Source organism: Schaedlerella arabinosiphila (assembly GCF_003885045.1).
In the GTDB taxonomy this organism is placed as follows: Bacteria; Bacillota; Clostridia; order Lachnospirales; family Lachnospiraceae; genus Schaedlerella; species Schaedlerella arabinosiphila.
The window spans coordinates 4,671,272-4,728,942 of sequence record NZ_RHJS01000002.1; the positions used below are offsets into that span (position 1 = coordinate 4,671,272).

At 50.7% G+C, this 57,671-nt stretch carries 50 protein-coding genes and 1 pseudogene (1 of these 51 cut by a window edge); 38 read left to right on the forward strand and 13 right to left on the reverse strand.

Annotation, left to right across the window (positions count from 1 at the left end; translation table 11 throughout):
* Positions 1-33: 33 nt before the first annotated feature.
* The 13 genes from EBB54_RS31665 to EBB54_RS22065 all read left to right on the forward strand — a co-directional run bounded on the left by EBB54_RS31665 (position 34) and on the right by EBB54_RS22065 (position 13,485).
* Positions 34-159, forward strand: coding sequence for a hypothetical protein (locus EBB54_RS31665; protein WP_279229978.1), 126 nt, complete (start codon positions 34-36; stop codon positions 157-159).
* Positions 160-286: 127 nt separating this feature from the next.
* Positions 287-1,261, forward strand: coding sequence for a dihydrodipicolinate synthase family protein (locus EBB54_RS22010; RefSeq protein WP_125129007.1), 975 nt, complete (start codon positions 287-289; stop codon positions 1,259-1,261).
* Positions 1,262-1,332: 71 nt separating this feature from the next.
* On the forward strand, positions 1,333-2,625 hold the full coding sequence (locus EBB54_RS22015; RefSeq protein WP_125129008.1) for an Nramp family divalent metal transporter: 1,293 nt from the start codon (positions 1,333-1,335) through the stop codon (positions 2,623-2,625).
* A gap of 335 nt (positions 2,626-2,960) precedes the next feature.
* The gene (locus tag EBB54_RS22020; RefSeq protein WP_330554574.1) at positions 2,961-3,383 is read left to right on the forward strand and encodes a secondary thiamine-phosphate synthase enzyme YjbQ; all 423 of its coding nucleotides are present in this window, start codon (positions 2,961-2,963) and stop codon (positions 3,381-3,383) included.
* A 318-nt stretch (positions 3,384-3,701) separates the two neighbouring features.
* Positions 3,702-5,333 (forward strand): FAD-dependent oxidoreductase, encoded by a 1,632-nt coding sequence (locus EBB54_RS22025; RefSeq protein ID WP_004071373.1) that lies wholly within the window; start codon positions 3,702-3,704, stop codon positions 5,331-5,333.
* Between the two features lie 12 nt (positions 5,334-5,345).
* The gene (locus tag EBB54_RS22030) at positions 5,346-6,653 is read left to right on the forward strand and encodes an FAD-binding protein (protein WP_125129009.1); all 1,308 of its coding nucleotides are present in this window, start codon (positions 5,346-5,348) and stop codon (positions 6,651-6,653) included.
* A 15-nt stretch (positions 6,654-6,668) separates the two neighbouring features.
* Complete coding sequence (locus EBB54_RS22035; RefSeq protein ID WP_125129010.1) at positions 6,669-7,697, forward strand: (Fe-S)-binding protein; 1,029 nt, start codon at positions 6,669-6,671, stop codon at positions 7,695-7,697.
* 48 nt (positions 7,698-7,745) lie between these two features.
* Entirely contained in the window at positions 7,746-9,056 is a 1,311-nt protein-coding gene (locus EBB54_RS22040) for a RuBisCO large subunit C-terminal-like domain-containing protein (protein ID WP_004071367.1), read from the forward strand.
* A gap of 32 nt (positions 9,057-9,088) precedes the next feature.
* Entirely contained in the window at positions 9,089-10,018 is a 930-nt protein-coding gene (locus tag EBB54_RS22045) for a PHP domain-containing protein (protein ID WP_125129011.1), read from the forward strand.
* The gene (locus EBB54_RS22050) at positions 10,006-10,491 is read left to right on the forward strand and encodes a PTS sugar transporter subunit IIA (protein ID WP_125129012.1); all 486 of its coding nucleotides are present in this window, start codon (positions 10,006-10,008) and stop codon (positions 10,489-10,491) included. The genes EBB54_RS22045 and EBB54_RS22050 overlap by 13 nt, the downstream gene beginning before the upstream one ends.
* A 38-nt stretch (positions 10,492-10,529) precedes the next feature.
* Positions 10,530-10,832, forward strand: a complete 303-nt coding sequence (locus EBB54_RS22055) for a PTS sugar transporter subunit IIB (protein ID WP_004071359.1) — start codon at positions 10,530-10,532, stop codon at positions 10,830-10,832.
* 25 nt (positions 10,833-10,857) lie between these two features.
* On the forward strand, positions 10,858-12,318 hold the full coding sequence (locus EBB54_RS22060) for a PTS transporter subunit IIC (protein ID WP_125129013.1): 1,461 nt from the start codon (positions 10,858-10,860) through the stop codon (positions 12,316-12,318).
* 66 nt (positions 12,319-12,384) lie between these two features.
* Complete coding sequence (locus EBB54_RS22065; RefSeq protein WP_125129014.1) at positions 12,385-13,485, forward strand: PucR family transcriptional regulator; 1,101 nt, start codon at positions 12,385-12,387, stop codon at positions 13,483-13,485.
* Here EBB54_RS22065 and EBB54_RS22070 read toward each other — a convergent pair.
* Positions 13,482-14,339: an AraC family transcriptional regulator gene (locus tag EBB54_RS22070; protein WP_125129015.1), complete on the reverse strand. Its 858-nt coding sequence runs from the start codon at positions 14,337-14,339 to the stop codon at positions 13,482-13,484. The genes EBB54_RS22065 and EBB54_RS22070 overlap by 4 nt on opposite strands.
* Positions 14,340-14,545: 206 nt before the next feature.
* Between EBB54_RS22070 and EBB54_RS22075 the strand changes: the two genes are divergently transcribed.
* Positions 14,546-17,740 (forward strand): glycoside hydrolase family 2 TIM barrel-domain containing protein, encoded by a 3,195-nt coding sequence (locus EBB54_RS22075; protein ID WP_125129016.1) that lies wholly within the window; start codon positions 14,546-14,548, stop codon positions 17,738-17,740.
* A 79-nt stretch (positions 17,741-17,819) separates the two neighbouring features.
* The gene (locus tag EBB54_RS22080; RefSeq protein WP_125129017.1) at positions 17,820-19,187 is read left to right on the forward strand and encodes an MFS transporter; all 1,368 of its coding nucleotides are present in this window, start codon (positions 17,820-17,822) and stop codon (positions 19,185-19,187) included.
* Positions 19,188-19,264: 77 nt separating this feature from the next.
* Here the strand turns inward: EBB54_RS22080 and EBB54_RS22085 are convergent, their stop codons facing one another.
* Positions 19,265-20,194, reverse strand: a complete 930-nt coding sequence (locus EBB54_RS22085) for a hypothetical protein (RefSeq protein ID WP_125129018.1) — start codon at positions 20,192-20,194, stop codon at positions 19,265-19,267.
* A 492-nt stretch (positions 20,195-20,686) separates the two neighbouring features.
* On the opposite strand from EBB54_RS22085, the gene EBB54_RS22090 reads away from it, so the two are divergent.
* The 3 genes from EBB54_RS22090 (at position 20,687) to EBB54_RS22100 (ending at position 27,068) form a co-directional block, all read left to right on the forward strand.
* Positions 20,687-23,092 (forward strand): GH39 family glycosyl hydrolase, encoded by a 2,406-nt coding sequence (locus EBB54_RS22090; RefSeq protein ID WP_162307182.1) that lies wholly within the window; start codon positions 20,687-20,689, stop codon positions 23,090-23,092.
* Positions 23,093-23,285: 193 nt separating this feature from the next.
* Complete coding sequence (locus EBB54_RS22095; protein ID WP_125129020.1) at positions 23,286-24,686, forward strand: MFS transporter; 1,401 nt, start codon at positions 23,286-23,288, stop codon at positions 24,684-24,686.
* Between the two features lie 57 nt (positions 24,687-24,743).
* The gene (locus EBB54_RS22100) at positions 24,744-27,068 is read left to right on the forward strand and encodes a glycoside hydrolase family 3 protein (RefSeq protein ID WP_125129021.1); all 2,325 of its coding nucleotides are present in this window, start codon (positions 24,744-24,746) and stop codon (positions 27,066-27,068) included.
* Positions 27,069-27,836: 768 nt separating this feature from the next.
* Here the strand turns inward: EBB54_RS22100 and sdaAA are convergent.
* Positions 27,837-28,715: an L-serine ammonia-lyase, iron-sulfur-dependent, subunit alpha gene (gene sdaAA / locus EBB54_RS22105; protein WP_125130954.1), complete on the reverse strand. Its 879-nt coding sequence runs from the start codon at positions 28,713-28,715 to the stop codon at positions 27,837-27,839.
* Positions 28,716-28,719: 4 nt separating this feature from the next.
* Positions 28,720-29,397 carry an L-serine ammonia-lyase, iron-sulfur-dependent subunit beta gene (gene sdaAB / locus EBB54_RS22110; protein WP_016298319.1) on the reverse strand — a complete coding sequence of 226 codons (678 nt, stop codon included), beginning with the start codon at positions 29,395-29,397 and terminating at the stop codon, positions 28,720-28,722.
* A gap of 145 nt (positions 29,398-29,542) precedes the next feature.
* Between sdaAB and EBB54_RS22115 the strand changes: the two genes are divergently transcribed.
* The 3 genes from EBB54_RS22115 to EBB54_RS22125 all read left to right on the forward strand — a co-directional run bounded on the left by EBB54_RS22115 (position 29,543) and on the right by EBB54_RS22125 (position 32,661).
* Complete coding sequence (locus EBB54_RS22115) at positions 29,543-30,244, forward strand: LysR family transcriptional regulator (RefSeq protein WP_125129022.1); 702 nt, start codon at positions 29,543-29,545, stop codon at positions 30,242-30,244.
* Positions 30,245-30,560: 316 nt separating this feature from the next.
* Positions 30,561-31,535 carry a hypothetical protein gene (locus tag EBB54_RS22120; RefSeq protein ID WP_125129023.1) on the forward strand — a complete coding sequence of 325 codons (975 nt, stop codon included), beginning with the start codon at positions 30,561-30,563 and terminating at the stop codon, positions 31,533-31,535.
* 106 nt (positions 31,536-31,641) lie between these two features.
* Positions 31,642-32,661 (forward strand): LacI family DNA-binding transcriptional regulator, encoded by a 1,020-nt coding sequence (locus EBB54_RS22125; RefSeq protein WP_004071343.1) that lies wholly within the window; start codon positions 31,642-31,644, stop codon positions 32,659-32,661.
* 269 nt (positions 32,662-32,930) lie between these two features.
* Here EBB54_RS22125 and EBB54_RS32315 read toward each other — a convergent pair whose 3' ends face one another.
* Positions 32,931-33,113, reverse strand: a complete 183-nt coding sequence (locus tag EBB54_RS32315; RefSeq protein WP_125130956.1) for a site-specific integrase — start codon at positions 33,111-33,113, stop codon at positions 32,931-32,933.
* A 44-nt stretch (positions 33,114-33,157) separates the two neighbouring features.
* Between EBB54_RS32315 and EBB54_RS30250 the strand changes: the two genes are divergently transcribed.
* From EBB54_RS30250 to EBB54_RS31385, 3 genes and pseudogenes are all read left to right on the forward strand, one after another.
* Positions 33,158-33,307: a hypothetical protein gene (locus tag EBB54_RS30250; protein WP_154677807.1), complete on the forward strand. Its 150-nt coding sequence runs from the start codon at positions 33,158-33,160 to the stop codon at positions 33,305-33,307.
* Between the two features lie 54 nt (positions 33,308-33,361).
* Positions 33,362-33,484, forward strand: a pseudogene (locus EBB54_RS31670) (recombinase family protein); the annotation flags it as partial.
* Positions 33,485-33,657: 173 nt separating this feature from the next.
* Complete coding sequence (locus EBB54_RS31385; RefSeq protein ID WP_243127769.1) at positions 33,658-33,855, forward strand: hypothetical protein; 198 nt, start codon at positions 33,658-33,660, stop codon at positions 33,853-33,855.
* A 53-nt stretch (positions 33,856-33,908) separates the two neighbouring features.
* On the opposite strand, the gene EBB54_RS22140 is transcribed toward EBB54_RS31385, so the two are convergent.
* Positions 33,909-34,322 (reverse strand): hypothetical protein, encoded by a 414-nt coding sequence (locus EBB54_RS22140; protein ID WP_125129024.1) that lies wholly within the window; start codon positions 34,320-34,322, stop codon positions 33,909-33,911.
* Between the two features lie 981 nt (positions 34,323-35,303).
* Here EBB54_RS22140 and EBB54_RS22155 point away from each other — a divergent pair.
* The 13 genes from EBB54_RS22155 to EBB54_RS22215 all read left to right on the forward strand — a co-directional run bounded on the left by EBB54_RS22155 (position 35,304) and on the right by EBB54_RS22215 (position 48,011).
* Entirely contained in the window at positions 35,304-35,492 is a 189-nt protein-coding gene (locus EBB54_RS22155; RefSeq protein WP_125129025.1) for a hypothetical protein, read from the forward strand.
* Positions 35,482-35,751 (forward strand): hypothetical protein, encoded by a 270-nt coding sequence (locus EBB54_RS22160; RefSeq protein ID WP_205128763.1) that lies wholly within the window; start codon positions 35,482-35,484, stop codon positions 35,749-35,751. Before EBB54_RS22155 ends, EBB54_RS22160 begins: the two co-directional genes overlap by 11 nt.
* The gene (locus EBB54_RS22165; protein ID WP_125129027.1) at positions 35,730-35,987 is read left to right on the forward strand and encodes an NUDIX domain-containing protein; all 258 of its coding nucleotides are present in this window, start codon (positions 35,730-35,732) and stop codon (positions 35,985-35,987) included. Before EBB54_RS22160 ends, EBB54_RS22165 begins: the two co-directional genes overlap by 22 nt.
* Positions 35,988-36,431: 444 nt before the next feature.
* Entirely contained in the window at positions 36,432-37,466 is a 1,035-nt protein-coding gene (iolC, locus tag EBB54_RS22170) for a 5-dehydro-2-deoxygluconokinase (RefSeq protein ID WP_125129028.1), read from the forward strand.
* A 38-nt stretch (positions 37,467-37,504) separates the two neighbouring features.
* Complete coding sequence (gene iolD / locus EBB54_RS22175; RefSeq protein WP_125129029.1) at positions 37,505-39,436, forward strand: 3D-(3,5/4)-trihydroxycyclohexane-1,2-dione acylhydrolase (decyclizing); 1,932 nt, start codon at positions 37,505-37,507, stop codon at positions 39,434-39,436.
* Between the two features lie 82 nt (positions 39,437-39,518).
* A complete protein-coding gene (locus EBB54_RS22180; protein WP_004071332.1) occupies positions 39,519-40,304 on the forward strand; it encodes a 5-deoxy-glucuronate isomerase in 786 nt (261 codons plus the stop codon).
* A 182-nt stretch (positions 40,305-40,486) separates the two neighbouring features.
* Positions 40,487-41,641 carry an iron-containing alcohol dehydrogenase gene (locus EBB54_RS22185; RefSeq protein ID WP_125129030.1) on the forward strand — a complete coding sequence of 385 codons (1,155 nt, stop codon included), beginning with the start codon at positions 40,487-40,489 and terminating at the stop codon, positions 41,639-41,641.
* 17 nt (positions 41,642-41,658) lie between these two features.
* A complete protein-coding gene (iolE, locus tag EBB54_RS22190; RefSeq protein ID WP_125129031.1) occupies positions 41,659-42,558 on the forward strand; it encodes a myo-inosose-2 dehydratase in 900 nt (299 codons plus the stop codon).
* A gap of 109 nt (positions 42,559-42,667) precedes the next feature.
* Positions 42,668-43,681, forward strand: coding sequence for an inositol 2-dehydrogenase (gene iolG / locus EBB54_RS22195; RefSeq protein WP_125129032.1), 1,014 nt, complete (start codon positions 42,668-42,670; stop codon positions 43,679-43,681).
* Between the two features lie 130 nt (positions 43,682-43,811).
* Positions 43,812-45,197: an MFS transporter gene (locus EBB54_RS22200; protein WP_125129033.1), complete on the forward strand. Its 1,386-nt coding sequence runs from the start codon at positions 43,812-43,814 to the stop codon at positions 45,195-45,197.
* Positions 45,198-45,352: 155 nt separating this feature from the next.
* Positions 45,353-46,768, forward strand: coding sequence for an MFS transporter (locus EBB54_RS22205; protein WP_125129034.1), 1,416 nt, complete (start codon positions 45,353-45,355; stop codon positions 46,766-46,768).
* Positions 46,759-47,595 (forward strand): class II fructose-bisphosphate aldolase, encoded by an 837-nt coding sequence (locus EBB54_RS22210; protein ID WP_125129035.1) that lies wholly within the window; start codon positions 46,759-46,761, stop codon positions 47,593-47,595. Before EBB54_RS22205 ends, EBB54_RS22210 begins: the two co-directional genes overlap by 10 nt.
* Positions 47,596-47,672: 77 nt before the next feature.
* Positions 47,673-48,011: a DUF2442 domain-containing protein gene (locus EBB54_RS22215; RefSeq protein WP_004071320.1), complete on the forward strand. Its 339-nt coding sequence runs from the start codon at positions 47,673-47,675 to the stop codon at positions 48,009-48,011.
* A 221-nt stretch (positions 48,012-48,232) separates the two neighbouring features.
* Here the strand turns inward: EBB54_RS22215 and EBB54_RS22220 are convergent, their stop codons facing one another.
* Both EBB54_RS22220 and EBB54_RS22225 read right to left on the reverse strand, forming a co-directional pair.
* Positions 48,233-50,845 carry an FtsX-like permease family protein gene (locus EBB54_RS22220; protein ID WP_125129036.1) on the reverse strand — a complete coding sequence of 871 codons (2,613 nt, stop codon included), beginning with the start codon at positions 50,843-50,845 and terminating at the stop codon, positions 48,233-48,235.
* A 2-nt stretch (positions 50,846-50,847) separates the two neighbouring features.
* A complete protein-coding gene (locus EBB54_RS22225) occupies positions 50,848-51,522 on the reverse strand; it encodes an ABC transporter ATP-binding protein (RefSeq protein WP_125129037.1) in 675 nt (224 codons plus the stop codon).
* Positions 51,523-52,068: 546 nt separating this feature from the next.
* On the opposite strand from EBB54_RS22225, the gene EBB54_RS22230 reads away from it, so the two are divergent.
* A complete protein-coding gene (locus EBB54_RS22230) occupies positions 52,069-52,404 on the forward strand; it encodes a hypothetical protein (protein WP_243127770.1) in 336 nt (111 codons plus the stop codon).
* Positions 52,405-52,535: 131 nt separating this feature from the next.
* Here EBB54_RS22230 and EBB54_RS22235 read toward each other — a convergent pair whose 3' ends face one another.
* The 5 genes from EBB54_RS22235 to EBB54_RS22255 form a co-directional block, all read right to left on the reverse strand.
* Positions 52,536-53,447, reverse strand: a complete 912-nt coding sequence (locus tag EBB54_RS22235; RefSeq protein ID WP_125129038.1) for a sensor histidine kinase — start codon at positions 53,445-53,447, stop codon at positions 52,536-52,538.
* Positions 53,444-54,127 (reverse strand): response regulator transcription factor, encoded by a 684-nt coding sequence (locus tag EBB54_RS22240; protein WP_125129039.1) that lies wholly within the window; start codon positions 54,125-54,127, stop codon positions 53,444-53,446. Before EBB54_RS22240 ends, EBB54_RS22235 begins: the two co-directional genes overlap by 4 nt.
* 137 nt (positions 54,128-54,264) lie before the next feature.
* Positions 54,265-55,248, reverse strand: coding sequence for a glycosyltransferase family 2 protein (locus tag EBB54_RS22245; RefSeq protein ID WP_125129040.1), 984 nt, complete (start codon positions 55,246-55,248; stop codon positions 54,265-54,267).
* A gap of 85 nt (positions 55,249-55,333) precedes the next feature.
* A complete protein-coding gene (locus EBB54_RS22250; protein ID WP_243127771.1) occupies positions 55,334-56,977 on the reverse strand; it encodes a glucosyltransferase domain-containing protein in 1,644 nt (547 codons plus the stop codon).
* A 199-nt stretch (positions 56,978-57,176) separates the two neighbouring features.
* A protein-coding gene (locus EBB54_RS22255; RefSeq protein WP_125129042.1) for a methyl-accepting chemotaxis protein crosses the window boundary here: on the reverse strand, positions 57,177-57,671 show its 3' portion. It continues 1,092 nt past the right edge of the window; only the last 495 of its 1,587 coding nucleotides appear in the window; its start codon lies off the right edge, out of view; the stop codon is at positions 57,177-57,179.

A 57,671-nucleotide genomic window follows, 5' to 3' on the forward strand; every position in this document is an offset into this window, starting at 1 on the left:
ATGAAATATTGGCGGGATGCAAGAACTAATTTGGTGAAAAGTGCACAAAAAACAAATCTTAAAACAGTGGAAAATACACAAAATATGCAATTTTTTGTAGGATTCATGCAACAATTTGCAGGCATGGGCAAAAGCATTGACGGTCAAAAAGGAACATGATATAAATGACCCATAAGATATACAGACGTTTGGATGTCGTAAAGAAAAACAGATGCGCAGATGTTTTTTTGAAACTGGTAACCTGAAAAAAACAAAAATGATCAATGTGAAGAAAAGGAGAACTATCATGGCTAAAGTAAAAAATTTCAAGACAATTTTCCCGGCAGTATCCGTACCGTTAAATGATGATTATTCTATCAATGAAGAAGAATTTCGTACATACCTCCGCTGGATCAAGAGCTTTTATGGAAAAGGGATTGAGGGACTTGTGTGCAACGGGCATACAGGTGAGATCACAGGCTTGAGCCGTGAGGAACGCAAACGTGTCGTTGAGATCTGCTCCGAGGTGTGCGGCGACTGCATGACCATCATTTCCGGAATCAACTGTGAAAATACAATTGAAAGCATCGAGATGGCAAAGGAAGCAAAGGAAGCGGGCGCTGACGGGATTCTCCTGATGCCGCCCCATATGTGGCTTCGTTTCGGTATGCACAAGGATGCTCCCTATGAATATGTAAAGGATGTAGCGGAGGGCGCTGACATTGACATCATCATCCACCTGTATCCGGCGACAAGCAAGGCGTTTTACCCGGTAGAGACATTGATCAAAATGTGCAAAGAGATCGACCATGTAAAATGTATCAAAATGGGTACCCGTGTGACTTCCATTTACGAGCACGACGTACGCCTGCTCCGTCAGGAATGCCCGGATATCTCCCTGATCACCTGCCACGACGAGACGCTCTGTGTAAGCTGGTTCCCGGGAATGGACGGCGCGCTGATCGGTTTTGCAGGATGTGTTCCGGAGCTGATCTGCCCGGCACGGGAAGTATTTGCAAATCCGGACAAGCACACTCTGAAAGAGGCGCAGGACTGGTCCGACCGTATTTATCACATTTCACAGGCAATCTACGGAGGCGGACAGCCGTCAGGCGAAGCTCACGCAAGGCTGAAGGAAGCGCTGGTACAGAGAGGCATCTTCAAGTCCGGTCTGATGAGAAAGCCGGTTCTTCCGCTGAACCAGGAGGAAAAGGACTGGATCGCAATGGGCTTAAAGAACAGCGAGCTTCCCAAGGTTGACATGACGCAGTTTGAGAAATAAGATAAGAGCTTACATTATGCCGGTGTATTGACTATGATTCGGTCGGTACACCGGTTTTAAGGAGAAAAAAAATGTCTAATGAAAATCACGTTGCGGGAAACGATGGATTCGATCCTTCCAAGGTTCAGAAGCTGTCATTCACCGAGATCCTGAAGCGGATCGGCCCGGGGATCATCCTGACAGGCGTCGTGATCGGCCCGGGAAATATTACCACATCGGCGATGATCGGCGCGAATTATGGTTACGGCCTGCTTTGGCTGATCATACCGATCCTGCTGATGGGAGTTACATTTATGCTGACTTCCTATCGTATATCTATGCTGACGGGAATGCCGATCCTGCATGCCATCCGCCACTATTACGGCGGAGCTGCGGCCGGGTTCTGCGGAATTGCGCTGTTCCTGTCATGCCTGTTTTTTACCCTGGGAAATGTATCCGGAACCGGAGCGGGCATGAACCTGATCTTCGGCATCAACTGGAAGCTGGGCGCCCTGATCATGCTTGCGGTTCTCCTGGGGCTTTATTTTTCAAAGGGCGTCTACTCAAAGGTGGAAAAAGGCATCATGATCTGTATCGTCGGCATGATCCTGGCATTTTACGCGACGCTTGTAGCGACAGGAGGTCCGGCCTGGGGCGAAATGGGCAAGGGGCTTGTCAAGTGGAGTCTGCCTGAGGGCAGCATGACGACGGCGCTTGCCTATATCAGCACCAACGCGGCGGTTACGGCAGGAATCTACGGAACCTATCTTGGCGCAGAGAAAAAATGGAAAAAAGAGGATTTGTTTAATGGGGCAATGAAATGGGACGCAGTGGCGCATATTGTGACTGTGATCCTGATCTCCGGCGCGATCATGCTGGTCGGAGCAATCGTTCTCAATCCCCAGGGAATCGCGATCCAGGCGCCGGCACAGCTTGCCGAGCTGCTGGTTCCGTTTCTCGGAGGGGCGGCAAAGTATGTGATGGGAATTGCGCTTCTGGGCGCCGGATTTTCGTCACTGCTTGGAAATACCCAGCGGGGAATGGTGCTTTTGAGCGCAGGATTTGATAAGGATGTGGCGCTGGAGTCCAAGATCATCCGCTGGGGATGTGTGGCCAGCCTGGCGTTCGCGTGTGTGATCTGTTTTATCTATGACGGATCGCCTACACAGCTGATCTTTATTGCCAATATCGCAACATCCATTGCAACACCGGCAGCGGGTCTGTTCATCATGCTGATGTTCTGGAAAACCGAGGTTCAGGGCGGGCTGAAGCCGCCCCGCGTACTGCAGGTGCTTATGACGGTCAGCTACTGCTTTACACTGCTTATGACAGTTTCGGCGCTCGGCAATTATATTCCGAAGCTGATCCAGTCGTTTTCTAAATAAAAAAAGAACTGCTGCCTTTCATTGATGGGCAGCAGTTTTTGAAATCGGGAATCATCACCTGGCGGATTTCCCAGGATGCGCATTCTTTTGCCACCATTCTTGGATAAACTTCGTTTTCCAACTGTCCTGGACATAGACGCACCTCCTTCTCTTGCAACTATTCACGGCCTGTGTATGGTTAACTTTTGCTTGTCTAAGTTTATGATATCCTTATTCAGATGATTTGTCACTGCCTTGACTATAGAAATCCCCGGTATTATAATGAATAGTGTTGCTGCTCACGCCCTCTGGGTGCTCACAGCAACGAAATATCATCTGCAATTGGGAAGGGAGTATTGGCATTGATTTCATATCGTACATACCTGGTTTTTGAGTTTGATGAACGGGAGACGATTAAGAATATAACCGATCATGTAGAGATGATCCTGGAGGAAAGCAAGGTACGGGAAGGTCTGGTTCTGGTTTCGGCACTTCACACGACGTCGGCGGTTTTTATCAATGATGACGAGGAAGGACTGATACAGGATACGCTGGAATATCTGGAGAAGACCATACCGGATCATAAGGTTCCGTACTACCGCCACAACAAAAGCGAGAAGGACGCGCCGGCACATCTGAAAAGAAATGCGGTGGGGCGAAGCGAGACAATCTCCGTAACGGACGGAAGGATGGACCTGGGAAACTGGGAACAGATTTTCTATGCTGATTTCAACGGAAACCGGAAGAAGAAGCTCTGTATCAAAATTATAGGCGAATAAAAAAGAGTCTGCGGGCTCTTTTTTTTATTCCCGCGAAGCAGCGGGCCAGGCAGCTATGCATGGATATTTGACTTAAAAAATGATGCCTGTAAAATGGTATATTTTGTACAATCCATTTCACTTGCTTTATCTATAAAACCAAAAGAAAGTGTACAATGTGCTGCAAAATAAAGAATGAAAAATGGGCAGTATGTACACATATACAGCAAAAAGACGAAAAAAAGGTGGAAAAAGCGAATTTGCTTGTGCAAAAGAACTATGCTATTATGAAGCTACTTTCAGCCGGGTTGAAAAAATACAAGAAGTGAGGCAGAACTTATGCGAGAAAATTTTGATGTGATAGTAATTGGCGGCGGAACCACTGGAACGGGTGTGATCCGCGACCTCGTACTTCGCGGCTTTCCAAATTCCCTTTTGCTGGAACGGGACGACCTGGCGGCAGGAACGTCAGGCGGATGTCATTCGGCGCTGCACGGCGGAGCGCGCTATGCGGTTTCGGATATCCAGACTGCCAGGGAATGCCTGCAGGAAAATCAGATTTACCGCAGGATTGTACCCCAGGTCGTTGATCCCACAGATGCGATCTGGGTAGCAAAAACGGATGAGCAGTTGGAATTTGCCGAGAAGTGGATGAAAAATGCGGATGAAATAGGTCTCCCTTATGAGATCATTTCCGTGGAGGAAGCAATCAGTGAAGAACCGCTCCTGTCAAAGGATATCCGTTTTGCGCTTAGAACCATTGATACCGGATTTGATCCGTTCAGGCTGTGTATTGCCCAGGCGTATGATGCCAAGATGAAGGGCGCTGAAATCCGTACCCATCAGGAAGTGATCGGTATGCTGATGGACGACAGCCGCGTGGTCGGCCTTCGGGTGTTAAATAAGAAAGAAAACCACATTTATGAGGTTTATGCGAAGCTTGTCATCAACGCAGCGGGGCCGTGGTGCTCCCAGATTACGGAGATGGCCGGATTTGCGATTCCCATGAAGCCCAATAAAGGATCTACCGGAATCTACAGTATGCGGCCGACCAAGACCCTGATCGGGATTCTGCGTACCCCTGCGGACGGCGACGGGCTGGTCAGCCAGGGCTTCCAGAATACGGCGCTTCTGGGAACATCGTCGGTGGATGTAGACGATCCGGACGATGCAGATCCGGGAATGGATGAAATCAAGATTATGGAGGATTCCGTCGCGGAAATCATACCAGGGCTCAGGGAGGCAAGGATGCTGAGACTGTGCACCGGAGTCCGTCCCTTATATACCACGGGCCAGGAGACAGGGCGCAATATCAGCCGCGGGATGTTCCTTCTGGATCATGAGGAGATGGAAGGGGTATCCGGAATCATCACGATCACCGGGGGAAAATATGCGACGGCCCGCCTGATGGCGGAAGAAGCAGTGAATCTTGCCTGTGAGAAACTGGTGGGCAGGGTGGTGCCGTGTACCTCCGACAAGGAATTGATCTATGGCGCGACGACCAGGGAAGAGGCGGAAAAGGAAGCCCAGGAAATCCATGAGACATACCATATTTCCCGGTATGCGGCGCACAAATTTACCGCACGCTACGGAATGTTCGCAAAGAAGATTCTGGAACAATATCCGCAGCAGGCATATGTCATCGACGACGCGGTACAGATGATCGGTTCGGAGGTGTGCTATGCGTTCCAGGAGGAAGATGTGGAAGACTTCAAGGATCTGCGGCGCCGTACACGGCTCGGCATGGGACAGGAGCAGGGAACTTTTTCCATCTACAAAGCAGGCGGTATTGCACAGCAGGAGCTGGGCATGACCCCGGCCGAATCCGAAAAGTGCGTCCTCGGGTATGTAGACGAACGCTGGAAAGGGATCTATTTTGCGGCTCAGTACGGAGATCAGCTCCCATTATCAGAACTGATGCAGGAAATGTATATCGGTATGGGCAGTTATGACATATTAAGAATAGGATAAGGAGGGCTGGTCATGAGTGTAAAGAAAAGCGATGTTCTGGTCATAGGCGGCGGAACGGCTGCATGTGCGGCAGCGGAAGCCATCCTGCAGGCCGGAAAGAATGTAACCATGGTATTCCCGAACGGCGGCAGCAGTGAAGTCTCCGCCGGTTCAATAGATATTCTGGGAGTGGTTCCGGGTGAAGAACCTGTGATCTGCGGAGATTATAAGGAAGGAATCCCCGTGCTGCTGGAAAAATACCCGAATCATGTATATGCGAAATGCGCGGATGAACTGGAACAGGGCGTAAAGGCATTGGTATCCCTTGCGGAAGCCGGGGGCTGTAAGCTGAGAGGATTTGACGGAAAAAATGTATGGATTCCGAATATGCTGGGGACATTTTCTATAAATGCATATGTTCCGGAAATGTCGGGCGACGGGATACTGATTCCTGGAGAAGAAAAGAAAGTCCTTGTAGTGGGCGTGAAAGGAAACGTAGCCTTCAACGCAAAGGCTGCGGCCATGTCTTATCAGCAGTACCAGAAAAAAATCGGAGGGAAGGCAGATTATTTTTCCGCGGAAATCCGGCTGACGGGCTGGGGGGACAGACGCAAGGTCAGCGACGGGGAGCTTGCGGACTATCTGGATACCGCCGAAGGGGCAGGGGAGCTGATCGCTTCGATCCAGACATTCTGCAGAAACAACCGATATCCTTTTGACCTGATCCTCTTACCGCCGGTTCTGGGATATGTACACGAACAGGAACTTCTGTCGGAGATCCGGAAAGCCTGCGGCTGCAAGGCGGCGGAGGTACAGGCTCTGGGAAATTCAGTGGTGGGCTATCGGTTTACCCGGGCTCTTTACAGAGGACTGGAGATGCGGGGAGCCAGGCTGCTCCGGGGGGCAAAGGTTACCGCCGTTTCGCCGGCGGAAAACGGAATCGAAGCAGAGTGCACGATCGGCCTGACTGACCAGCTTCATCCGGGGGAGAAAGTCACGGTACACGCATCCTCCGCTGTTCTGGCTACGGGAGGCTTCGTAGGCGGCGGGATCAAGGCACGCAGGACAGAGGTCTGGATCGAATTGCTGGATAAAAAGCTGGGCGGCATCACGGCGGATCACCTGGACAGAGACGCGGTCAGTACATCCGGACAGGAATTTTTGCGGATGGGTGCGGAAGTGAATGAGGACATGTCCGTGAAGGATGAGAAGTATAACGGACGTTTGTTTGCCTGCGGCGGCGTTCTTGCGGGACACAATAGCGCAAGTGAACGCAGCGGGGCGGGAATCGCGGCGGCATCCGCATATCTGGCCGGAAAAAATGCGGCGTTGAACATATAAGGAGGTGGGAAAAGGATGGCAACACAAGACTTTTCAAAATTGTACTATCGGACGGCCAACTGCCTGACAAGTGACATCATAGCAGATTTTTCTCCGGTCAGCCGGGTACTGGGGGCGGACACATCTACAGGAATGGGGGTTGTGTTCACGGCGATGGGGACCCGGTTTGATATGCAGTATGTGGCGAAAGAAGCTTTTATGGCGACAGACAGCTACGAATCAGATACACGCAGTATTGATGATACCCCGGTTGCGGAGGTGATGCGCTATGTCCGCAGTGAAATCATTGCGGGAGGACATGTGCCGGAAGCGTATCAGGAATTGACGGAAAAGATCCGAAAAGGGGAGAGCGTCTACGCGCAATACCGTGTATTTAAAACAGGATGCGTGGGGAGCGACGTGCTGTTTTTAATCAGCCCCGCCGCAGAGGATGCCGCAAAGACTGCAGAGAATTTTATGGGATTTTCCAAAAAGCTGGGCAAAAGCTGCTTCTGCACGAATGAATATCAGGACTGCGGGTACCTGCTGCTCCAGCTCGGGCAGACCGACGCGGCAAACGCGCAGGCAGAGGCAATGAAAGGAACGCTTGAAAACTACCGGGAGATCGTGACGGATGACAGCTACGTCCTGGACGCCCTTCTCATACAGTTTCCGGAGCTTTCCGAAAAAATCAGATTCATAGATGCATTTATTTATGAAGGAAAAGAAGCGGTAAAGCAGGTAAAGGAAGATATCGTACTGCACGAGAGCGGGATTATCCAGCGTCTGTATCCCTCCCGAAGGGTGGACTATCAGAAGCTGTTTGCAGATGCAAATGTGATCCTGCCGAAGAGAAGCGGCTTCGATGTGACGGATTCAGGTCTGGCAGGGGGGCTTGGCCTGTATGAACCAAAGAACCTTACGGCAATCTCCGGCCGGAGGATGGCAGATCTGGCCCGGCCGGAACATGACGTGATCATGACCCCCTGCGCCTGCGAGGCTGCCGGCCTGAATTGCGCGGAAAAAGAGAAGGTCGTGACACTGCTCGATTACATATGTAAGTAAAATAATACACAGAAAACGGGTTGCAAACAATTGAAGGAGGAAACCAAAATGAAATATGATCCGAATATATTTAAGATGCCGGAGTCCATTGAGAAAGATCAGTATATCGTCTGTACTTATTTTTGCCAGGGGTATACGTCCGACCTGCTGAACAAGGTGGGCTCTATGGCCATAGAACAGACGACAGGCACGTGGGCGCCGGTTCCGCTGGAGACGCCCGAAGTCAGGAGACGCCACGGCGGAAAAGTGATCGCGGTGCATGAAATCCCGTGCTATGAATTTGAAATGCCCGAAGCAAAGGGACAGGAGCGCATGGCAGTGTTCCAGATCGCGTTCCCGTTTGAAAATATGGGCGCGAACCTTCCCCAGGTACTGACTTCCGTGATCGGAAACATTTCCATGGCAGGGAAGTTGAAATTGATAGACATTGATTTCCCGAAGGCGTTTACGGACGGCTTCCAGGGGCCCAGGTTCGGCGTAGAAGGGCTGAGGGAGATCACGGGAGTGCCGAAGCGGCCGTTCATTGTCAGCATGATCAAGCCGTGTACGGGCGCAACGCCGGAAAATGCGGGCAAGCTGATCCGCGAACTGGCTATGGCAGGGATTGACTGGATCAAGGACGATGAGTTGTTCAGCGATACCGATTACTGTACGGTAAAGGCCAGAGTTAAAATCGCGGCTGAAATCCTGAAGGATGTGTATGAAAAAACCGGAAAGCGTGTGATCTATTCTCCCAATATCACGGACCGCCCGGACCGGATGCTGGATAAGGCGAAAATGTGCAGGGAAATGGGAATCCCGGGACTGATGATCAATGCGCTGACCGTGGGCTGGCCGGCAATGCAGATGATCGCGGAGAACGACGAGGTGGATCTGCCGATCCTGGCGCACCCGGCATTTGCAGGGGCGATGTATGAATCCCATTACTCCGGGATTTCCAGCCATCTGGTTCTCGGAAAGTTTATGCGTATGAGCGGCGCGGATCTTGTGATTTATCCGTGCGCATACGGGAAGGTGGACATCCAGCGGGAGAGATATATTCGGATCGCGCAGTCCCTCCTGACCGATTTCCGGGGCATGAAGCGTACCTTCCCGGGACCGGCGGCAGGGGTATACCAGGGCCTGATCCCCAATGTGGCGGACGATCTTGGAATGGACTTTTCCATCTCGGCAGGAGCGGCAATGCATGCCCACCCGATGGGGGCGGCAGCCGGAGTAGAAAGCCTGATCAAGGCGGCGGAAGCCACCGCGGAGGGCATCTCCCTGGAAGAGGCGGCAAAAGACTGCGAATCCCTTAAGGCGGCTTTAGACCTCTGGGGAATCGGAGTCCATCAGGACCTGTTTGATCTGAAAAAATAGGGAAGCTGTACAGGACAGATACGAAATAGAAGATGATGAAGAGAAAAAGAGTAGATCTGCATGTCCACAGCGGATATTCCAGCGACGGGACGTTCGGGGTGCATGAACTTTTTGCCCAGGCAAAGGAGCTCCATATGGAGGGGCTGGTGATCGCGGATCATGATACCTGGGAAGCCTGGGAGGAGGCAGAGCAGGAGTCAGAGCTCACAGGCATCCGGACGATTCCCGCACTGGAGCTGTCCTGTGTTGATGAAAGCAGGATGGTGCATATCCTGGGATATGGAATTGATACAAAAGGCAGCCACAGGCTGTCAGAGACGGTAAAACGGATTCAGCAGTCACGGATCGGCATTCTTCCACAGATCCAAAGGAATCTGGAGAGGGAAGGGTTCTTTGTCGATATGGAAAGGGTCAATCAGCTTGCATATCCGCATCCGGCGGTGATTACCAATTTTGCAGACGCGATCCTGCAGGATCCGCGCAATGGGGATCACCCCAAATTGGTTCCATACCGGCCGGGCGGAGAAAAATCGGATGTGCCTTATATCAGGTTTATCAAGGACTACCTGGTGGCGGGAAGCAAATGCTATGTACCCGAGTATATCGTGGACATATTCGAGGGAATCCGGATGATCCGGGAAGCAAAAGGGGTTCCGGTTCTTGCGCATCCCGGAGAGTGGTTTACGACCCGGGATGAGAACAAGATGGAACGTATGCTGGAATGCGGCCTTCAGGGGATGGAGGTATATACGCCTTATCATTCCCCGGAACAGACTGCATATTATCACGGGCTGGCTGCGAAGTTCGGACTGCTGCAGACGGCTGGCTCCGACTACCACGATATCAGTAAAAAACCGGGACATTGGATGGGAATGGTGGAGGCGGCAAGTTTGGACATGTTTGATGCATTGCAGAGGAAAATAGACGAAAACCGGCAGAGGAGGCACAAATGGAATCAATAGGGTTATATACGAATCAGACAATGCTCCTGACAGGAGCCAGCGCGGCAGACGCCGAAGAGGTCATTCGGATGCTATGCGGCAAAGCAATGGAGAACGGATGTATTGAGCAGAAGTTCATTACCGCAATTCTGGAACGGGAGAAGGAATATCCTACCGGACTGCCTGCTGCGGTGCCGGTTGCCATTCCACATATCCATGAAGGCTGTCTGCGGTCGTTTTTTTCCGCGGCGGTGCTCAATGAACCGGCTGCATTCTGTTCCATGGGCGATCCGGATGAACAGATTGACACCAGGATCGTATTTTTGTTCGGCATTACGGACCCAAGCTGTCAGACAGACGTTTTGAAAAAATTCTGTACCATTTTCCAGGATGAGGAAACGATGGAACAATTGTCGGAAACGGAAGATGCCGAAGAACTGCTGCACAGAATGAAAGAGCTGCTGGGCGATTATTTAGTGACAGAGGAAGCTTGAAATCAGTGGGATATAAGACAAAAAAGGAGAGGGTGCTTATGAAAGCAAAAATAAGTATGGCGGTTGCCTGCGGAGGAGGAATTTTTACAACAACAGTAGTCACCGATAAGATCAAAGAAATTCTGAAAAAAGAAAAGATACCGTTTTCCATCACACCCCACAAAATTACAGAGGTACCGAACCTTGCGGGTTACGACCTGATCATAGTAACCGGAAAGACCAATGCCAAAAACAAGGCCGGCGCTCCGATCATGCTGGGGCTGCCGCTGTTTACAGGCGTGGGGGCTGAGGAATTTACGGAAGAAATGCTCAAAGAGATTCGAAGGATCATGGAAGAATAGGATTACGTACAGGAGGTGGCGATTTATGCAGGCTTTACTACAGATTGGAAATGCGTTCAACAATGTGATGGGCATTTTCGGAAGTACGATCATTGTACCGATTATCATTTTTATCATCAGTATGTGTATGAGAGTCGGTGTGAAAAAATCTTTCCAGGGAGCGGTCTATATGGCGGTCGGCCTGACGCTCTTCAATGCGGTTCTTGGGGTGCTGATGTCCGCCATCACGCCTTATGTTACCGCAATGGCAGACAATGTGGGGATTTCACTGCCCTATATTGATATCGGATGGCAGGGGGCGTCCGTGGTGGTGTATTCCAATACGCTGGGATATATATATCTGGTGCTTGGGCTCGGACTGAACCTGATCCTGTTTGCCTTAAAGCTGGTGGATACCTTCCAGCCGACAGATATCTGGAATTATTACCAGTTCGTATTCTGGGCAGTGATCGTCCAGTTTACGACGGGAAGCTTTGCGCTGGGCGTTGCGGCGGCGGTCGTATGCAATCTGGTGGTGCTCCTGATTGCGGATATCATCGCACCGTCCCTGCAGGAATTTAACGGATATGATAACCTGACGCTTACCAGTGTTCCCCAAGGCGGAGCGCCGTTTGCGATGATCGTCAGGTGGGTGGTCATGAAACTGAAGATCAAAACGAGACCGATCAGCGCGGAAAGCCTGCAGGAAAAGTTTGGCTTCTGGGGAGAGCCGCTTTCCATCGGATTGGTGGTGGGAATCCTGATCGCGGTTTTAGGCTCTACCCAAAACCTGGGGGAGGTCGGCACATGGGCCGGAATCCTGGCAACCGCAATCACGATTGCCGGTGTTATGGTGATCTATCCATCGGTTTCCGGATTGTTTGTGAAGGGGCTGATCCCCCTGAGCCAGTCCATGCAGGCCCGCGCCCGGGCAGGGCAGACAAACCGCAAATTTTTCCATGTTGCCATGGACCCGGCGGTTTTCTTTGGAAACGGGGACAACATGGCGGCGGCCTTGATCCTGATTCCGATCGTGTTTTTTACGTCTCTGGTTATGCCGGGAAATAAAATCCTGATGCTGGCGGATATTCCGGCAATGGCGTTTATGACGGCCGGCCTGATCTTCGTGTTCCGCGGAGATATCCTGATGACGATTATATCAGGCACGATCTGGTTTAATATCGCGAATATTTTAAATTCGGACGTATGCGCGGCATTTACGAAAGCGGCGGAATCGGCGGGGGTTGCGTCTCAGATGTCGTCGGTAGCGGACGCGTTCTCACAGGGGCTTGGAATTGCCTCCTGGACAGTAGGGACCAATCCGGTCCTGTACCTTGTATATAAAGCATTCTCGGCAGAGGGGATCATGCGTATTGCAGGGATCGCCCTTGTGCTTGCCGCTTACGCATGTATCTATCTTTCCTTCCGAAAGGATAAAAAGAAATGGTGGATGGCAGCAGGAGCAAGTGAAGAATATCTGACGGAACGGGGGTATATTGAATCATAACATAAAAAATGTTATAATTTCCTGGTATACAGTGAAGGAATGTTCAAGTGTGAGGTGGTGCGGAATATGGCAGATAGATTCTTTCAGGGATACGTATACCAGCTGCAGGGAAGTATTTCAAGAACCTTCGGAGTGATAGACAATAAAGAGATTGTTTCGTGCAGCAATCAGGAGCTGATCGGAAACAGAAATCCTTTTCAGCTTATGTCGCACAGAACGGTGGAAAATGAGTGCTTTTCTGTAGGAAATAATACTTACCGCGTGTTTTATGAAAACAGCTTTGTGAAGTTTGCGGTGTTTGTGGAAGGGACGGATAAGGTTGCGGAGGAATACGCGACGATATTGTCGGTCTGTTTTACCGGGATGAAATCCTATTTCGAAGAAAAATACAATCGGCATCTGTTCTATAAAAATCTGTTCCTGGAAACTATTTTGCCGGGGGATATCAATGTACGCGCAAATATGATGAAGATTCCATTGTTAAAGCCGAGGGTGGTCTTTCTGCTTCGTTTTCCAAGGGTGGATACGCAGTGGGACTTGGGGCTTCTGTTTTCGAATACGGAAAAACCCGGGAAATATGAGATTTTTTCCATGACGGAGACGGATGTGATCCTGATCGCGGAAACCAGATCCAATACTTCCCGGGAAGAACTGGACGAAATGGGCTGTTATTTTCAGAAAGCGGCTTCGGAGCTATTCGGGGTATCGCCTGTGACGGGGATTGGAAGTATTGTGACGGATATCCGGCAGCTTGCGGAATCGTATAAAGAGTCGGTCTATGTGCTTACTCTTTTGTATTTGTTTGAGGGAAAGACGTCGGTTGTGAATTATAACCGGCTGGGGATCAAACGGCTGATCTACCAACTGCCGCTGCCGCTTTGCGAGGCATATTTGAAAGAAGTATTTGTAAAAGGCAGCTTTGAAACGCTGGAAGAAGAGACGCTGGAGACGGTGAAGTGCTTTTTCGACAACAACCTGAATGTATCGGAAACGGCTCGTCAGCTGTATATTCACAGAAATACGCTGATGTACCGTCTGGAAAAGGTGAAGAAGCTGACCGGACTGGATGTGCGTATCTTTGACCATGCGGTCATATTTAAGCTGGCAATGGTGATTCACAGGCATATCAGATATAAGGGAAATATAAGTACAGCTCCTGACAGTTAGGAGCTGTTTTTTCGATACTCCGAAGGTGAGAACCCTTTCTGCTTATGGAAGATCCTGCTGAAATACAGCGGATTTTCATATCCTACGATACGCCCGATCTCCGTCACCGTATAGGTGGTGGTCTCCAGCAGAACCTGCGCGTTTGTGATGCGGATGGATAGGATATACTGCATGGGTGTAACTCCGGTGTATTCTTTAAAATTCCGGATGAACCAGCTTATGCTCATCCCCCGGGATCTGGCATATTCCTGGATGCTGATGCCGGAATTGTAGTGGTCGTTGAAATATTGGGCCGCCAGGTCCATCTCGTATTCCAGATATTCATTTTTCAGGATGCGCTGCTTTGACACCTGCCGGTGGATCAGGATCAGGAGGTGGCGGAACAGGAGCGTCAGCATTTCTTCATAGTCGGCCCGGCAGTGCTGGAGCTCGGAGATCATCCGCTTGAAGATCCGTTCATATTCCAGGGAAATCCCGGCATAGAATACCCGCATGTCATCCCGGATGCCGTAGCTTCTCAGGATGTTGGTCACGTTGCCTCCGGTGAAATGAACCCAGTACACCTGAGTTCGGTCAGCCGCGTAATATTCATATTTCTGAAATTCTTTCGGCCGGTAGATCACCATGTTTCCGGCAGTCACAACGGTTTCATTTTCTGCATGGTCAAAGTGGAAATGCACGGCCCCGGCAAAGACATAGAGGAGCTGAAAATCCAGCCTCCCCCGGGGGCGGTAGGTGGGCAGCCTGGGATGGGTGGAAAGGCGGTAAGTCCCGCAGCTTCCTACGATCAGCGGCCGGCTCTTGTCTTTAAAATCCAGATGCGTATTGTTTAAATATCCCGAGTTCAGATACATGTGTGGCCTCCTGTTTTATGAATTACAGTTATTGTATCATTTTATGCATGTTTTGTCTAATCGAGTTTATGGATTTTGAAATGGAAAATTCATATAATAAATCCAGAAAATAGAGAGAAAAAGGAAATCTACCCCGCTCGGGGCAGCAGGAGAGAAGAACAAAAAAGTGTATGTTTTAACGCGATTCAGAACAGGAGGCTGAAAACATGATTGTACCAAGGTATTATGAAGACCTCAGCATTTTGCACGAGGGGACTATGCCGGCCAGGGCATATTACATCCCGGCATCGAAGCGGGTGGATCATCTGGCGGAACACAGGGAGGAATCCGACCGTATCCAGTTCCTGAACGGGAACTGGAAGTTCAGATTTTTTCAGAGCATCTATGACGTGCAGGAGCCGTTTTACGAGCCGGGCTATGATACGTCTGATTTTGGGGAGATCAGCGTCCCCGGCGTGTGGCAGATGGCCGGGTATGACTCCCACCAGTACACCAATATTCGTTATCCGTTTCCCTTTGATCCGCCCTTTGTTCCCCAGGATAACCCCTGCGGCGCATATGTGCATACGTTTGACTATGTAAAGGACGGGCAGGCGCCGAAGGCGTATCTCAATTTTGAAGGGGTGGATTCCTGTTTTTACCTGTGGCTGAACGGCATATGGATCGGGTACAGCCAGGTGTCCCATGCGACCAGTGAATTTGACGTTACATCTGCCCTGAAAGAAGGGGAAAACACCATTGCGGTGCTGGTCTTGAAATGGTGTGACGGCAGCTATCTGGAGGATCAGGACAAATTCCGTATGAGCGGGATTTTCCGGGACGTGTATCTGCTGAAACGTCCGGAACACTGCATCGGTGATTACCGGGTGGAAACGGCTGTGGATGGGGAAATAGAATCCGGCCGGGGGCAGCAGGGCGTCCAATCTGCGGTAACGTCTGACAGTATGGGAACTGGCGATGCGGGAACTGCCAATACGGGAATTGCTGATGCGGGTTCTGGCAGCGCGGAATCTGCAGCCGGCCCGCGGCTTCGTGGAAACAGGGCGGAGATCCGCTTACATATTTCTTATATCGGAAAGCCGGCGGCTGCGAAGGTGACGGTCTATGATCCCAAAAACCGGATTGCGGTGTCCGGTGAAGCCAAGTCCGGCCGCATTTCTCTGGAAGTCTCAGAACCGGAGCTGTGGAGTGCGGAGCATCCGGTTTTATATACGCTTGTCATTGAGACGGGGCAGGAAGTGATCACGGATCATGTAGGGTTTCGAACCATCCGGATTCAGGATCAGGTCATATACCTGAACGGGCAGAAGGTCAAATTCCATGGTGTGAACCGCCATGATTCCGATCCGAGGACCGGCTTTGCCATCAGTCCGGAACAGGTGATGAAAGACCTTACGATGATGAAGCAGCACAACTTCAATGCCATCCGCTCCAGCCATTATCCAAATGCGCCTTATTTTTATGAGCTGTGTGATCTGTACGGCTTTATGGTTATGAATGAAGCAGACGTGGAAGCCCACGGCCCCAATATGATCTATTACAAAGAGGATACGGACTACAACCGCTTCAAGGGGTGGAATCGGAGGATTGCGGACGATCCGGCCTGGGAGGATTCCATTCTGGACCGGGTGCAGCTTATGGTTCAGCGGGATAAGAACCGTCCCAGTATCCTGATGTGGTCCATGGGAAATGAGAGCGCCTACGGGTGCAATTTTGAAAAGGCTCTCCGGTGGACGAAGAAATTTGACCCGGACAGGATCACCCAGTATGAAAGTGCGAGATACCGAAACTATGATGTGACTTATGACTACTCAAATCTTGATTTGTACAGCAGAATGTATCCCGCCTTCGAGGAAATCGAGGAGTACTTTGAAAAAGACGGGAGCAAACCGTTTTTGCTGGTGGAATATGCCCATTCCATGGGAAACGGCCCCGGAGACCTGGAGGATTATTTCCAGGTCATCCACAGCAATGACCGGATGTGCGGCGGTTTCGTGTGGGAGTGGTGCGACCATGCGGTGTATGCCGGAGACGGGGACGGAGAAAGATATCTCTACGGCGGAGATCACGGCGAGAAGATCCACGACGGAAATTTCTGCATGGACGGGCTGGTGTATCCGAACCGCACTCCTCACACCGGGCTGCTGGAATATAAAAACATACACCGTCCGGCGAGGGTGGTTTCCTATGATGCCCGGACCGGGGAATTGAAGCTGCACAATTACCTGGATTTTACGGATTTGAAGGATTACGCGGACATACGTTATGAGGTGGCCTGCGACGGCGTTTGTGTGGAATCGGGCAGCATTCCCGCATGTTCCGTGCCGCCCCACGGCGAGGCGTCGGTTGTGCTGGATGTATCCGTCCCCGAGGTGGGGAGGGCGTATCTGAAAATTCTCTACCTGCTCCGCAGCGGATCGCCCCTGGTTCCGGCAGGCCATTTGCTGGGATTTGATGAAATCCTTCTGGAAAATGCGGACGGAAGAAACCAGGACGCGCTCAGGCGTCTGTTCAGCGGGAAAACCGCCGGCGGCGGTCTGGAGGTGGCGGAGACGGACTGCAGAGTCATCATCCGGGGAGAGGGATTTGTCTATACATATAATAAGAGGAACGGCCTTTTTGAGAGTATCATTTACGGGGGAACGGAATATCTGGACAGGCCGATGGAGTTCAATATCTGGAGGGCGCCCACAGACAACGACATGTATATCAAGGAAGAGTGGAAAAAGGCGCATTACCACGAGGCGTCTGCCAGAGCCTATGCCACGGCTGCCGGACAGTCCGAGAACGAGGTCGTAATCCTGACCGCCATGTCCGTTTCAGCGCCCACCGTCCAGCGCATTCTGGATATCAAGGGGTTCTGGACCGTGGACAAAAACGGCGGCATCCACGGGTCTATGGACGCAGCAAAAAATGGAGAATTTCCGGCGCTGCCCAGATTCGGACTGCGGCTCTTCCTGCCGGAGCAGATGGACACGGTTTCCTATTATGGATACGGCCCCATGGAAAGCTACTGCGATAAGCACCGGGCAGCCAGCCATGGCCGATATACTGCAAATGTGGCGGAGCTGCACGAGGACTACATCCGTCCCCAGGAAAACGGGAGCCATTTTGACTGCGATTATGTGGAGGTCAGCGGAAACCAGGCCGGGTTTGCTGCAATTTCGGCACCGGACTGCAGATTTTCCTTCAATGCGTCTGTCTATACGCAGGAGGAATTGGAAAAAAAGGCCCACAATTTCGAGCTGGAAAGGTCGGGCAGTACCGTATTGTGCCTGGATTATGCGTTAAACGGGATCGGCTCCAATAGCTGCGGCCCGGAGGTCATGGAAAAATATCGGTTTGATGAAAGAAGGTTCCGGTTCCAGTTCAGCCTGGTGCCGTTTGTGAAGGAACCGTAAACAAGTTGAAACAGCAGGGTGCACGACACCGTGTGAATAGTAACAGGCGGACACCCGATTACAAAAAAGGAGAGTACACATGCAGGAAAAAACATATTTGAAATGGTACAATAAGATTGGTTATGGTTCCGGAGATATTGCAGGCAATGTGGTCTATGCGTTTTTGTCCTCATTTGTCATGATCTATCTGACCAATACGATCGGCCTGTCGGCGGGGATCGTAGGAACTTTGATCGCGGTTTCCAAATTATTTGACGGATTTACGGATATTTTCTTCGGCTCCATGATTGACAAGACCCACAGCAGGCTGGGAAAGGCGCGGCCCTGGATGCTGTACGGCTACATCGGCTGCGCCGTTACCCTGGCGGCGATCTTCGCGGTTCCCACGGGCTGGGGGGACACAGCGCAGTACGCCTGGTTTTTCATTGCCTATACCCTGTTAAACGGCGTATTTTACACGGCAAATAATATCGCCTATTCTGCGCTGACGTCACTGGTGACGAAAAACAGCAAGGAGCGGGTTCAGATGGGCTCCTATAGATTCATTTTCGCATTTGCCACCAGCCTGCTGATCCAGTCCGTCACCATTGGCTTTGTAGCGAAATGCGGCGGCGGGGCGGCGGCATGGCGGACAGTAGCCATTGTCTATGCGGTGCTCGGCCTGGTCGTCAATACGGTGTCGGTATTTTCTGTGAAAGAGCTTCCCGAGGAGGAGCTCAACGAGTGGGAGGAGAAACAGAGCGAGGAAGAGAAGTACGGGCTGGGAGAGGCGTTCCGGCTCCTGGTTTCCAACAAATACTATCTTATGATCTGCGGTGTCTATATCCTGCAGCAGTTATATGCGGCGATGATCAATTCCGGAATCTATTATATGACCTATGTGCTGAAAAATGAAAACCTCTATGGTGTGTTTTCCTGGGCTGCCAATATCCCGCTGATCATCGCACTGATTTTCACACCCGCGCTTGTGGGCAGGTGGAAAGGGATGTACAAGCTGAACCTGAGGGGCTATATGATCGCGGTCGCAGGCCGGGCGCTTGTAGTCGCGGCCGGGTATATCGGGAGCGTCCCGCTGATGCTGGCATTTACCGCACTGGCTGCTCTGGGACAGGGGCCCTGGCAGGGGGACATGAATGCGGTGATCGCATCCTGCTCAGAGTATACTTTTTTAACGAAAGGAAAAAGAGTGGACGGAACCATGTACTCCTGCACCTCCCTCGGCGTAAAGCTGGGCGGCGGCCTGGGAACGGCGGCGGCAGGCTGGCTGCTGGAGCTCAGCAGATTTGACGGCACCCTGGCGGTACAGCCGGAATCCTGCATCAATATGCTGCATGTCATGTACCTGTGGATTCCGCTGATCATCAATGTGGTGATCATGCTGGTGCTGTCAGCAATGAACGTGGAAGGGGCCAACGCAAAGCTTCGGGAAGAAAAAGGGATTTTTTAAAATCCACCGGAGACTACTGTGAAATAAGCAGAAAAAGAAACGGGGGATGTCCTGCGGCGGGCATGCCCCATTCTATTTTAACCGGCAACCATCTGATAGATCTCGTCGGTTGTTTTATCAGGGTTTCTGGAAATGATGTCATAGAGGGAAAGGATCTCATCCATATCTGTCTCCAGTTCATCCGCGATGACAGAGAGGGGTTTGTTTTTGGCGCATTTTTTCTGGATTAGAGAAATGCGTTCGGTTAGTTTTGTTTTTACCGTATTTTCTACGGTCGCCTTCTCCACTTCTTCCTTAAGCTTACGGTCAAATTTTTCCTGTACGATTTCCATGAAAATATCGCTCATACCATTTACCTCCCTGAAAATTTTCTGATTTGCACGCATGATCGTTTCTATGACCGACCGATGCAGGCTGCTGTCCTTATGATCCATATAGTTTTTAACCAGTTTTTCGGCTGTTTCAGTTGCTTTCAGCTTATTTGTCAGGCTTTTCAGCCAGAGATTTTCTTCCCCGGATAAATTCTTTGTGACCAGGATCTGGATGGGGATGAAATCTCCGTTCACATAGTAGATTCCTTTTTCCACCTCCGTGACCTGATACTTTTTGATTTTCGTCAAATGTTTTATCATCTTCCGGGGATATTTTCCCGATACGAAGGTGATGCTCAGTTCTTCGGCAGGAATGCTGTCTGTATACTGCACATCTGCTTTATAAAAGCATGTGTATCCGTAGACTTTGTAAAAATCATCTACACTTAGAGAATCATCCGGGCTTTTGTATTCAATGATGTTGTATTTTTTGAATATCCTTCCGATGTTCTTCTTTACGGGCCTGTCCGTCTCTTTTTTGATGATCAGTACATCGATTTCCATCGGCTTTTTGCCCAATTGATGTTCATTTTCAAACACCAGGTTGTCCGCGTCGTCTTCCAGTTCAATCTGGATGCCAGCATAAAATGCAGGATGCCAGTAAGTGGCATCAGTTTCTTTTTTCTTCTGCGTCATAGAAAACCTCCTTATTCTGTTTTTCAGGAGATTTTCTGCTCCCTTTTCAGAAAACCTCCTGCTTATCTGGATAAAAGCACGAATTTTCTGAAAGGACAGGGGATGAAATCCCTTGTATTGATATGTCTGAGATATAACGGAATCCGAGATTCCGAAATAATGGAACTTTTAGAAAATATGCTTTTTCCTATTCTAGCATACTTGTCCGGAGAAACACAAGATAAAAATAGATTATTGCAGGGCAATTTTGGGGACAACTTTGAAATAAGCTAAAGCTAAAAGGAAACAAGAAGCGGTTTTGAAATAGCAATCAAAGCCGCCGTTTCGTGGAACAGAACAAAAGGGATTTGACGCACGCATCCGATCACAAGAGGTCAGAATTGATATAGCAAAAACAACCCGGATGAGATATGATATTCCAAAATCACACATTTTTCAGCAATGCTGGGAATACCAACAAAACCCGATTCAATTATAGAAGGAAGGGACACTATGGAACACAGAGAAATTGTGACCTGCCATTTTTCAACGATCAGATCACAGAGCATGCATTTCCATCAGGCGGTAGAGATCGTCTATCTTCTGGACGGCATATTAGAGCTGCGGTATGAATCGGAGCAACATGTACTGCGTCCAAACGAATTTCTGCTGATCAATTCCAATGTGCGGCACGAATACCAGGGAAAAGGAGATGTACTGCTGGCAAGCCTCCGGATAGATTACAGGCAGTTAACCGACCTGTTCCATGGAGAACAGTTATACTTTCTGTGTGATTCGGCGAAAGCAGAAGAGGCTTCGGCCGGATATGCAAAATTGCGGCGCTGCGTCTGGCAGATCTTTCAGTATGAGCAGAGCAGGGAAGGGCAGGCAAATGCTTACCGGAACAGCCTTTATTATCAGATGATCTACATCCTGAGTTCAGAATTTCTTGTAAAAAAAGAACTGCAGGGACATGACTTCCGGCGCGGAATCCAAAGTGAGAGAATGAAGGAGATTTTTGACTTTCTCACAATGAATTACAGAGAGCAGATCTCGCTTCAAAAGCTGGCGGATCAGTTGTTCCTTTCCCCGACCTATCTTTCCAGATACATTAAGAAAAACCTGAATATGAGTTTTCTGAAACTGCTTCAGAATATCCGTCTGGAGTATGCGGTGGAAGAACTGGTCTGCTCGGATAAGACCGTGCTGAAAATCGCGATGGACAATGGATTTTCCGGGATCACAGGCTTTAACCGAAGCTTTCAGGAAAGCTACGGCATGTCGCCGACAGAGTACCGGCAAAAGCAGCAGGAGAGCAGCCGTAAAGAACCGTCAATGGGATTGACAGAGGAAATGCAGAAAAAAATTGATAATTTTTTGCTTGCAAACGGCGCGGTCGAAGCGGAGGCTTCAGATCAGGATGTCTCCATACTGGAAGCAGACTGCAGAGAAAGGGAGACGCTGGCAAAAAACTGGAATCAGGTACTTAATATCGGAAAAGCTCAGGATCTGCTCCGTTATGACGTATGCAGTCAGGTCAGATTTCTCCAGAAAAGCCTGCGGTTCCAATATGGAAGGGTCTGGAACGTGCTGTCCGATGAGATGATGATCCGGCTCGGGGATTACCGGACGGAATATAACTTCAGCCTTCTTGATAAGGAGATTGATTTTTTGATCGAGACAGGACTGACTCCTTTCCTGGAGCTTGGGTTTCGGAATATAGGCATCATGGCGAATTACCACACGATCCTGACAGAGGTGGATTATGGAGAAAAGTTCTGCAGCCTGGAGTCAAATAAAGGATTTCTGACAGAGCTGATGATACATTGGCTGAAACGCTACGGGCCGGAGCAGGTGCGGCACTGGAAAATCGGTATCGAAAATAATTCCGGAAGAGAGAATTACGGCAGTATGGATAAATATCTGGAAACCTTTGATGCCGTTGCGTCGATTTTCAAAAGCTACGTTCCGGAGCTTAAGATCGGCAGCACCGGACTGTGCCTGAATTTTCATGGAGACGAGTTTCGAACGCTGTTGGAAATCTGGAGAAAGCGCGGTGCCATGCCCGATTTTATCGGATTAAACAGCTTTCCATATCTGTGGCGGGAAAATCCGTTCGCGGCCGGCAAAAACCCATACACCACGGACGCCGACTTTTTGTATCATCTGTTACGGCAGACACGGGAGCTGATCCGGGAAAAGGGGATAAGGATTCCGGAGATTTATGTTTTGGACTGGAGCTTTACCCTGTCTAACCGCAATGTACTCAACGACAGCTGTTTTAACGGCGCATATATTATGAAGAACCTGATACAAAACCGGGAGCAGGCAAAGATCCTGTCATATTGGGAAATGATGGATCTGATGTATGACTATACGGATACGGAAAAGGGACTTTTCGGCGGAGGCGGGATACTTACCAAGGGCGGAATCTGCAAACCGGCATATTACGCCTTCGATTTTATGAACAGGCTCAAAAAGGACGTATTGGCATGGAACGACGACGCAGTCATATCAGGGGATGGGGAAGCTTCATTTTTTATATGCTGCCACAATTATAAGCATTTCAATTTTCGATACTATTTGGAGGAAGAAAATGAGATTGAAGCAGAACACCAGTACCGTTTTTTCGAAAATACAGAAAGGAAGGCATTTCTATTTCGAATACACAATGTACATTCCGGCGAGTACCGTGTCAAAATCTATACGGTAAATCAGGAGCATGGCAATATTCAGAACAAATGGATGGAAACGGGGTTTGAGGATGAACCTGCTTCAGCGGAAATGGATTATCTGCGGGCGGTCACGCGGCCCGGGATAAAAGTGTCACATATCCAGGCGGAAAATGGGACGCTGGTGATTGAGACATGTCTGAATGCCCAGGAGATACAGGGGATCGAGGTTATGGAAAGATGGTAGGAAGTCTGCCGCGGTCCGGAACAGATTGACATGAAAAAGACAAGAATTTGGTCAAAGTTTTTGCTCTGTTTAAATCAGAGAAGATGAACAAGGATAAAAAAAGGGATGATAACAGAGTCCTTTCTGATGAGAAATAAAAAGCAGTCCTGCTAAAATAAAAATACATTCGATACAACATCAGGAAGGAGAAAACATGGAAACAAAGGCGATTACACAAGAAAAAACGAACAAGACACTTGGCCTGTTCTACAGCTTCGGGGAGGTGGGGTCACAGCTGAGCTGGTATATGATCAATTCCTATCTGACCCTGTTTTATACGGATATCGTAGGACTCTCGGCCGCGGCGATTTCTTTTATCATGCTGGTGGCAAGGATCTGGGACGCGGCAAACGATCCGATGATGGGCCTTCTGGCAGACCGTACACAGACACGGTGGGGGAAGTTCCGTCCTTACCTTATGATCGGCCCGCCGTTTCTGGCCGTGTTCAATATCCTGACCTTTACCGTATTTCCGGTGGAAGGTGCCGCGAAGGTTGCGATCTGCCTGAGCTGCTATATCGCGACGGGGATGGCCTATACGGTGGTAAACCTGAGCTATTCGGGGCTGCTGAACCGGATCGCAAGAGACTCCCGGGTGCGTACAAATTATGCGGCGGCAAAAAGTGTGGCAAGCGCCGTGATCAGTATGCTGCTCTCCGCATTTGCGATGCCGGTGATCTTATATTTCAGTACGACCGTTAACGGGAATGAGAAGGCGGCGGATGCGAGAGGGTACCTCATTGCCGCGGTCATATTATCCGTTCTCATGCTCCCGGCTTTTTGGCTCTGTGCGTGGAGATGCAAAGAAACCGTTGTGATCGACGTCCCGGAAAGCAGCGGCGCGAAAGAGAAGAAATCCATCCTCAGATCACTGAAGGTATCCGTGCAGAACAAGATGCTTCTGATCATCATCCTGAATACATTCATGGGGGCCATGGGAAATATCGCGAGGATGTCTCTGCTGTCCTATTATGTGATCTATGTGGTCGGATCTTATACGATGATCGCTCCGATCTATACAACAATGTCCGTATTCCAGCTCATCGGCAGTATGCTGATACCCTATGTGATCCGGCTGACAAGTAAACGGAATATCTGCATTCTGATGAATACCGCATCCATCATTTCACTCATTGCGATATTCCTGTTCGGGGCAAAAATACCGGCGGTGATTTTTATATTCAGCGCAGTAATCGGGTATTCCAACTCTACGGCCGGCGTAGGGATCGGAATGGTATGCGACTGTATTGAATACGGCGACTGGAAATACGGCATTCGGGACGAGGCGCTTCCTTTTGCGGTCACAAGCTTTTCCGTAAAGCTTGCAACGGCGATTACAGGCTCCGTGGGTGTTTTGCTGCTGGCGGCAGCAGGCTATGTGGCAGGCGCAGAGCAGTCCGAAGCCGTAAAAATGGGGATCAATGCGGTAGTAAATCTGATACCCGCGGCCTGCTTTGTGGTCTCTACGATTCCGTTGTTTTTCTATAAGCTGGATGACAAAATGATGAGGCAGATCGCATCTGATCTGGATGAGAGAAAAATGGCAGGCAAGTAGAATAAGCCTGGAAAAGAAGGTACATAAAAATGCCGGAAAAGATGGAGGTTTGACAGAATGGCAGAGAAGAAATGGCAGAAAGAAATCAAAGACGGCTATATCCTGGTCAGAAATGAGGGCGGGAAGGACATCGCATATTCTCCGGAGTCGGGGGTGAAGCTTCTGGAGGAGGACGGATACCTGTTTAAAAATCTCAGCGGAAGCGGCAGGCTGGAAAAGTATGAGGACTGGAGGCTGCCTGCGGAGGAACGGGCGGAGGATCTGGCATCCAGGCTCAGTATGGAACAGATCGCCGGGCTGATGCTCTACAGCAGCCATCAGACCGTCACGTCTCCGGGAAGGGGGGATACCTTTAACCAGCGTTTTGCCGGGACTTATGATGGAAAGCCTTTTGATATGGAACACGGAGATATCACGCAGCTTACGGATCAGCAGAAGGAATTCCTGGAAACAGACCAGGTCAGGCACATTTTACTGACCACCGTGGAATCGGCAGAGGCGGCTGCGAAATGGAATAATCATATCCAGGAGTTCTGCGAAGGGACGGGACTGGGGATTCCAGCCAGCATCAGCTCGGATCCCAGGCACGGCGCGGCTTCCAACGGGGAATTTTTTGTGGGCGCCAGAGGGATGATCTCCCAATGGCCTTCCCAGCTTGGCCTGGCGGCAACCTTTTGTCCGGAGACGGTAAAACGGTTTGGCGAGATCCTGGCGGATGAATATAGAGGGCTGGGGATCGTGACCGCGCTTTCTCCGCAGATCGATCTGGCAAGTGAGCCAAGATGGAACCGGTATAACGGGACGTTTGGAGAAGGGACAAAGCTTACGGTGGATCTGGCCAGGGCCTATGTGGACGGCTGCCAGACAACGGAGGAAAGCCCCGACGGCTGGGGAAGCAGAAGCGTCAATGCCATGGTGAAGCACTGGCCCGGCGGCGGAACCGGGGAGGGCGGTCGGGATGCTCATTTTTCTTACGGAAAATACGCGGTCTATCCGGGGGAGAATTTTGAAGAGCATTTAAAACCATTTACGGAAGGGGCGTTCCGTCTGGATGGAAAGACGGGGCAGGCGTCCTCGGTTATGCCCTACTATACCATTTCCTATGGGATTGATAAAAAATACGGGGAAAATGTGGGGAACAGCTACAGCAAATATATTGTCCAGGAGCTTTTGCGGGATACCTGCGGATATGACGGCGTTGTCTGTACGGATTGGGGGATCACGGATACCTGTTCGTCGGATGAGATGATATCCGGGATGAACTGGGGAACCGCACATCTGAGTGTGGAGGAGAGGCATTACAAGGCACTGATGGCGGGCGTGGACCAATTCGGCGGAAATACAAAAAAGGCGCCGGTGCTTGCGGCATACCGTATGGGCTGTGCTTCGGCAGGGGAAGAGGCGATGCAGGAACGGATGCGCCGGTCGGCAAAACGGATCCTGAAAAATATTTTCCGGCCCGGGCTGTTTGAGAATCCCTATGTGGATACGGAGGAAAGCAGGCATGTGGTTGGAAACGCGGCTTTTATGGAAGCAGGATTTCAGGCGCAGAAGGACTCGGTGGTGCTTTTGAAAAATAAAGGGCAGGTTCTGCCGATGAAACCGGGGACGAAGGTATATATCCCGGAATGCCCGGAAACCTGGCTGTACGGAATGCCCGCGCTGTTTGCGGAAGATCTGCGCGTTCCGGGCCATCCGTGGCTGGAGAAGGCACTGGCCGGCCAGTATTTTACACCGGTCGACAGCCCGGAGGAGGCCGATGCCGCAATCGTATTTATGGAAAGCCCGAAGCCCATGCTGCCGGGATATTCCCGCGAGAAGGGCTATGTGCCGCTTACGCTGCAGTACCGTCCCTATACATCGCAGAAGGGGCGGAAGAAAAGCATTGCGGGAGGGGACCCGTTCTGCTATGCGCATCAGGAAGAGGGATTCCGTTCCCGGGGAAACACTTCCGGAGTATCCAGCGGATACCAGGCTTCGGACAGAGCTTATCTGGGCAAAACGAATACCTGTGCCAATGAAAAGCATCTGGATGTCTTTTTACAGACAAAAGAGGCGATGGGAGAGAAGCCTGTCATTGCGGTTGTGGATACGTCGGGGCCGATGGTCGTAAGCGAATTTGAGCCTCTTGCGGATGCTGTTTTGATGGGATTTGAGATCCAGAAGCAGGCGTATCTTGAGGTGATCACAGGAAGGCATACCCCTTCCGGGCTTCTTCCGTTTCAAATCCCCGCGGATATGGATACGGTAGAAGAGCAGCAGGAAGATGTTCCGCGGGATGTCAGATGCTATGAGGATACATGCGGTCATAAGTATGATTTTGCGTATGGGATGGATTTTTCACAGGTAATCGAAGACGAAAGAGTAAGGAGATATCGATAAGTCTAAAATCCAGAAAACAGGCAGCAGGAACCGAAAAAAGCTTGAGACTGCCGCCTGTTTTCTTCTGACTGAGCAATTGCTGTCTATGGATGCGCCTGTCTGTTCCTATACATACGATTATAACCGCAAAACATTGAGTACCGGGATCCATGTTCCAATGTATTTTGATTTGTTATCGGCATATTCAAATATATCTGCGAGAGTTTCGGCATTTGAAGAATTTCATTCTGAGCATTAATACTGCACTCGTCATACCGATTGCAGTATAGTTCAGAGACAGACAATGGGGGGGATATATGGACACAATGATATTCCACTACAGATTACGGACATAACTGCAGTAACATATAAAGCGGCTATATATAAAAACCTTGTCCATACTTCGACTATTAATGCCGCCCATAATCTCACCTCCGATTATAAGAGTGTGCTCTCGAAAACTCAAAGTCCTTATTTTTCCAGGGGCTGTTGCACTAATATAGTGCTTCAGTCCTATTTTTAATAAAAAATTTTCTTTATCTACATATAAAAAATAGAGCCAGATACTTGTAAAATCTGGCTCCTGTTGTAAAATAAAAATTATGCGAATTAATACTTTTATTTTACATAAAGATTATACTCGTTTTCCTCAAAATTATCAACTGGTTCTTCCACTGGATATTGAACATTTGATTCCAGAGTGTTACAGTTCACGGCCTGTTAATAGGCGGATTCCTTGAGGGACATCCTCCGTAGGAGGCATGTCCGCTCGATCAGTCAAAATCTATTTCAACTATGCAAATGGCATTTCCCAGCTGCCGCACAGGCAGAAGGAGCCGCCGCACATCCTCCCAGGGCGGTTTCGCGGTATTCCGGGGGAAGCCGTCTGCCGGCGTTGTACATGGCGCCCAGCATTTCGTCAAAAGGAATCAACTGTCTGACTCCGCTCAATGCCAGTTCTGCCGCGGTCAGCGCATTGGCTGCGCCGATGGCATTCCGGTTCTGGCAGGGGTATTCCACCAAGCCGCCTACCGGATCGCAGACCAACCCCAGGAGATTCATCAGCGCGGTGGATGCGCTTTCCAGGCACTGCCGGGGGCTGCCGCCCATGAGTTCTACCGCTGCGGAAGCAGCCATGGCAGAGGCCACGCCCACCTCGGCCTGGCAGCCTCCAACCGCTCCGGCGACGGTAGCATTTCTCATGGCCAGATAGCCGATGGCGCTGGCATTGTACAGCGGGGGAAGTAGCTCTTCGTCGGAGAAACCGTGTGCATCCTTTAATGACAGCAGGACGCCGGGCACCACCCCTGAGGAGCCTGCGGTGGGCGCAGCCACGATCAGCCCCATGGAGCTGTTCACTTCCAGCACTGCCATGGCGTAGGCAATGGCCCCGGACACCAGGCTGCCGCAGAGGGAATTTCCCTCCTTCCGCCGGCGGTTCACCAGCCTGGCTTCACCGCCGATTAACCCGCCCATAGAAGGACGGGGATTCTCAAGAGGCTCGTTGACTGCCTGCTTCATGATCTCAAGTACCCGGTTCATCCGACTGGTAAGTTCCTGATCCGTAACCTCCGTCAAAAGGCGTTCGCGGTTTTTCATGGCCTCAGACACAGGAATCCGGTTCGTTTCGCAAATCGAAAGCAGCTCTGCCGCATTTTTAAAATCCATCATTTTATCCCTCCCTTATCTGAATCAGCATGACATGCTCTACATCCTGCTCCAGCAGGATTTTTTCCTTTGTGTGCTCCGGAAGCTTTCCGTCAAATTCCACAATACTGTATGCCTTGTCCCCCTTTGACTCCCGGAACAGCCTCATAAAAGCAATGTTGATTTCCGCCTGGCTTAAGCAGCTTGTGATATGGGCCGCCATACCGATCCGATCCTTGTGGACTACGATCAGGGTATTGCACTCGCCGGAAAAATCAACGTCAATCCCATTGATCCGCGCGATCCGGATCTTTCCGCCTCCGACGGACTCGCCCCGCATGGAAACAGTCTTTCCGGTAATGCCCGTCAGATCAATGTCTACCGTATTGGGATGAACCTCGGTCTCTGTTTCATTGCAGGAAAAGCGCCAGGTGAGATTTTGCTCCTTTGCCAGCTCATAAGCGCGGGGAATCCGCACATCATCGGTAGAACATCCCATCACGCCTGCCAGCAGTGCGCGGTCTGTGCCGTGCCCCTTGTAAGTCCTGGCAAAAGAGCCATACAGAACAAATTCTGCCCGGGCGGCAGGCTCTCCCAGCATTTTCCTGGCCATAAGGGCGATGGAGCAGGCGCCTGCCGTATGAGAACTGGAAGGCCCCACCATGTTGGGCCCTAATACGTCAAAAATACTGATAAATTCCATCAAGTTTTCCTCTTTTCATAAAGTATTTCCATTGGTTACAATTCACAGTGAATGGTAATTTTTATTGTACCCACAAAACAGAAATAAATCAAATTCATAGATTTTATGATATAATTGAATTAAATTCATAAGAAGGAGGCGGAACGTGGAATTTCGACAATTAAACACATTTGTTACGGCGGCGCAGACAGAGAGTTTTTCCAGGGCTGCTCAGATTCTGGGATACTCCCAGTCCGCGGTGACCGTACAGATCAAGCTTCTGGAAGAAGAACTGGGGGTAAAGCTGTTTGACCGCCTTGGAAAGAGGATTTCCCTGACAGGCGAGGGACAGAAGCTGCTGAAACAGAGCCGGCAGATCTTAAAGGAGGTCAGCCAGGCAAAAGAAACGGCCGGGCAGGAGGGCGAGCTCTGCAGCCCTCTCCACATCGGGACAGTGGAATCCCTGTGCTCTGCAAAGCTTCCGGTCGTGCTGAACTACTTTCGCGCCTGCCACCCCCGGGTGCGCGTCAAGGTTACAACCGCACCGCCTGCCAGGCTCTATGAGATGCTGGAACAAAATCTATTGGATCTGATCTATCTTCTGGAAGCGCACAATCTGTCGCTGGCCCCCGCATTGGAGATCAGCAGCACTGATTTTATCATCCGGCATCTGAAAGAAAACGGCGGGATCTCGTATCTGCCCTATTTTGCCGTGGAGGAAAGTGTCGGGAAAGGAGAACTGATGGTGCTGGAGGTCAAAGAGCTGCAGGTTCGGATGTACCAGCAGATTTTCTTCCACAAAAGCAAATGGAAGACCCGGGAAATGGATGCGTTTATAAAAAAGGCCGGTGAGATTTCAGGGAAATAACAAAAAAGTCCAGTAGTTACAGTTCACACGGTGGCGTGCACTTGCTGCACGGCATCCGGCCAGTAAAAATGATCCAGAAGATCTTTTTATTTTATCTTGGTTTCTACAGAAAATTATGCTAAAATAGGAAAAAGCATATTTTCTAAAAGTTCCATTATTTCGGAATTTTGGATTCCGTTATATCTCAGACATATCAATACAAGGGATTTCATCCCCTGTCCTTTCAGAAAATTCGTGCTTTTATCCAGATAAGCAGGAGGTTTTCTGAAAAGGAAGCAGAAAATCTCCTGAAAAAAACAGAATAAGGAGGTTTTCTATGAAGCAGAAGAAAAAAGAAACTGATGCGACTTACTGGCACCCTGCATTTTATGCCGGAATCCAGATTGAACTGGAAGAGGACGCGGACAACCTGGTGTTTGAAAATGAGCACCAATTGGGGACAAAACCGATGGAGATTGATGTGCTGATCATCAAAAAAGAGACGGACAGGCCCGTGAAGAAAAATATCGGAAGGATCTTCAAAAAGCATAATATCATCGAATATAAAAGTCCCGATGATTCTCTCAATGTGGATGATTTTTACAAGGTCTACGGATACACCTGCTTTTATAAAGCAGATGCCCGGTATGTAAACAGCATTCCCGCGGACGAGCTGACCATCACTTTTGTGGCGGAAAAATATCCCCGGAAGCTGATCGAGCATTTGAAGAGCGTCAAAAAATATCGGGTCGAAGAAAAAGAAAAGGGAATTTATTATGTGTACGGAGATCTGATTCCCATCCAGATCCTGATCACGAAAAAATTATCCGCAGAGGAAAATCTCTGGCTGAAAAGTCTTACCAATAAGCTGAATGAGACTGCGGCAGCCGAGAAGCTGATCGAGAACTATATGGATCATAAAGAAAGCAGCCTGCATCGGTCGATGATCGAGACGATCATGCGTGCAAATCAGAAATTATTTCAGGAGGTAAATGGTATGAGCGATATTTTTATGGAAATCGTACAGGAGAAATTTGATCGGAAGCTGAAGGAAGAAGTGGATAAAGCTGTGGATAAAGCTGTGGATAAAGCTGTGGATAAAGCTGTGGATAAAGCCGTAAAAGAAAAACTAACCGAACGAATTTCCCTGATTCGGAAAAAATGTGCCAGAAATAAATCGCTTGCCCGTATCGCCGACGATCTGGAGACGGATACAGATGAAATACGTTCCCTCTATGAAGTCATTTCTAAGAACCCTGAAAAAACAGTGGAAGAACTATATCAGATCATTTACGGGAAAGCGCAGAAATAGCTCTGAAAAAGGCACGCGTCCTATTGCGTGCCTTTTCTATTTATGGTAGTATTGTTATAAGCATTCAATCAACCGGCAAAGGAACAGGCAGAAGGGGGAGGGAACCATGGCGGTAACAATACAGCAGATCGCGGAGCGCGCGGGCGTCTCGCGGGGGACGGTGGACCGGGCGCTGAACAACCGGGGGCGGATCAGCCCGGAGGTGGCGGAGAATATACGGAAAATAGCGAATGAGATGGGCTACATCCCAAAGGAGCGCAAAAAAAGGGCACGGGGAAAAATCAGGATCGGAGTGGTGACCCAATTGGCCAAATCCTCCTTCATGCTGGAGATCAACCGGGGCATCCGGCAGGCAAAGGAGGAGCTGGAGGAACGGGGGATCGAGCTGCTGATCAAAGAAGGGCTGTCGGTAGACGAGGAGGAACAGCTCCGCATGATTGACGAGCTGGCGGAGGAAGGAATCCAGGGGCTGGCGCTGATGCCCGTGGACAGCCCCCGGATTCGGAACCGGGTGGATCAGTTGGCTGAGGCGGAGCAGCTCCCTATCGTAACCTTCAATTCAGATCTTGCAGGAGCGAAGCGCGTCTGCTTCGTGGGAATGGATAACCGCAAAAGCGGGCGCACCGCAGCGGGACTTATGGGGATGCTGACCGGAGGGACGGGAAGGATACTTGTTGTCACCGGATTTTTCAGCAACAATGTCAACAGTAACCGGGTAGACGGATTTCTGGAAGAAGTGAAAAAGTCGTATCCCGGCCTGGAGCTTGCGGGAGTCCAGGGAAGCTTCGACGATACGGACGAGATGGAGCGGATCATAATCAATACGATGCGGAATGTACCCGGCATAAACGGGCTTTTTGTGGTGTCCGGAGGGCAGGCGGGGATCAGAAATGCATTTGAAAAGCTGAAGCCCGAGTGCAGGCCCAGCACGATCATCTATGACCTGACGCCGAAGAATAAACGTCTGCTGGAATCAGACGTGGCAGATTTTCTGATCGACCAGAACGGATATGTCCAGGGGTATGAGCCGCCGCTCATCCTTGCGGATATCCTGCAGAAGAACCGGATGCCAGAGCAGGAATACCGGTATACGGATATTGATATCAAAACGAAGTATAATCTGTGAGCACCCGGTCAGGGGGTGAACAGTAATCCAGTCGTTACAGTTCACACGGCGTCGTGCACCCTATATGCAAAAAATGTCCTTACGGACACTGCCTATCCCGTTTGCCGACAGGATTGGCTATTTTTATTTCTTCTTGTTCCTCTAGTCGAGAAAGGCAAGAAACGCTTTTGTATAGTGATTTATTATGGAAAGTCTTTTTCCTATTTTTAAGGGAATCTTACGAAGAAAGACTTTCCATAATTATTAAATGAGTTCTTTTAACCATGCAATCAGATCAGCTTTTTCCTGCCTGTCAAATTTTTCTTCCGAAGTATGGATGCAGATGCTTCTTCTATTGCCTTTCTTTGTATTTCCGGGTTAGCACGTGCATAGATTTCTGTAGTTGTAATGGAAGAATGGCCAAGGAAATCCCTGATATATACAAGGTTGACACCACCTTCCAGCAGATGCATGCTTTTACTGTGGCGCAGTATGTGCGGAGACACTCAATATCCAGATGGCATTTAATCATCCGTTCCCCAGCTTTCATAGAAACGATATGGCAGTGGGTGTGATCAGTGCTGTTGTAATCAGGATTGCCGTATATACAAAAAGAAAAAATGCAAAGAAATACCGGCAGGGGGTAGAGTACGGGTCGGCCAGGTGAGGTGCATAATCTTAACTGTAAGCAACACCTATATTGACGCAGGAGGATATGCACATGAATGATTACAGCAAAATCACAGCCCTTTACTCCCGCCTATCCGTGGGGGACGAGGACAGGGACGGCGGCGAAAGTAACTCCATACAGAACCAGAAGATATTTCTGGAAAGCTATGCCAGATAGGGGAACAACTGGATATTCAAGGGAAACTGAAACCCGTTGAACGGCGGCTTGCCACTCTGAAAAAGCACTTAGAGCAAGCCGACATTTATTTCAAGTACAAGGGAAAGAAGCCGCTGACCGAAGCCGAGCAAATCCTATTTACAACGGCGAAAGATTATCTCAAAGGCGTGATGAACGGCAAGACCACAATCCCGACAAAGATATGGAAAGAAGAATACACCAAGCTGACCGCCGAGAGAAAAACGCTTAATCAGCGGTATCTTGCATTGAAAGAGGAAGTGAAAGAAGCGGAGAAAATCAGAAAGAGCGTTTACAGTATCTTGCGGCAGGAACATCAGCCACGCAGGACGCAGGATATGGAGCGGTAACAGACAGGGCGGCGGGATTGTCAACATCTGTCCCGCCGCCCTGTTTTAGACTTTTATTGAACCGATAAACTGGAATCTGTCGATGTGTTTGCTTTGTCTAAATACACAAAGATTTTATACGTTCCGACAAAGTTATCACACTTAGCGACCAATGTATATGTGGTGGAACGTTCAAGTATAAAATAAGTCGCCAACTCTTTTGCATTATCCAAGGTATAAACAGCATTACCATCTGAATCGTACAAGGTCATGTCCAAATTTCCGCTGATAACATTCGATTCAAAAACAAACTTTATCCTATTGCCTGCTTCTCCTACGAAAGAAATGTCAGATGATGCGGTGACTTGCTTTGAATACTCATTGCTCATGTTACCTAATACTGTAGGTCGAGTCAGTAGATAAAAGCTGATAATTCCTACTGCCACAACGAGGATAAAACTGATGAGGATGATATATTTCTTTTTCATGCCATTATCCTTTCAAGTCTTAATTTACCAATCTATGGTGAAAGAATTATACCACATCCAATTACGAAAAACAATCCGCCTTATACCTCGTTCCGTCTATCCAAAACCGTCAAGTGACGAGTAGTATTTTTTCGCAAAGGACGCGAAAAAATCTCCACTCTTAAACCCTTGACCGTCTGGATTTTTGCCGTTGTCATTTCGCCGCCGAGAACGGGGAACAGGATTTTACAACCCTGCCCCCGCTTTCGTCCGCTTCATTCTAACGGCAAAATCGTCTGCACTACTGCGGCGGCTGTCGGTAGGTTTTGCGGTGGCGCTGCCCCCGCGCCCCCGACCTCTCCCAAAGAACAGAATGGAATGTTACGCAATAGGGCTTGAAAAGGCTTGATTTTTAAGGCGTTGCAGATGCGAAAATCCACAGGGTAAGGTTTTATACTACCTACCCACACAAACGGCTTCTAACCGTCCACAGGCGTGTTTTGCGCCCCTTTTCCTGCCCGTTTCCCGCTGCGCTGAAAAGTTTTGGTTACTATTCACAGCCACTTCACCCACATGCGCAAAAACAGCCGGTAAAGCCGTCTGCCGATGCTGCGCATCTTAATTTTTTGCTTATGTGGGTGAAGTGACTGATTTCAGTCATATAAAAATCACCAAACAGCTTCTTACAAGCTGCGCTTGACGAATCTGTCTGCTGATTTTTATATGGCTGTGAATAGTAACAAGTTTTGCGTCAATAACTCAAAAAAGCACTTGACAAAATGCTTCATGGGGGACACCGAAAGACATTGCGTCATTCATAGATCCAGTGTTTGAAAACAATATCCTGCTGACACAGACGGCAAGACAGCAAAAAGCATTCTTATTTCATGCGGCGCACGATTTGCGCCGTTTGATATTGCGGAATTTCGATATATCCAGGCATAAGCGGTATAAGGAATTATCAGATTATGATAAGTTCATGGTATTCATATAGATACGCCGATGGATTATGATACGGATTGGCTTATGGGCAGCACGGTATTACTCCTTGAAGATGATTCCATTATCTGGATTGATGATGACGGCTGGGACATTCATGATAGAGAGCAGCTGGATGAAGTTAAAAAACGTACCACTTGGGTTGAGGCCGGAAGGATTTTATGGGCAATTACAGATGCGGATGATTTTTGAAGAGTTTTCTATAACGAAGGAGGAGGATGCCATTATTGTGAATGCTGTCTATGACAGGATTGAGAAGGCTGAAATCTGGATTCCCTATGGTGAGGTGTTGAAGCACTATAGAAGCATCAAGGTAAAGCTCTGCAGGAGAATACGCAGCGGAGCAGATGCGGGCGGCAAGATACATAACCAGCATCCAAATCAACGCGTGAAATTTATGAATAGTAACTCTCTGACGGCCAGGGGCGTGTGGCAGCGCTTGACAAGGTAAGCGGTAACTACCAGGGGACAACATTTCCGGGAGGCCATGTGGAGAGGGATGAGACATTCACAGAGTCTGTCATCCGGGAAGTCCGTGAAGAAACAGGACTTGTGATTGAGAATCCAAAACTCTGCGGGATTTACCATTGGTTTATGGATGCTGTAGTAGAACTGATTCATGAAGACAGGTTCAGTGAATGCTATTTGTGGAATGAGGAGGGCTGTTGGAAAAAGAGGCTGCTATAAAGGCAATATGAAAAAATAGTAACGTTTGGGACGAATCTTAGATTTCTCATTGGAAAACCTGCCGGAGGCCCGCTTTTTGCAGGTATGCTTGCTGAATATTTGAAAGAAAAATGGAGCCTGTAAGTTACTGACAGCCCTTTGCTGATCTGGGATATATACAATGATAAGTATAACACAAAAAAGCATGCGATATTCGCGTGCTTTTTTGCGTGTGTAAAAAATAACGGCACTGGAAAGAAATGAGTACAGTTCCACGCTTTGATTGTGCGTTTTACACAAAAACACAACCACAAAATTGTGCATATTGCGGGAAATAAAAAATTTAAGCAATAGCCCTTGAAAAAATACTGTCGGCGTGCTAATATTCAATCACAACATAAAACACGCAATAAAAGCACGCAAAACAAAAACATGCACGCAGGAAAGAAAGTGGAGGATGAGACGATGAAATATGTTGAATTTGATTCGGCCAGACCGCTGGATCTGGTATTGCTCGGAAGGGTAGCGATTGATTTCAACCCGGCATACAACGAGCAGGTAAAAGAGGAGTTCAAGCCCCTGAAAAAGGTACATATGTTTGAGAAGTTTGTAGGCGGGTCGCCTGCGAACATTGCGGTTGGTGTAACACGCCACGGGATGAAGGCCGGATTTCTGGGCAAGGTATCAGACGACCAGTTCGGGGACTTCGTGACAGAGTATTTCGCGGAACAGGGGATCGACACGTCCCATATCACCCGCTGCACCGGCGGGGAAAAACTGGGGCTCACCTTCACGGAAATGCTCTCCCCCAAGGAAAGCAGCATCCTGATGTACCGAAACTGCATTGCAGACCTGCAGCTCCATGTGGACGATATCGACGAGGAGTACATCAAAAGCGCAAAAGCGATCCTGATCTCCGGCACGGCGCTGGCGGAAAGCCCATCCCGGGAGGCGGCCATCAAGGCAGTGATGCTGGCGAAGAAAAATGATACGAAGATCATTTTCGACATTGACTACAGGGAATACAACTGGAAGAACAGCGATGAGATCTCAATCTACTACTCCATCGTGGCAAAAGAGGCGGACATCATCATGGGCTCCCGGGAGGAATTTGACCTGACGGAAAAATTGATTCGTCCTGGAATGCGGGATGAGGAGAGCGCCGCATTCTGGCAGGGTTATCACGCCAAGATCGTAGTGATCAAGCACGGAATGAAAGGCTCCACAGCCTACACCTGCGACGGACAGAGCTTCAGCATCAAGCCCTTCCCGGTGGAAGCGAGAAAAGGCTTCGGCGGCGGTGACGGATACGGTTCCGGATTTTTGTATGGCCTGTATCAGGGATGGGAAGTCATCGACTGCCTGGAGTTCGGCTCCGCGGAGGCATCCATGATGGTCAGAAGCAACAACTGCTCCGATTCCCTGCCGGGACCGGAAGAGGTACACGCATTTATTAAGGAAGAAAAAGAAAAGTTCGGCGAAATGATCGCGCGAGTGTAGATTTAGTTGAAGAAGAAAGAAAAGGAGATTAGAAACCCATGACTAACACAATCAGATTGACAACAGCCCAGGCTATCGTAAAATTTCTGGATAACCAGTATGTGTCCATGGACGGCGAAGAGACAAAATTTGTGGAAGGATTTTTCACAATCTTCGGACATGGGATTGCCGTGGGCCTGGGGGAGGCGCTGGACACCAATCCGGGAAGCCTGAAAGTATTCCAGGGAAGAAACGAACAGGGCATGTGCCACGCGGCCATTGCATTTGCCAAACAGAGCGGCCGCAGGCGGATCATCCCCTGCGCGTCCTCGGTAGGCCCGGGGGCTGCCAACATGGTAACGGCCTGCGCCACCGCCACCGTAAACAACATCCCGCTTCTGGTATTTCCGGCGGACACCTTCGCCTCCCGCCAGCCGGACCCGGTGCTCCAGCAGTTGGAGCAGAGCAGCAGCCTGGCAGTAACGACAAACGACGCGTTCCGGCCGGTCTGCAAGTACTGGGATCGGATCACAAGGCCGGAAATGGTCATGACAGCGCTGATCAACGCCATGCGGGTGCTGACAGACCCGGCGGAGACCGGGGCGTGCTGCATCGGGCTCTGCCAGGATGTAGAGGGAGAGTCCTACGATTTCCCGGAATATTTCTTCCAGAAACGGGTTCACCGGATTACAAGACCCGCCGCGGTGGAGGAAGAGATGGAGGATATCCTGTCCGTCATTGAAAATGCAAAGAAGCCGCTGGTGATCGTCGGCGGAGGCGTGCGCTTTTCGGAAGCAGGAGAAGCGGTGGAGCGGTTCTGTGAGGAATTTAAGCTCCCCTTCGGCGAGACACAGGGAGGAAAGAGCGCATGTAAGTCCAGCCATCCGTACTGCCTGGGCGGCATCGGCGTGACCGGAACCTATGCGGCAAATGTGATCGCAAAGGATGCGGACGCGGTGATCGCCATCGGAAGCAGGCTGTCCGATTTCACCACCAGTTCCAAATGGCTGTATCAAAATCAGGACGTGAAGTTCGTCACCATCAACAACTGCAGATACCATGCTTATAAAATGGACGCGGTGAAGGCAGTGGGAGATGCGAAGGCCACCGTGGAAGCGCTGTCCGAAAAGCTCCGGGCAAAAGGTTATGTTTCCTCCTATACCGATGAGATTGAAAAGGCGAAGCGGGCATGGGATGATGAGATGGCGCGGCTGGCAGGCATCCGGTATACGGGAGAGGATTTCGAACCCAACATCAAGGCGCGTGACCCCAGGACCGTTCCGGAATTTGTCAGGCTGACCGACGGAAAGATCACACAGACGGCGGCTCTTGCGGCGATCCGCAGGGTGATTGACAAAGAGGCTGTGATCATCACGGCAGGCGGTTCCCTTCCAAGCTGTATGCAGAGGATGTGGACCACAGACAAGCGGGGCGGATACCACGCGGAATACGGTTATTCCTGTATGGGCTACGAGGTGGCGGCGACTCTGGGCGTGAAAATGGCGGAGCCGGACAATGAAGTCTACTGTGTCGTGGGAGATTCCAGCTTCCAGATGCTTCACAGCGAGATCATGACCATCATGCAGGAGAAGAAAAAAGTCAATATCCTGGTATTTGACAACTGCGGCTTTGGCTGCATCAACAATCTGGAAATGAATCACGGAATCGGAAGCCTTGCTACAGAGTTCCGCTACACAGACGGACAGAAGCCCTGCGGGGACCTGATCCCGGTGGACTATGCGAAGATCGGGGAAGGCTACGGCCTGAAAACCTATACCTGCCGCACCATCCCAGAGCTGGAAGCGGCCCTGGAGGACGCGAAAAAGCAGGAAATTGCGTGCCTGTTTGACCTGAAAGTCATTCCCAAGACCATGACCGACGGGTATGAGTCCTGGTGGAACGTAGGTCTGGCAGACGTTTCCGTGAAGGAATCTGTCCGGGAAGCCTGGAAGGGCGTAAAAGAAGGCCGGGAGGAAGCGAGAGTATATTAAAAGAACCAATCCGGAAAGCACAGCCGGATGAAAGGAATTGCCGGACTCCGCAATTCCGGCAGCAAAATGGGAGGTGTTTGAGATGAGCAAAGTATTCGGTTATCCGAAATTTGACGAAAACGGCGAGATGATCCTTACCACGTACGACAATGAATATCGTGCTATGATGATGGATATCCGCGTGTATCACATGGAAGCCGGGGAAACCAGGACATTTTACAGGAAAGGCGAGGAGGCGGCGGTCCTTCTCCTCTCCGGAAGCATCACATTTGCCTGGGAAGGGCAGAAGAAAACGGTCAGCCGGAAGGATGTGTTCACGGAAGGGCCTTGGTGCCTGCATGTGTGTCCCTGTGTGGAAATGCAGGTGGAAGCAGGGGAGGAGTCGGAGATCCTGGTGCAGTGCACGCAAAACGACAGAGAATTTGAAAGCCGTCTGTATGCGCCGGAGGACGCTCCCTGGGGATATTCCAGCGTGGGAAAATTTGGAAATGTGGCGAAGCGCCGGGTCAATACGATTTTCGACCACGACATCTGCCCGGAATCCAACATGGTATTGGGCGAGGTGCTCAACGACAGGGGAAATTGGTCCGGATACCTGCCCCACAGACATCCCCAGCCGGAGACTTACTTTTTCAAGTTCGACCGGCCGGAAGGGTTTGGAGCCAGCTTCATAGGGGATCAGGTGTACAAAAGCGTGGACAACAGCTTTTCCGCGATTCCGGGCGGAGAGCTCCATCCCCAGGCTGCCGCGCCCGGTTTCCAGATGTATACCTGCTGGATGATCCGCCATCTGGAGGGCAATCCGTGGCTGCAGACAGACCGCTGCGAGGATGAGCGGTACACCTGGCTGCACGAGGCCGAACTGTAAGAAGGAGTGGCTGCTGTTCACGGAGCCGTGCACCTTGCCCCAAGGCGTCCGGCCGGTGAACTGCAGGGATTCAAAGTAATCAAAACGCCGTCAGCGCGCCGGAGGCAGGCTGTCTGTACTGCAGATGCCTTCCGCCCCCCCCGCAGGACGGCGCAGCATAAAAAAGACAGGAGAAAAAGATTATGGCAAGAGAATTTATCGTACCGGGCCAGATTATCACCGGGTCAGGTGCCCTTGACATGGCAGAGCAGTCGCTGGCACAATTAGGAAAAAAGGCCATGCTGGTTACAGATGAAATGATGATCCAGCTCGGAAACTGCGCAAAGGTGGAGACAGCCCTGAAAAATCAGGGAATCGGTTATACCATTTACTCCGGAATCACGGGAGAGCCCACGGACACCATGATCGAAGCCGGGGTAAAGCAGTACCTGGAAGAAGGCTGCGATTTTCTGGTAGCCCTGGGCGGCGGGAGCCCCATTGATTCCATGAAAGCCATCGGCTCTCTGGTAAAGAACGGGGGAAATATTTCCGATTATATGGGAAAGGTGATCGACGTTCCCATGCCTCCCATGGCGGCCATTCCCACAACCGCGGGAACCGGCTCCGAAGCGACCCAGTTTACGATCATCACAGATACAAAGAAGGACGTCAAGATGCTGCTGAAAGGGAAGGTCCTGATCCCGGATCTGGCGGTCATTGATCCCCAGTTTACCATGACGGCGCCGCCCAGGATCACGGCGGCAACAGGACTGGACGCACTGTGCCACGCAGTAGAAGCTTATACCTCCAGAAAGTCCCAGGATATGGCGGATACCTTCGCATTATCCGCGGTAAAACGGATTTTCCGGTATCTTCCGGCAGCCTTCCACGATGGAAAAAATGAGGAGGCCAGGGTGCAGATGTCCATCGCCGCATTGGAAGCAGGGATTGCATTTAACAACGCTTCAGTCACGCTGATCCACGGCATGAGCCGTCCCATCGGAGCGCTGTTCCATGTGGCCCACGGCCTGTCCAACGCTATGCTGATCCGGGAATGCCTGGGCTTTGCGCTGGAAGGGGCATACGACCGGTTCGGCGCGCTGGGAAGGTGCATCGGGGCGGCATCCGATTCCGACACGGACCAGGAAGCCAGCGAAAAATTTTTACAGGCCATCGTGAAGCTCACCGAAGAGCTGGAAACGCCCACACTGGAGCAGTATGGTATTGAGAAGGAAGCATTTTTCCAGGTGATCGGAAAAATGGCCGGCGACGCGATGGAGAGCGGCAGCCCCCAGAACACAAGAAGGGACATAACCCAGGGGGATGTGGAGCAGATGTACAAAAATTTGTTTCAATAAAACAGGAGGAAGAAATCATGTTGAATAAAGAGAAAGTAAAGCTGGGGATCGCCCCCATCGCATGGACCAACGATGACATGCCGGATCTTGGAAAGGAGAACACATTTGAGCAGTGTGTCAGCGAAATGGCGCTGGCGGGATTTACCGGCTCCGAGGTGGGAAACAAGTACCCCAAGGATACGGACGTCCTGAAAAAGGCGTTGGAGCTGCGGGGAATGGAAATCTGCAACCAGTGGTTTTCCTGTTTCCTGATCACAAAGCCTTTCGAAGAGGTGGAAAAAGAATTTCGCAGCCAGTTGGAGTATCTCAGGACCATGGGCGCAAAGGTGATCGGAGCTTCCGAGCAGAGCCACAGCGTACAGGGCATGACGGACACCCCGGTATTCGGCCACAAATATGTAATGAACGACCAGGAGTGGGAAACCTTCTGCAATGGGATGAACCGTCTCGGAAAGATCGCGAAGGAGGAATACGGAATCGCGCTGACCTTCCATCACCACATGGGAACCGTGGTGCAGGACGAGGCGGAAGTGGACCGCATGATGGAGAACACCGATCCGGAATATGTAAGCCTTCTCTTTGACACGGGACATTTCGCGTACTGCGGAGTGGATCCTTTGAAAATGGTGAAAAAATATGCGGACCGGATCAAGCATGTGCATCTCAAGGACATCCGCCGGGAAATGGTGGACAAGGTAAAGGCGGAGAACTTAAGCTTCCTGGACGGAGTCCGGATGGGAACCTTTACGGTGCCGGGGGACGGCTGCATCGACTTCGACCCCATTTTCAAGGTGCTGGAAGAGACAGGATATGAAGGGTACATGCTGGTAGAGGCAGAGCAGGACCCGGCAAAGGCGAATCCGCTGGAATACGCAATCAAGGCAAGGAAATTTATTGCGGAAAAGACTGGGCTTTAATTCGGCAGTTTAACAGGGATATGCGCAGATACAGGAGGGAGGGCAGTACCCATCCTGTATCTGACACACGAGAACCAGATCATTTTATATAAATCAAGGAGGAGATATCATGGTAACAGTAGGAATCATCGGAGCAGGAAGGATCGGAAAGGTACATGTGGAGAGCATCTGTACGCAGGTTGCGGACGCGAAGGTAAAGACGCTGGCGGATCCGTTTATGAACGATGCCACAGCGGCCTGGGCAAAGGACATGGGCGTGCAGAACGTTACGAAGGATTATAAGGAAATCCTGGCAGACCCGGAGATCGACGCGGTGCTGATCTGTTCATCCACAGACACCCACTCGCCCATTTCCGTGGAGGCGATCAAAGCGGGCAAGCACGTATTCTGCGAAAAGCCCATTGACCACGATGTGGAAAAGATCCAGGAAGTCATCGACGCGTTAAAGGGCAGCAAGGTGAAATACCAGGTGGGCTTCAACCGCCGTTTTGACCACAACTTTGAAGCGGTGCAGAGAGCAGTGGCAGAAGGAACCATCGGGGACACCCATCTGATCAAGATCACATCCAGAGATCCGGAGCCGCCCAGTGCGGAGTATGTAAAAGTATCCGGCGGCATGTTCCTGGATATGACCATTCATGATTTTGACATGGTGCGTTTCCTGGCAGGCTGCGATGCGGAGGAAGTGTATGTGGAAGCGGCAGTGCTGGTAGATCCGGCCATCGGGGAAGCCGGAGATGTGGACACGGCAGTGATCACCTTGAAAATGGAAAACGGCGCCATTGCGGTGATCGATAATTCCAGAAAAGCGGTTTACGGATACGACCAGAGGGCGGAGGTATTCGGCTCCAAGGGAATGGCCGCAACAGGAAATGACACCGCATCTGCGGCAGTGATCAGCAACGAGAACGGAGTGACCGGAGAAAAGCCGCTGCATTTCTTCCTGGAACGCTATATGGCGGCTTACGCAAAAGAGATCAAGTGTTTTATCGACGCCATCGAGAAAGATACCGACACACCGCTGGGAGTTATGGACGGCTTAAAACCGGTACTGATGGGGCTTGCCGCAAAGAAATCCTATGAAGAACACCGCCCGGTGAAGATTTCAGAGATCCAGGCATAACGCATAGGGTGATACAGAGGTTTTAATGGTCATGGGTTTCATATCTGCATGAAAAAGCATGACATCATATGAAAAAATACCGGCCGCCGTAATACAGACTACGGCGGCCGGATTCAAAACAGGGGGAATTATGGAAACGGAAGGAAAAAACAGGAATGGAAAGTTAAGCTGGGGAACCAGAGTCGCTTACGCAGGCGGCGACGTCGCGTGCAATGTTATATTTGGTATGGTGGGAACACTGCTGACCTTATTTTATACGGATTACGTCGGGATCAATCCGGCAGCGGTGGGAATGGTCATGCTGATCAGCCGTCTGTTTGACGGGGTTTCGGACATGGTGATGGGGGTCATCGTGGAAAAGACCCATTCCAGATGGGGAAAATCCAGGCCCTGGATTCTGTGGATGAGCGTGCCCTACGCGCTGTCTGCGGTGCTGCTGTTTACGGTACCTCACACCACGGCAATGGTACAGTCCATTTACATATTTGTCACCTATAATTTCTGCACGACCTTGTGCTACACCGGATTGAACCTGCCTTATGGAAGCCTGTCCGCCATGATGACAAGGGAGTCGGCAGAGCGGGATATGCTGAGCGTGGTGAGGATGGGGCTGTCCCCGCTGGGAAGAATCATGGCGGTGACATTTACCCTTCCTCTGGTCAAGCTGTTCGGTGATACCCAGTCGGCATGGGTGAAGACCATGAGTATCTGGGCGGCCATCGCGCTGGCGCTTCTGATCGTCTGCTTCGTAAAATGCGAGGAAACGGTGAAGATCGACGTGAAACCGGAAAAGCGCGAAGTTCCTATGAAAAAAGCATTTCAGGCGCTTGTGACAAATCAATATTTCTGGGCGGTAATGGTGCTGTGGATGCTCCAGAGCGTGTCCTTCGGAATCTCAGGGACGATACTTCCCTACTACTGCAAATACATTTTCCACAATGATACGTGGATGTACAGCATGTTATATCTGACGGAAACAATTACGCTGGTGGTCTGCATTTTCCTCTGCGCGCCGCTGATCCGGAAATACGGAAAACGGAACACGGCTCTCGCGGGGGCGGTGATTGCCGGAATCTCGCAGCTCTGCTTTTTCCTGTTTCCGTACAGCTTTACCGGAATGGTCGCGAGCTGTGTGGGAAGGGCGATCGGACTTGCGCCGCTGAATGCCGCCGTATTCGGAATGATCGGGGACGTGGTGGAATTTGGACAGTGGAAAACCCATGTAAGGCAGGAAAGCTTTATCTTCGCGGGAGGCTCCATCGGGACAAAGGTGGGCGCAGGCGTGGCGTCCGCGGCGATGACGGGACTTCTGTCGGCGGCCGGTTATATCAGCTCGGCGGCGGGGGCGGTGGAACAGCCGGAGAGGGCGCTGGAGATGATCATACAGATCTATAAGTTCGGCCCCCTGATCGTGGCGGTCATTGCCATTGTGACGCTTTACCTCTACAGGCTGGACGGCAAATATGACGCCATCATGGAGGAGCTCCGGGAGAGGGAAGCACGGGGCGAGCTGTAATCATATCCGGAAAGCATTCCGTCTGGATGAGCAGTCTGGATGATCTTTCGATCATCCGGCCTGCAGGCGGAAGGACATTGACCTGGATAAGCAGGACGGCCTGAAAGACATCCGGCCGAATCTATACACAAGTATGTTTAGAAGAGGGAGAGATTATGGAACAGATAAAGACCATGGAACAGATGAAGACCATGGAACAGACAAAGACCATGAACAGGCGCAGGAACCGGATGATGGCATCGGGCGCGTGTATCATATTTTTTACAGGCTTTCCCCACGTGTGGTCGATCTTTCAGCCCTACGTGATGGAACAGGCCGGCTGGAGCCAGGGGCAGGCGTCCATGTGCTTTTACCTTTCGCTGGCCGCATTTGTATTCGGAAATATCATCGGGGGGCGGATGCAGGACGGCGGAAACCCGCAGAAAGTGCTCTGGAACGGAGGGCTCCTCTTTTCCGCGGGGATTCTTTTTTCCGCGTTTCTGATCACCCCGTCGCCGGTGTTTTTCTATATAACATACGGGATCATGCAGGGATTCGGTCAGGGAATGGTCTACACGACGATCATTTCCACGGCCCAGAAATGGTTCCGGGACAGGCCCGGCTTCGCCTCCGGGGTGATTGTGACGGCAAACGGGCTGTGCGGTTTCTTCCTGGCTCCGGTGAGCCGCAGCCTGCTGGCGCAAGGGGGACCGAAGCTGGCGCTTCTGCTGATCGGCCTTGCAATTGCCATGGCATGGATTGCGGGATACCTGTTTTTTGCGGTGCCGGGGCAGGAGGCGGAAGGGGCGGATGCGGGAACTGCGGATGGAATGGAAGCTGTGGTTGGAGCGGGAGCTGCGGTTGTAACAGAAGCTGTGTCTGAATCGGGATCTGCAGTTGTAACGGGATCTTCGCACAAGCCGGGATCTTCGGACGAAACGGAAGCTGCCGGTAAACGCAGATTCGCAGGATACCGGCAGGAGTCCGAAAATCAGAGACAGTATACCTCCGGTGAAATGATCCGCACCAGGAAATTTTATTATCTGCTGCTCACCATGCTGTTCGGGCTGCTCTCATATTTTCTGGTGTCGCCGGTATCCCAAAGCTACCAGATTTCGCTGGGGATTCCGGAGGCAGCGGCGGTCAGCGCGGTCATGTTCGGTTCGGTCATGAATGCGGGAATGCGCCTGGCCCTGCCTACATTGGCAGACCGGATCGGGCGCGTTCCCTGCATCCGGGCGGTGCTCCTTCTGGCGGCAGCGGCCATGGCGGTGCTGGGGACAGCCCGCTCCTATGGGGCCACCGCCGCGGTAATTGCGGTGTATGGCTGCTACGGAGGAATTATGGGAAGCTTTCCGGCATTTACAAGCTCGATCTTCGGAATCCGGCACACGGGGGAAAATTACGGATATGTGATGCTTGGCATCGTGATCGCTACATTTGCGGCGCCGGGGATTACCAGGCTTCTGACAGGAAATGGATTGGGCATACAGGCAGTATTTCTCACAGGCGTTGCATTTGCGGTGCTGGCATTTGTCTGTCTGACGCTGCTGGAGAGGGAACTGAAGAAAGGAGAAAACACATGGCATTAGTGACAATGAAAACTTTATTGGAGCAGGCCCAGGCAGAGCGCCGGGGAGTCGGCGCGTTCAGTGTGGGCAATATGGAGATGGTAAAAGGGGCGGTTCAGGCTGCGGAGGAACTGGGGACGCCGATCATCCTGCAGATTGCGGAGGTACGGCTGAAGCATTCGCCGTTACATTTGATGGGGCCCATGATGGTACAGGCGGCAAAGGAAGCAGAGGTGGACATTGCGGTCCATCTGGATCACGGCCTTACCATCGGGACGGTCCGCCAGGCGTTGGAGCTTGGCTTTACCTCGGTGATGTACGACAGCTCCACCCATCCTTTTGAGGAAAATATCAAGAGAACCCGGGAGGTTGCGGAGCTGGCGAAAGCATATGGGGCCACCGTGGAAGCGGAGCTGGGCCTGGTAGGCGGAAGCGAGGACGGAAGCTGCGACCACGGCATCCGCTGTACAGATCCCCGGGACGCGAAAATCTTCTGCGAAAGGACAGGCGTAGACGCGCTGGCGGTTGCCATAGGAAATGCCCACGGCAACTATCCGGTTGCGCCGAAGCTGGCATTTGACGTACTGGAACAGATCCACGCGGAGGCGGAGGGACTTCCGCTGGTGCTCCACGGGGGCAGTGGGATCACGGATGAGGATTTTCAGACCGCGATCCGAAAAGGAATCGTAAAAGTGAATATCGCCACGGCAAGCTTTAACCGGCTGATGGAGCGCACGGAGGAGTATATGCAGACGGAAGGGGCGCACAATTATTTTTCGCTGAATGAGGCGATGGTACGGGGGACTTATGAAAATGTGAAGCATCATATAGAAGTGTTCTGCTGCTGAAAATATGGAACACGCAGGAATTTAGGAAGCTCCCTCCGCTCAAATAGTGGCCGGGACAGCAGAAAGGGGGTTATATTATGTTCTACAAGGTGAAAGAAGTTCAGCCTTTACCAGCGTATCATTTGCTTATTCGTTTTGTTACAGGTGAGTACAAGCAGTACCATGTTGCACCACTTTTTGAAAAATGGGACATATTCAAGACTCTTTCCAGTGTGAAGGGACTGTTTGAACAAGTAAAAGTGGATGCTGGCGGTTATGGTATATCGTGGAATGATGATATAGACCTGTCATGTAATGAACTATGGGAGAACGGAACGCCCATAGAGCCAGCAACCGCTGATGATCTACGGACGATGCAGGCGGCATGTGAAGAATATGCACAGAGCGAAACCGTGAACCATAATGGCATTAACTGAGATTAGTTTGGGCGTTGTTAATTGCATATAGTCGTAAAATATATAAAATTGGTGATGCTTAAACAACGAGTGAGTGCTGACTTGGCTTTTATACCTTTGACGTTGAAGTGGCCATTGATGATTTGAAAGAGATTTATGAACAAAAATGTTATGAAAGGAATACTTTCAACCAGCAGTTGAATCAGGGGGCAACTGCTGGTTGAAAAATTTTATGCCCAAACTCAATCCTGATACCGTATCCGTTCCACCAGAGCCGTCTTATCCTGGGATTTCAGGCAGAGGAAGGAGACCAGCATCGGGAGAAGGAACATAGCCCCGATATACAGGAGCACCGCCGCGGCGGGAAAATGGTAATGCAGGTAGCCGGCAGACCGCTGCATATACCGTACAAATCCATACCCGGCAAGGGAACCTGCCGTCAGTGTGAAGGCCAGGTTCGGCAGTGCCAGAAAAAAGCTCTCCCACAGCAGCATCCTGTGAAGCTGCTTTTGCTCCATCCCTACGGATTCCAGCATGGACAATTCTTTCTTTCTGGCGGCAAAGCTGCTGATCAGCGTATTGAGCAGATTAAAAATGCTGAACAATATGACGAACAGGGAAAGGCCGTAGATCTGCGTCTGGTAGCTTCGGATATTGCCGGAATCCTCCAGGATCTTTTCCCGCAGCGTGAAAAGGGAGAGGTCGTCATATCCGGCGATCAATTCTTTTAAATCCTCTTCGATCTGAAGCCCGTACTCTTCATAATCTTCCGCGGAAATGGTGAAGCTGTTTGCGGTATTCATGTCCTTCCACAATTTTTCCACGGTCACGTCCGCTATACAGAACTCATCCGGGGCATTCAAAGGGGATTTCACAGATTCCGATGTGACGGCCGCGATCTCCAATTCGGCTGTGTGCTCTTCCCCGTCAAAATACCGGACGGTAAATATTTTCCCAGGCTCAAATTCGGCTCCGGTTAAGGTTTCATATAAATCCGGTTTGGTGACGAGAACCGCATCGTGCCCGGCCAGGTATTCATAAGTATTATTCCCCTGGGCGTCTAACCCGAAATATTCACTGTCCTCCTTGGTAATGGGATAAAAGGACAGTAAAAATGTGAGCCCGTCCAGTTCGACCACGCCTGAGACGGAGTGGGTTGTCAGTACATCCTTCACATGGGGGATCTGCCGGATGCGCCGCTCCAGGTCTTTGCTCAGATGGCCCGTAAGCTGCATATCCGTGATCCCATAGGTTTTCGGCGCCGTATGGCTGTACAGATAAGAGAGAACGTATTCCCCCTTCTGAAAATCTCCATCCCTGGAAAATGCTTCCTCATCCCAGGAGGCGTTCCAGGAGGAAGCCACCATAAACAGAATGCCGCCGAACGCAAGGGACGCCGTCGTAAGCCACCATTTCTTCCGGCTGCTTTGGCCTTCGAGCCTGGCCAGTGTGCAGGGAGATAAGGGTCTGCGGGGCCTGGAAGTGATCCGCGCCGGCGAGGCTGTCTGCCAGGGCGCGGCAGCATTTGCGGCATCCGCGTGCCGTCCTCTTTTTTTACTGCGTCCGCTGTATGCTCTGTCGCTGCCGGTCGTTTTTGCCGCATCCACCGGGGAAATTTTTGCCGCAGCCGCAGCCGGTCTGCTGATGGAAAACTGTACGATGAGACATGTAGCCGCTGTCACAAGGAGACACACAGTCCCGTAATTTTTCAGGTTCCATCCTTCGGGCAGCAGGAAATATGCAATAATGCCGCTGAGCAGCAGCCCCGGGGGGATAGAAATACCGCAAAGCAGCCAGCCCTCCCGGCGTATCATTTTCCGAACCTGCAGCGGAGTCATTCCGATGGTCTGAAACTGTCCGATCTGCCGAACCCGGGACATCACGGAAAAATAAAAGATACTGTAGATCACAAGGCCGCCGGCAAAAAAGAGCAGGAACGCCGCAAATAAAACAACAAGCAATCCCGAATTTCCGCGCTGAAGCGATTCTTCAAACTTCCCGTTGGTGTTCACATTGGGCCGTTCAATCCCATAGTCCGCGGCAATTTGGTAGACCAGCGTGGTGAATGCAGAATAAGGCATCCCTTCCATATCCCGGAGACGTACCAGGGCTTCAAAGGGGATCTGCGCCATCACGCCGCTGGTCTCCGCAAATTCCCGGGAAACATAGATACTGTAAGAGGAAGGAGTCTGTGCGTTTTCCGTTAATCCGGTGATGATAAAATCTTCGGTTCCATTTCCGGTATCCAGAGTCACCGTGGAGCCGAGCAAATTTGTGGTTTCCGAATCTGCTGAGGAGTCTGAGCCCGACGCCGGTTTTAAATCTGCTGCGGAGTCTGAGTCCGACGCCGGTTTTAAATCTGCTGCGGAGTCCGAGTCCGGCGTCGGTTTTGAATCTGCTGCCAGGCCCCCGGCCGACTCTTTTTTTAGGGCTTCCAGGAACGCTTTATCTGCTGCGATCTCGTTATATTTTTGGGGAGCGGCGCCTTCCGCAAGCAGGTAGGTTTCAATCGGCCCGTCATGGCTTCCGAAAAAGGTAAAATGGTAGGATAAGTTCCCGGCCTGAAAATCCGTGTCATTGTATTTGTATGGAATGGAAATGTCGATCCGTTCGTCATTTCCCAGTTCCTCCGCCAGATCGGCAGTCACATTCAAATAAATGACATGCTGCATTTTATCCAGAATCTGCTGCTCGGCAAACTGGTAGCCCACGAGGTAGAGCGAAAGGGTGGATATCAGCATCACTGCCAGCAGGATGGACAGGGCGGAAAAGAGGGAGGACAGCTTTTTGGTCAGCAGGTTATTTTTTGCAATCCGAAAAAGGAGCCGGCGGTTGTTGTTTTTATTCAGTCCCATAGCTACCACCTGCTTTCCACGATTTTTCCGTCTTCAATGCGGATCGCGCGATCTGCCGACTGGGCAATCTCATCATTGTGTGTGATCATGACGATGGTCTGGTGAAAATTTTTGCTGGTAGTCTGGAGCAGGCCGATTACCTCCTGGCTTGTGCGGCTGTCCAGATTGCCCGTAGGCTCGTCGGCCAGGATGATGGCAGGCTTCGCGGCCAATGCCCTTGCGATGGCGGCACGCTGCTGCTGTCCCCCGGACAATTTGCCGGGCTTTCTGGACAGCTTGTCGTCCAGGCCCAGAGTCCTGACTACCTCCATCATATACGGTTCATCCGGCTCCCGGCCGTCCAGCTCCACCGGAAGGAGGATGTTGTCGTAGACGGTCAGGATTGGGATCAGATTGTAATTTTGAAAAATAAATCCGATTTTCCTTCTGCGGAAAATGGTAAGCGCGTTTCGGTCCATTCCGCTTAGTTCCTGGCCGTCTACAATCACACTTCCGCCTGTAGGGGTGTCCAGCCCGCCAAGCATGTGCAGAAGCGTACTTTTTCCGGAGCCGGAGGTACCGACGATGGCGGTAAAGCTGCCCTGCTCCACCTCCAGCGTCACCCCGTCCAATGCCTTCACCAGAACAGGCTCCTGGCCGTAATATTTTGTCAGATTCTCTGTGCGCAGGATATTCATGTCTATCATCTCCTTATGTGTTCTATATGGCTACCGGCCGCGCCTTGTCAAAGTATGGCCGGTAACTCTATATGTATATGATAGGCGCGAATGTGATCGTTTCTGTTTCAATTTGAAAAATAAAAGTATCGAAATCGAAACATTTCCTCTGTTAGCTGAACGTATTTTTGAAGCTTTGAAATGATATATCAATAGAGTTACTGTTCACACCCTTTGGGTGCTCCAGTAACTCAATAGAATCAGATACCGCAGTTGGAATATTTTGGGGTTGCATGTTCGGACGCGGCATGTTATCCTTTACAGGAAGGATTCAAAAAGATATTCATCTTTTTTATTCTTGCCGGTGTATCACCGGATTACTCAATAACAGTTTTTTTACAAAGCAGGCTTTTGGGTTGGGCCGTGAATTTCAATGAGGATTTTGACTGTTTCCAAAAGGATTTTTCTTTTCCGGACTATGATTTCGTGTTATGATGGGATCAGGAAATGAGACAGCTCCTTCCTCGTGCAGCCAACCGCAGAACTCTGCATGAGAAAGGAGAATCTATGAATCAGGCAGCCAGAAAAACGAACAAAGATTTTATCATGTCCCCGAAGGAGAGCATATTTTTGGAGGAGGCATATGAGACGCTGCAGAGACTGAGCGCGGACGATATCAAACGTCTGGAATATGAAGCGCGGGAGAAGGCTCTGCGGGATCATAATTCCTTTGTCGGCAGCGCAAGAAGGCAGGGGGAGAGGATCGGAGAAAAACGCGGGGAAAAGAATGGGATCGAATTAGCTAAGAAGGTCTTTAAGCTGCATACCCAGGGAAAGACGGAGGAAGAGATTGCGTCAGAATGCAGTATGGATGTTGAAAAGGTGCGGGAAATCCTGGAATGAAGTATTTGCCATAATATCCAGCCACTCCCTGAAGGCGGCTTAAAATGGGCCGGATACTGTTACTGGAGCACCCGAAGGAGGCGAACAGTAACGGCATCCAGCCCTATAGGCAGCCGCCGCATATCTGCCGTTCAGATTCGTTTTGGAAGGCAGACCGAGAAGCGGCTTCCCTTTCCCGGCGTGGAACGCACGGAAATATACCCTTTCTGCAAAGCAATAATATATCTTGCAAGATACAGCCCCAGCCCCAATCCTTCCGTCTGGGAAACGCTTTTCTCCCGGTAAAACCGTTTGAAAATGTCGTTGATATGGGCGGGGGCGATGCCTTTCCCGGTATCCTGAATCCGAATCTCCGTATACATCTCACCGGGATGCACGGAGATATGGATACTTCCGTTTTCAGGCGTGTATTTTACCGCGTTATCCAGAATATTCTCGATGGCTTCGGCGGTCCACTTTCTGTCGTGGAAAAGCAGAACCGAAGGGCGGCAGTCCACGGAGATTTCGATGTTTTTAAGCTCCGCTTTCCGCATAACATTGTTTACGGCGGCGGCAAGCGTTTCCAGAACTCTGCTGTTTTCCGGTTCCAGGCGGATCATATCTGTCTCCAGCCTGGAAGCCTTCAGAAGCGTGTCCAGCAAAAATTCCAGCTTTATGAGCTGCGACTTCATCACCTCATTGGACTGGCGGCTGAAGGAGGCGCCCTCCTCCGACAGCATCTCGCAGTACATTTTCAGATTCGAAAGCGGTGTTTTGATCTGATGGGTGATCTCAGAGATCATTTCCTGGAGTTCCTTCTTCTGCTTCTTGCTTTCTTCAAGCTGAAATGCTGTGGCCGTTTCCAGCTTTTCCAGCTCCATCAGAACCTTGGAGGTAATCGTCTCCTGATTCTGCTGGCCGGGCACATGCCGGCCGCCCATGACCTGTTCCGCGTAGCGGCAAATCTCAGAAGAGAGGCGGATAAACCGCCTGCGGTAATACAGGTAGCAGCAGAGGTTGATAAAAAGACAGATAAGAATGACCGCGGTGATGGATAGATTCATTGCATTTCACCTGCCCATTTATATCCCAGACCATAGATGGTTTTGATATACTCATGCTCCCCGTCCGAGATCTTGTTTCTCAGCCTGCTCACATTTAAAGAAAGGGCATGCTCATTGACATAGTTTTCCTTCCTGTCCCAGATTTTTTCCAGAAGAACTTCTTTTGTCAGGATCTGATCCCGGTTCCGGCAGAATACCTCCAGTATTTCAAATTCCGTCGGCGTGAGGGAAACCAGGCTGCCCTTGTTTTTTACCAGGCGGTTTTCCAGGTCGATGGTCAGACTGCCGCAGACATAGGGTTCCGTTTTTTTCGTGCCGGAGCACCTTCTCAAAACGGCCTGGATCTTTTCCATCAAAACCCGGATGCTGAACGGTTTTACGATATAATCCTCCGCACCCGCGCGGAGTCCCTGGATGATCTCCTCCTCCAGATTGTGTGCGGTCAGAAAGAGGAAGGGGACATTGCACCGGGAAACGGTTTCCTCTGCAAAGTCAAAACCATTGCCGTCGGGCAGGTTCACATCCAAAAGGATCAGGTCGAAATGCTCCTTTTTCAAAAGGGACTTCGCTTCCTCGACGCAGTATGCGGAAAAAGGGGTGATGCCGCGCTTCTGCAGATTGTAGCAGAGCCCGGAATTTAAGATTTCATCGTCTTCGATCACTAAAATTTGTATCTGCATGTGTTTATTTTCCTTTTATCATGGATTGTACGTAATATTTTTCTATCTTTTTTGTCCGTGTAAATATAGTATAAGCGGATTAAAGGGAAGATACAAGAGCTGCGGAGAATTTATTGCTGTTCCCCCTCGCCGGGTGCTCACAGCAAATCCTCCCTCTCAAACGTCCTTTCACTAATAATATACCGCGGCCGGGCTTTCGTTTCCAGGTAGATCTTCCCCACATACTCGCCGATCACCCCCGTACACAAGAGCTGGATGCCGCCGATAAAGCTGGCGATCACGCAGGTACTTGCCCAGCCCTGTACCGTCCGGCCCATGCAGAAGCAGACCACGATCCACACGATCATGACAAAACTCAGCGCCGACACCATCAGCCCCATGCTGGTGATTGTGTGGATGGGGCGGGCGCTTAGGCTGGTGATGCCGTCGAAGGCCAGTCCCAGCATTTTTCCCAGTGGATAGTGGCTTTTTCCGGCGGCACGCCGGTGCCTCTTGTAATAGACGGACGTACTTTCAAAGCCCGCAAGGGGCACCAGTCCGCGCAAAAAGATATTCACTTCTTTAAATTCCGCCAGCTCCCGCAGCACCCTTCCGGAAATGAGCCGGTAATCCGCGTGGTTGAATACGACCTCTGCGCCCAGGAGCTTCATGAGCCGGTAAAATGCTTCCGCGGTAAATCGTTTGCAGAAATTGTCCTCATCCCTGGAGCTGCGCACGCCGTAAACCACCTCGTACCCGTGCAGGTAGGCGTCCACCATTTGATCCATCGCGTCCAGATCGTCCTGCCCGTCGCAGTCGATGGAGATGGTGATGTCAAAAAGGTCTTTCGCCTCCATCAGCCCGGCCAGCACGGTATTCTGATGCCCCCGGTTCCGGCTCTGGCGGATGCCGATGATATGTGCGTCCTTTGCAAGCCGGCGGATGATCTGCCAGGTACGGTCCCGGCTTCCGTCGTCCACATAGAGGATGCAGCTTTCCGGGGCAATCTTATTTCGGGCGATCAGGCTCTTGAGCTTCCCCAAAAACAGGGGCGCCGTCACAGGAAGAACCTCTTCCTCATTAAAACACGGAATTACAATTGCAAGTGCAGGTATTGTATTTCTCATTTCTACATGTTCCATTTCATATCCCCTTATCAATGAACTTGAATATCCATGAGCCGTTTCCACGCGGTTTGGAGGAAATCCACGGATTTCCCGGCATTTTCTATTCCGACATTTTGATTACGATGAGGTTCCCTTCCCGGAACACGGAGCCCTGCCGGGGCCACGATGGCATCTGCTCTGCCAGGTTTTCCGCCGTTTTCCATTGTGTCTCGTCAGGGTGCTGGTATCTGTATCCCAGGACGCTCCAGTAATTCAGCACTCTTTGGCAGGTGCAGCCGGGAATCTCCTGATCCCACTCATAAAAGGAGTGGCCAAGCGTTTCCCCCTGAATCATGGACGGATTGCAGACGGGGGACCATTTTCCCAGGATGGCGACCGTCGTTTCTTCGCTGCCGCCCAGAACCGCTACCTGCTCGACCAGCCGCTGTGTCAGCGCGTTTTCCTGCTGGCGCACCACATATTCCGAATAAAGCAGCCGGTTATCTTTTACAATATTGCCCCTGAGGATGAGAAGAAATAAAAGCCCCCACGCTGCGAGCCGGATGGACCTGCCGTGCTCCGAAAGCCGTTCCCCGTTTTCCAAAAAACGCTCCGTAATCATCTGGATGCCGAAAGCCGCCGCAAAGGGAAGCGCAAGCTGTCCGCGCACGGCCGGGGCCGAACCCAGAAGAATGGGAAGAAAGAAGGGGGAAGCCAGAAACACAAAGGTCACAAATATATAATACGGATAAAATCTCCGCTCCGTTGTTTTTCTCTTCAGCTTCCAGAATGCCATCAGCAAAAGCCCGGCCGCCGCCAACAGATAGCCCCGGTTCCAGAACAGCGACCTTGCCAGGACCACGTCGTACACGTAGGTTTTCAGGGAAATGAGGATTTCCCCCAAAGGCTTTTTGCCCCATTGGATCATATTGTCGGTGTAGGACCCGGCCTGAACTCCCGCCAGGAACATCATCAGCTTGCCCAGCAGGGTGTAAATCACATAATCGCACAGAAATACAGCCCCCAGCTTTATGGAGATGGGAAAAACGCGGCTTTCGACCTGGTCGGTTCTGTACTGGTATCCCAGCAAAAAGGAGCCCAGGGAGGCGGATATATAGACCGGTACAAATGCCTGATAGGAGGCGAAGCACCATACTCCAAGCAGGATGGAGAAGAGCAGGCGAAGCGTTTTGCCCTCCAGAATCCACTGCCATTCCAGCAGCAGCGCCGCCGCGCAGATCAGCATGGCAAATGCGGCTTCAAAGGAAAGGCACTGAAAATTGGTCAGCTCCACCATGGGGACGCTGGAAAAGAAGAGCACCGGAAACAGCCATGAGGCCCCCGGCCTGCCCTTTTCTTTCCCTTTGATCCACCAGAAAACATACATCCATGCCAGGCTGTAGCCAAGTGTGGCCGCGGTCATCAGCATCGTGGCAAAACCCGGAACGATGCTCAGCACGCCGGTGAGCCATTTTGTAAAAACCAGCCCGTAGCGGTTGATACCGAGCCACCCGTCGCAGAAGCCCGTCTGCAGGACCACGATCGCTTCTGTGTCGATGGAAAAACTGAAATGAAAGAGCATAAATCCATAGGTCAGAAATATCATGACCAGTACAAGGTATATCGATATTTTGTTGTATTTGCAGAACTGAGAAAAACTCTCTGCAAAGCTTTCGGAATGAAGTTCACTGTTGTGGTGAGTTTCCATGATGATATCCTTCTTTTTTCGCGGAGACAGTTTCTGGGAGAAGCTGCCCCTGTCCATTCTGTTTTTGGATAGTATTGCCAGGAATAAATGAAAATATTCCAAACGCAAAACCGCACACTATTAAAGGATATGCAGCGCGGTTTCAAATCATGACAGAATCCCAACCCCTTACCGACGAAAGAAGAATAGATTTCATAAAAAATACGGCCCCTCCTGCACAAAATCTCCATACAGGACGAGCCGTATCATATTCTTTTTACAGATCCGCGAAAACCTCCATCTGCTTTTTCAGTTCCTCCACGATCTCCCGGTTGATGTCCATGCGCCTGGTAATGTCGGCCATATCGTCCACCAGGCTCTTCGTGCTGCCAGCCACGCCCGTGATTCCGGACGCCCCTTCATCCAAAGCCTTTGTGATACTGCCGATGGAATCCGCGATCTCGTTCATGGAATGCTGCAGCCGGTCGGTTCTGCTGTTGAAGGCGTCGATCATCTCCTTCACATAATCCGCGTCCTCCTTATACTGCTGGCCGGAATGCACAAATTCCTGAAATTCCTTCAGGATCGTACCGCTCAAATAATCCGCCATGTCCTGGGAATGCCGGGACAGGTTATGTACTGCGTTTGTGACGATCTCGTTGACCTCCTGGATACGTCCGGCGGTCTGGCCGCAGGAATCCGCCAGGCTCTTGATCTCACTGGCAACCACCGCGAACCCATTTCCCGCGTCGCCGGCCCGCATGGCCTCCAC

What these genes read in the sequence shown, in the direction of transcription:
- EBB54_RS22245 (WP_125129040.1), bottom strand. Translation starts at nt 55,248, where the DNA reads ATGGAACATGTAGAAATGAGAAATACAATACCTGCACTTGCAATTGTA.
- EBB54_RS22090 (WP_162307182.1), top strand. Translation starts at nt 20,687, where the DNA reads ATGGAACACAGAGAAATTGTGACCTGCCATTTTTCAACGATCAGATCA.
- EBB54_RS22205 (WP_125129034.1), top strand. Translation starts at nt 45,353, where the DNA reads ATGGAACAGATAAAGACCATGGAACAGATGAAGACCATGGAACAGACA.
- iolG (WP_125129032.1), top strand. Translation starts at nt 42,668, where the DNA reads ATGGTAACAGTAGGAATCATCGGAGCAGGAAGGATCGGAAAGGTACAT.
- EBB54_RS22120 (WP_125129023.1), top strand. Translation starts at nt 30,561, where the DNA reads ATGAAGCAGAAGAAAAAAGAAACTGATGCGACTTACTGGCACCCTGCA.
- EBB54_RS22220 (WP_125129036.1), bottom strand. Translation starts at nt 50,845, where the DNA reads ATGGGACTGAATAAAAACAACAACCGCCGGCTCCTTTTTCGGATTGCA.
- EBB54_RS22240 (WP_125129039.1), bottom strand. Translation starts at nt 54,127, where the DNA reads ATGCAGATACAAATTTTAGTGATCGAAGACGATGAAATCTTAAATTCC.
- iolD (WP_125129029.1), top strand. Translation starts at nt 37,505, where the DNA reads ATGACTAACACAATCAGATTGACAACAGCCCAGGCTATCGTAAAATTT.
- EBB54_RS32315 (WP_125130956.1), bottom strand. Translation starts at nt 33,113, where the DNA reads ATGCATCTGCTGGAAGGTGGTGTCAACCTTGTATATATCAGGGATTTC.
- EBB54_RS30250 (WP_154677807.1), top strand. Translation starts at nt 33,158, where the DNA reads ATGGCATTTAATCATCCGTTCCCCAGCTTTCATAGAAACGATATGGCA.
- EBB54_RS22215 (WP_004071320.1), top strand. Translation starts at nt 47,673, where the DNA reads ATGTTCTACAAGGTGAAAGAAGTTCAGCCTTTACCAGCGTATCATTTG.
- EBB54_RS22040 (WP_004071367.1), top strand. Translation starts at nt 7,746, where the DNA reads ATGAAATATGATCCGAATATATTTAAGATGCCGGAGTCCATTGAGAAA.
- EBB54_RS22125 (WP_004071343.1), top strand. Translation starts at nt 31,642, where the DNA reads ATGGCGGTAACAATACAGCAGATCGCGGAGCGCGCGGGCGTCTCGCGG.
- EBB54_RS22095 (WP_125129020.1), top strand. Translation starts at nt 23,286, where the DNA reads ATGGAAACAAAGGCGATTACACAAGAAAAAACGAACAAGACACTTGGC.
- sdaAB (WP_016298319.1), bottom strand. Translation starts at nt 29,397, where the DNA reads ATGGAATTTATCAGTATTTTTGACGTATTAGGGCCCAACATGGTGGGG.
- EBB54_RS22010 (WP_125129007.1), top strand. Translation starts at nt 287, where the DNA reads ATGGCTAAAGTAAAAAATTTCAAGACAATTTTCCCGGCAGTATCCGTA.
- EBB54_RS31385 (WP_243127769.1), top strand. Translation starts at nt 33,658, where the DNA reads ATGAACGGCAAGACCACAATCCCGACAAAGATATGGAAAGAAGAATAC.
- EBB54_RS22140 (WP_125129024.1), bottom strand. Translation starts at nt 34,322, where the DNA reads ATGAAAAAGAAATATATCATCCTCATCAGTTTTATCCTCGTTGTGGCA.
- EBB54_RS22060 (WP_125129013.1), top strand. Translation starts at nt 10,858, where the DNA reads ATGCAGGCTTTACTACAGATTGGAAATGCGTTCAACAATGTGATGGGC.
- EBB54_RS22070 (WP_125129015.1), bottom strand. Translation starts at nt 14,339, where the DNA reads ATGTATCTGAACTCGGGATATTTAAACAATACGCATCTGGATTTTAAA.
- EBB54_RS22100 (WP_125129021.1), top strand. Translation starts at nt 24,744, where the DNA reads ATGGCAGAGAAGAAATGGCAGAAAGAAATCAAAGACGGCTATATCCTG.
- EBB54_RS22210 (WP_125129035.1), top strand. Translation starts at nt 46,759, where the DNA reads ATGGCATTAGTGACAATGAAAACTTTATTGGAGCAGGCCCAGGCAGAG.
- EBB54_RS22050 (WP_125129012.1), top strand. Translation starts at nt 10,006, where the DNA reads ATGGAATCAATAGGGTTATATACGAATCAGACAATGCTCCTGACAGGA.
- sdaAA (WP_125130954.1), bottom strand. Translation starts at nt 28,715, where the DNA reads ATGGATTTTAAAAATGCGGCAGAGCTGCTTTCGATTTGCGAAACGAAC.
- EBB54_RS22225 (WP_125129037.1), bottom strand. Translation starts at nt 51,522, where the DNA reads ATGAATATCCTGCGCACAGAGAATCTGACAAAATATTACGGCCAGGAG.
- EBB54_RS22200 (WP_125129033.1), top strand. Translation starts at nt 43,812, where the DNA reads ATGGAAACGGAAGGAAAAAACAGGAATGGAAAGTTAAGCTGGGGAACC.
- EBB54_RS22030 (WP_125129009.1), top strand. Translation starts at nt 5,346, where the DNA reads ATGAGTGTAAAGAAAAGCGATGTTCTGGTCATAGGCGGCGGAACGGCT.
- EBB54_RS22045 (WP_125129011.1), top strand. Translation starts at nt 9,089, where the DNA reads ATGATGAAGAGAAAAAGAGTAGATCTGCATGTCCACAGCGGATATTCC.
- EBB54_RS22250 (WP_243127771.1), bottom strand. Translation starts at nt 56,977, where the DNA reads ATGGACAGGGGCAGCTTCTCCCAGAAACTGTCTCCGCGAAAAAAGAAG.
- iolC (WP_125129028.1), top strand. Translation starts at nt 36,432, where the DNA reads ATGAAATATGTTGAATTTGATTCGGCCAGACCGCTGGATCTGGTATTG.
- iolE (WP_125129031.1), top strand. Translation starts at nt 41,659, where the DNA reads ATGTTGAATAAAGAGAAAGTAAAGCTGGGGATCGCCCCCATCGCATGG.
- EBB54_RS22185 (WP_125129030.1), top strand. Translation starts at nt 40,487, where the DNA reads ATGGCAAGAGAATTTATCGTACCGGGCCAGATTATCACCGGGTCAGGT.
- EBB54_RS22160 (WP_205128763.1), top strand. Translation starts at nt 35,482, where the DNA reads ATGATTTTTGAAGAGTTTTCTATAACGAAGGAGGAGGATGCCATTATT.
- EBB54_RS22075 (WP_125129016.1), top strand. Translation starts at nt 14,546, where the DNA reads ATGATTGTACCAAGGTATTATGAAGACCTCAGCATTTTGCACGAGGGG.
- EBB54_RS22055 (WP_004071359.1), top strand. Translation starts at nt 10,530, where the DNA reads ATGAAAGCAAAAATAAGTATGGCGGTTGCCTGCGGAGGAGGAATTTTT.
- EBB54_RS22015 (WP_125129008.1), top strand. Translation starts at nt 1,333, where the DNA reads ATGTCTAATGAAAATCACGTTGCGGGAAACGATGGATTCGATCCTTCC.
- EBB54_RS22235 (WP_125129038.1), bottom strand. Translation starts at nt 53,447, where the DNA reads ATGAATCTATCCATCACCGCGGTCATTCTTATCTGTCTTTTTATCAAC.
- EBB54_RS22085 (WP_125129018.1), bottom strand. Translation starts at nt 20,194, where the DNA reads ATGACGCAGAAGAAAAAAGAAACTGATGCCACTTACTGGCATCCTGCA.
- EBB54_RS22065 (WP_125129014.1), top strand. Translation starts at nt 12,385, where the DNA reads ATGGCAGATAGATTCTTTCAGGGATACGTATACCAGCTGCAGGGAAGT.
- EBB54_RS22025 (WP_004071373.1), top strand. Translation starts at nt 3,702, where the DNA reads ATGCGAGAAAATTTTGATGTGATAGTAATTGGCGGCGGAACCACTGGA.
- EBB54_RS22180 (WP_004071332.1), top strand. Translation starts at nt 39,519, where the DNA reads ATGAGCAAAGTATTCGGTTATCCGAAATTTGACGAAAACGGCGAGATG.
- EBB54_RS22230 (WP_243127770.1), top strand. Translation starts at nt 52,069, where the DNA reads ATGAATCAGGCAGCCAGAAAAACGAACAAAGATTTTATCATGTCCCCG.
- EBB54_RS22035 (WP_125129010.1), top strand. Translation starts at nt 6,669, where the DNA reads ATGGCAACACAAGACTTTTCAAAATTGTACTATCGGACGGCCAACTGC.
- EBB54_RS22080 (WP_125129017.1), top strand. Translation starts at nt 17,820, where the DNA reads ATGCAGGAAAAAACATATTTGAAATGGTACAATAAGATTGGTTATGGT.
- EBB54_RS22155 (WP_125129025.1), top strand. Translation starts at nt 35,304, where the DNA reads ATGGATTATGATACGGATTGGCTTATGGGCAGCACGGTATTACTCCTT.